General features: G+C 63.1%; 43 protein-coding genes, 1 tRNA gene and 1 pseudogene. 13 read left to right on the top strand and 32 right to left on the bottom strand.

The annotated features are described in order from the left end of the window. Positions 1-456: non-homologous end joining protein Ku (gene ku / locus AKL29_RS45205; RefSeq protein WP_347336988.1), on the bottom strand; the 456-nt coding region annotated here is incomplete at its 3' end. A 145-nt stretch (positions 457-601) separates the two neighbouring features. Between ku and AKL29_RS21235 the strand changes: the two genes are divergently transcribed. Genes AKL29_RS21235 through AKL29_RS21225 form a run of 3 tightly spaced genes read left to right on the top strand, consistent with a single transcriptional unit; the run spans position 602 to position 2,221 of the window. Further along, entirely contained in the window at positions 602-997 is a 396-nt protein-coding gene (locus AKL29_RS21235) for a hypothetical protein (protein ID WP_193395238.1), read from the top strand. 45 nt (positions 998-1,042) lie between these two features. Then, on the top strand, positions 1,043-1,492 hold the full coding sequence (locus AKL29_RS21230; protein ID WP_050385479.1) for a hypothetical protein: 450 nt from the start codon (positions 1,043-1,045) through the stop codon (positions 1,490-1,492). 3 nt (positions 1,493-1,495) lie between these two features. Next, positions 1,496-2,221, top strand: a complete 726-nt coding sequence (locus AKL29_RS21225) for an SOS response-associated peptidase (protein WP_050385478.1) — start codon at positions 1,496-1,498, stop codon at positions 2,219-2,221. Positions 2,222-2,402: 181 nt separating this feature from the next. On the opposite strand, the gene AKL29_RS21220 is transcribed toward AKL29_RS21225, so the two are convergent. The 3 genes from AKL29_RS21220 to AKL29_RS21210 form a co-directional block, all read right to left on the bottom strand. After that, entirely contained in the window at positions 2,403-3,473 is a 1,071-nt protein-coding gene (locus AKL29_RS21220) for a helix-turn-helix domain-containing protein (RefSeq protein WP_050385477.1), read from the bottom strand. A 10-nt stretch (positions 3,474-3,483) separates the two neighbouring features. Then, positions 3,484-4,098, bottom strand: a complete 615-nt coding sequence (locus AKL29_RS21215; RefSeq protein ID WP_050385476.1) for a hypothetical protein — start codon at positions 4,096-4,098, stop codon at positions 3,484-3,486. 68 nt (positions 4,099-4,166) lie between these two features. Continuing rightward, positions 4,167-4,358 carry an RNA-binding protein gene (locus AKL29_RS21210; RefSeq protein WP_244482237.1) on the bottom strand — a complete coding sequence of 64 codons (192 nt, stop codon included), beginning with the start codon at positions 4,356-4,358 and terminating at the stop codon, positions 4,167-4,169. A gap of 1,395 nt (positions 4,359-5,753) precedes the next feature. Here AKL29_RS21210 and AKL29_RS21200 point away from each other — a divergent pair. Further along, positions 5,754-7,280: a site-specific integrase gene (locus AKL29_RS21200; protein WP_152977695.1), complete on the top strand. Its 1,527-nt coding sequence runs from the start codon at positions 5,754-5,756 to the stop codon at positions 7,278-7,280. Positions 7,281-7,455: 175 nt separating this feature from the next. Here AKL29_RS21200 and AKL29_RS21195 read toward each other — a convergent pair. The 6 genes and pseudogenes from AKL29_RS21195 to AKL29_RS21170 form a co-directional block, all read right to left on the bottom strand. After that, positions 7,456-7,531: transfer RNA gene (locus AKL29_RS21195), tRNA-Lys, on the bottom strand. Positions 7,532-7,695: 164 nt separating this feature from the next. Then, a complete protein-coding gene (locus AKL29_RS21190) occupies positions 7,696-8,286 on the bottom strand; it encodes a Spy/CpxP family protein refolding chaperone (protein ID WP_028332421.1) in 591 nt (196 codons plus the stop codon). A gap of 161 nt (positions 8,287-8,447) precedes the next feature. Then, positions 8,448-9,773, bottom strand: coding sequence for a TRAP transporter large permease (locus tag AKL29_RS21185; protein ID WP_028332422.1), 1,326 nt, complete (start codon positions 9,771-9,773; stop codon positions 8,448-8,450). After that, positions 9,770-10,345 (bottom strand): TRAP transporter small permease, encoded by a 576-nt coding sequence (locus tag AKL29_RS21180; RefSeq protein WP_050385472.1) that lies wholly within the window; start codon positions 10,343-10,345, stop codon positions 9,770-9,772. The genes AKL29_RS21185 and AKL29_RS21180 overlap by 4 nt, the downstream gene beginning before the upstream one ends. A gap of 100 nt (positions 10,346-10,445) precedes the next feature. Next, a complete protein-coding gene (locus AKL29_RS21175; protein WP_050385506.1) occupies positions 10,446-11,450 on the bottom strand; it encodes a TRAP transporter substrate-binding protein in 1,005 nt (334 codons plus the stop codon). Positions 11,451-12,761: 1,311 nt separating this feature from the next. Further along, positions 12,762-13,114, bottom strand: a pseudogene (locus tag AKL29_RS21170) (DUF2200 domain-containing protein). Between the two features lie 313 nt (positions 13,115-13,427). On the opposite strand from AKL29_RS21170, the gene AKL29_RS21165 reads away from it, so the two are divergent. Then, a complete protein-coding gene (locus AKL29_RS21165; RefSeq protein ID WP_028332426.1) occupies positions 13,428-14,381 on the top strand; it encodes an MBL fold metallo-hydrolase in 954 nt (317 codons plus the stop codon). 757 nt (positions 14,382-15,138) lie between these two features. On the opposite strand, the gene dapD is transcribed toward AKL29_RS21165, so the two are convergent. The 4 genes from dapD to AKL29_RS21145 form a co-directional block, all read right to left on the bottom strand. Then, on the bottom strand, positions 15,139-16,110 hold the full coding sequence (gene dapD, locus AKL29_RS21160) for a 2,3,4,5-tetrahydropyridine-2,6-dicarboxylate N-succinyltransferase (protein WP_050385471.1): 972 nt from the start codon (positions 16,108-16,110) through the stop codon (positions 15,139-15,141). Positions 16,111-16,345: 235 nt separating this feature from the next. Then, a complete protein-coding gene (fdhF, locus tag AKL29_RS21155) occupies positions 16,346-19,132 on the bottom strand; it encodes a formate dehydrogenase subunit alpha (protein ID WP_430648885.1) in 2,787 nt (928 codons plus the stop codon). A 36-nt stretch (positions 19,133-19,168) separates the two neighbouring features. Then, on the bottom strand, positions 19,169-20,881 hold the full coding sequence (locus AKL29_RS21150; RefSeq protein WP_050385470.1) for an NAD(P)H-dependent oxidoreductase subunit E: 1,713 nt from the start codon (positions 20,879-20,881) through the stop codon (positions 19,169-19,171). Between the two features lie 207 nt (positions 20,882-21,088). Then, a complete protein-coding gene (locus AKL29_RS21145) occupies positions 21,089-22,342 on the bottom strand; it encodes a molybdopterin molybdotransferase MoeA (protein WP_050385469.1) in 1,254 nt (417 codons plus the stop codon). Positions 22,343-22,527: 185 nt separating this feature from the next. Here AKL29_RS21145 and AKL29_RS21140 point away from each other — a divergent pair, with 185 nt between their 5' ends. Continuing rightward, positions 22,528-23,412, top strand: coding sequence for a formate dehydrogenase accessory sulfurtransferase FdhD (locus tag AKL29_RS21140; RefSeq protein WP_050385468.1), 885 nt, complete (start codon positions 22,528-22,530; stop codon positions 23,410-23,412). Next, the gene (mobA, locus tag AKL29_RS21135; protein WP_050385467.1) at positions 23,405-24,037 is read left to right on the top strand and encodes a molybdenum cofactor guanylyltransferase MobA; all 633 of its coding nucleotides are present in this window, start codon (positions 23,405-23,407) and stop codon (positions 24,035-24,037) included. The genes AKL29_RS21140 and mobA overlap by 8 nt, the downstream gene beginning before the upstream one ends. 15 nt (positions 24,038-24,052) lie before the next feature. Here the strand turns inward: mobA and AKL29_RS21130 are convergent, their stop codons facing one another. The 5 genes from AKL29_RS21130 to AKL29_RS21110 all read right to left on the bottom strand — a co-directional run bounded on the left by AKL29_RS21130 (position 24,053) and on the right by AKL29_RS21110 (position 30,624). After that, entirely contained in the window at positions 24,053-24,691 is a 639-nt protein-coding gene (locus AKL29_RS21130) for an HD domain-containing protein (protein ID WP_050385504.1), read from the bottom strand. Between the two features lie 279 nt (positions 24,692-24,970). Then, complete coding sequence (locus AKL29_RS21125; protein WP_050385466.1) at positions 24,971-26,584, bottom strand: hypothetical protein; 1,614 nt, start codon at positions 26,582-26,584, stop codon at positions 24,971-24,973. Positions 26,585-26,792: 208 nt separating this feature from the next. Continuing rightward, positions 26,793-27,782, bottom strand: coding sequence for a LysR family transcriptional regulator (locus tag AKL29_RS21120; RefSeq protein ID WP_050385465.1), 990 nt, complete (start codon positions 27,780-27,782; stop codon positions 26,793-26,795). Positions 27,783-28,071: 289 nt separating this feature from the next. Further along, positions 28,072-29,631, bottom strand: coding sequence for a 2-isopropylmalate synthase (locus AKL29_RS21115; RefSeq protein WP_050385464.1), 1,560 nt, complete (start codon positions 29,629-29,631; stop codon positions 28,072-28,074). Between the two features lie 423 nt (positions 29,632-30,054). Continuing rightward, complete coding sequence (locus tag AKL29_RS21110) at positions 30,055-30,624, bottom strand: bifunctional transcriptional activator/DNA repair enzyme AdaA (RefSeq protein WP_050385463.1); 570 nt, start codon at positions 30,622-30,624, stop codon at positions 30,055-30,057. Between the two features lie 124 nt (positions 30,625-30,748). Between AKL29_RS21110 and AKL29_RS21105 the strand changes: the two genes are divergently transcribed. Continuing rightward, positions 30,749-31,186 carry a nuclear transport factor 2 family protein gene (locus AKL29_RS21105; protein ID WP_028332437.1) on the top strand — a complete coding sequence of 146 codons (438 nt, stop codon included), beginning with the start codon at positions 30,749-30,751 and terminating at the stop codon, positions 31,184-31,186. 344 nt (positions 31,187-31,530) lie between these two features. On the opposite strand, the gene AKL29_RS21095 is transcribed toward AKL29_RS21105, so the two are convergent. The 9 genes from AKL29_RS21095 to AKL29_RS21050 form a co-directional block, all read right to left on the bottom strand. After that, the gene (locus tag AKL29_RS21095) at positions 31,531-32,475 is read right to left on the bottom strand and encodes a polyphosphate kinase 2 family protein (RefSeq protein ID WP_050385461.1); all 945 of its coding nucleotides are present in this window, start codon (positions 32,473-32,475) and stop codon (positions 31,531-31,533) included. Further along, complete coding sequence (locus tag AKL29_RS21090; RefSeq protein ID WP_050385460.1) at positions 32,441-33,451, bottom strand: branched-chain amino acid ABC transporter permease; 1,011 nt, start codon at positions 33,449-33,451, stop codon at positions 32,441-32,443. The genes AKL29_RS21095 and AKL29_RS21090 overlap by 35 nt, the downstream gene beginning before the upstream one ends. After that, a complete protein-coding gene (locus AKL29_RS21085; protein ID WP_018272975.1) occupies positions 33,448-34,329 on the bottom strand; it encodes a branched-chain amino acid ABC transporter permease in 882 nt (293 codons plus the stop codon). Before AKL29_RS21085 ends, AKL29_RS21090 begins: the two co-directional genes overlap by 4 nt. Before the next feature lie 220 nt (positions 34,330-34,549). Continuing rightward, on the bottom strand, positions 34,550-35,254 hold the full coding sequence (locus AKL29_RS21075; protein WP_050385503.1) for an ABC transporter ATP-binding protein: 705 nt from the start codon (positions 35,252-35,254) through the stop codon (positions 34,550-34,552). 4 nt (positions 35,255-35,258) lie between these two features. After that, the gene (locus tag AKL29_RS21070; RefSeq protein ID WP_050385458.1) at positions 35,259-36,032 is read right to left on the bottom strand and encodes an ABC transporter ATP-binding protein; all 774 of its coding nucleotides are present in this window, start codon (positions 36,030-36,032) and stop codon (positions 35,259-35,261) included. A 22-nt stretch (positions 36,033-36,054) separates the two neighbouring features. Continuing rightward, the gene (locus tag AKL29_RS21065) at positions 36,055-37,365 is read right to left on the bottom strand and encodes an ABC transporter substrate-binding protein (RefSeq protein ID WP_028332442.1); all 1,311 of its coding nucleotides are present in this window, start codon (positions 37,363-37,365) and stop codon (positions 36,055-36,057) included. Between the two features lie 176 nt (positions 37,366-37,541). Further along, positions 37,542-38,276 (bottom strand): substrate-binding domain-containing protein, encoded by a 735-nt coding sequence (locus AKL29_RS21060; protein ID WP_244482236.1) that lies wholly within the window; start codon positions 38,274-38,276, stop codon positions 37,542-37,544. A 44-nt stretch (positions 38,277-38,320) separates the two neighbouring features. Continuing rightward, on the bottom strand, positions 38,321-39,022 hold the full coding sequence (locus tag AKL29_RS21055; RefSeq protein ID WP_050385457.1) for a hypothetical protein: 702 nt from the start codon (positions 39,020-39,022) through the stop codon (positions 38,321-38,323). 12 nt (positions 39,023-39,034) lie between these two features. After that, complete coding sequence (locus AKL29_RS21050; protein WP_028332445.1) at positions 39,035-40,060, bottom strand: ABC transporter substrate-binding protein; 1,026 nt, start codon at positions 40,058-40,060, stop codon at positions 39,035-39,037. A 183-nt stretch (positions 40,061-40,243) separates the two neighbouring features. On the opposite strand from AKL29_RS21050, the gene AKL29_RS21045 reads away from it, so the two are divergent. Together AKL29_RS21045 and AKL29_RS21040 are read left to right on the top strand one after the other, a co-directional pair. Continuing rightward, complete coding sequence (locus AKL29_RS21045; protein ID WP_028332446.1) at positions 40,244-40,693, top strand: cupin domain-containing protein; 450 nt, start codon at positions 40,244-40,246, stop codon at positions 40,691-40,693. 217 nt (positions 40,694-40,910) lie between these two features. After that, complete coding sequence (locus AKL29_RS21040; protein ID WP_050385456.1) at positions 40,911-42,236, top strand: 4Fe-4S binding protein; 1,326 nt, start codon at positions 40,911-40,913, stop codon at positions 42,234-42,236. 70 nt (positions 42,237-42,306) lie between these two features. On the opposite strand, the gene AKL29_RS21035 is transcribed toward AKL29_RS21040, so the two are convergent. Further along, a complete protein-coding gene (locus AKL29_RS21035) occupies positions 42,307-43,191 on the bottom strand; it encodes an SDR family oxidoreductase (RefSeq protein WP_050385455.1) in 885 nt (294 codons plus the stop codon). Between the two features lie 92 nt (positions 43,192-43,283). On the opposite strand from AKL29_RS21035, the gene AKL29_RS21030 reads away from it, so the two are divergent. Further along, positions 43,284-44,126 carry a helix-turn-helix transcriptional regulator gene (locus AKL29_RS21030; protein WP_050385454.1) on the top strand — a complete coding sequence of 281 codons (843 nt, stop codon included), beginning with the start codon at positions 43,284-43,286 and terminating at the stop codon, positions 44,124-44,126. Here AKL29_RS21030 and AKL29_RS21025 read toward each other — a convergent pair. Both AKL29_RS21025 and AKL29_RS21020 read right to left on the bottom strand, forming a co-directional pair. After that, entirely contained in the window at positions 44,123-44,908 is a 786-nt protein-coding gene (locus tag AKL29_RS21025) for an ABC transporter permease (RefSeq protein WP_050385453.1), read from the bottom strand. The genes AKL29_RS21030 and AKL29_RS21025 overlap by 4 nt on opposite strands. Further along, on the bottom strand, positions 44,908-45,723 hold the full coding sequence (locus AKL29_RS21020; RefSeq protein WP_050385452.1) for an ABC transporter ATP-binding protein: 816 nt from the start codon (positions 45,721-45,723) through the stop codon (positions 44,908-44,910). The genes AKL29_RS21025 and AKL29_RS21020 overlap by 1 nt, the downstream gene beginning before the upstream one ends. 198 nt (positions 45,724-45,921) lie before the next feature. On the opposite strand from AKL29_RS21020, the gene AKL29_RS21015 reads away from it, so the two are divergent. Further along, positions 45,922-46,845, top strand: a complete 924-nt coding sequence (locus tag AKL29_RS21015) for a ketopantoate reductase family protein (protein WP_050385502.1) — start codon at positions 45,922-45,924, stop codon at positions 46,843-46,845. Here the strand turns inward: AKL29_RS21015 and AKL29_RS21010 are convergent. Then, positions 46,821-47,618, bottom strand: coding sequence for an IclR family transcriptional regulator (locus AKL29_RS21010; RefSeq protein WP_050385451.1), 798 nt, complete (start codon positions 47,616-47,618; stop codon positions 46,821-46,823). The two genes, AKL29_RS21015 and AKL29_RS21010, sit on opposite strands and share 25 nt — an antisense overlap. Positions 47,619-47,754: 136 nt before the next feature. On the opposite strand from AKL29_RS21010, the gene AKL29_RS45200 reads away from it, so the two are divergent. Further along, positions 47,755-48,189, top strand: a 435-nt coding sequence (locus tag AKL29_RS45200; protein WP_244482235.1) for an ABC transporter substrate-binding protein, incomplete at its 3' end; no start/stop codon positions are given.

The following is a 48,189-nucleotide window of genomic DNA, read 5'->3' as shown; positions in this document are numbered from 1 at the left end:
GATGTGCTCGCGATTGGTCAGCACCACGCGACCGATCGCGACCTTGTTCATCTCACGGATCGTTTCGCGGATAACGGCGAAGGCGTCGTGCCCGACTTTGCCATCTGGAGTCAGATAGTAAGGGCGGATTAGATAGCGGGGATCGATCTCGCTGCGGTCAACGAACTCGTCGATCTCGATCGTTCGCGTCGATTCCAGCGCGACGCTCTCGAGCTCCTCCTTCGTCACCTCGATGAAGGTGTCGGTGTCGACCTTGTAGCCCTTGACGATGTCCTCGTTGTCGACCTCCTCGCCGGTATCCGCGTCCACCTTGGCGTACTTGATGCGGTGGCCGGTCCTTCGGTTGAGCTGGTTGAACGAGACCTTTTCGGATTCCGACGTGGCCGGATAGAGCGCTACCGGACATGTGACGAGAGAAAGACGCAGGAAGCCTTTCCAGTTAGCGCGGGGGGCCATCGCGGGGGAACTCCATTACTGACGCCGGATTCAAGACGAACGGCCCGGCTTGGTTCCGACACCGCGCCCCCTCCAACGGGATGATTTTTTCAGATTGTGGGTCCGAGTGGACTCGACATTTGTTCTTGTTATGTTCTAGTTCGGAATGACCGATCGACCCGCGAGCTGGCGCATGCCGACCCCGAAGCAGATGGAAAAACTGGCCGCTGAAGCTGCCCGTAGACCGCATCCCTCCACGACGGCCCCGGATGCGCCACTCCCGGCGGAATATTGGGAATCGGTCCTGAAAGACCCTCGCGCCGACGAGACCGGAGCCCAGAAGCGGCAGCGGCGTCTTTCCGAGATTAAACGCCATGTCCTGCGCATCTCATGCCGCCGCTGCGAGCGGACCGTGGAAATCCAGACCGCTGATGCAGTCCGATTGTATGGCGGCAACGCGGTCTGGAAGGATGTGGCGCAGCGGTTGCTCGACAACACCTGCCAGCAGCGCACCGGCAGGCATGAAGAAGACGGGTGCTGGCCGGCGTTCGAGACGTCCTAGCCCGTTCCGGAACGCGATCCGATCTCGTGCGCCTGGATAGTCCGGATGGCCCCGAAGTATCACCCTACGCCCTTGTCAGGCGGTGATCGCAAGGCTCTGGCAAAGGAGCTCGGCAAGGCGCGCGCGATGGCTAACATGCTTGCTGCCCAATCGGCCGAGATGCGGGCCAAGGGCGAGGCCATGATCCAGCAAGCTGACAGGCTGCTTTGCGAAAGCTGGAACGAGCGCATGTGGAGCGACGGCGAACCTATCGATCCGTCGCCCACCATCGACCAGGCCGTGAATGGAGGCTTTGCCTGGCTTGAGATCAGGTGCGCTCGCTGCAAGACGCCGAGCGACGTCGACCTTGCGGCGATGAAGCACCCACCAACCACCTTCGTGCATGATCTCGCAAGCCGGCTGCGCTGCCGCAAGTGCGCCAAGGCGGGCCGGCGGCCGTCTGCGACTCTGCTACAATTGGCTTGGCAGCCTCGCCACCCCAAAACCGAAGCCTAACCGATGTGCAATCTCTATTCGATCACGACAAACCAGGCCGCAATCAGCGCGCTGTTTCGTGTCGTGAACCGATACGTTGGCAATCTGGCGCCGATGTCCGGCGTGTTTCCGGACTACACCGCACCGATCGTGCGCAACGGAGCAGAGGGCCGCGAGCTCGCGACCGCGCGGTGGGGAATGCCATCGTCATCGAAGGCATTGATGGACGCCACCAAGAAACGAGCCGAAAAGCTGCAGGCCAAAGGCAAGCCGGTGGATTTCAAGGAATTGCTCAGAATGGAGCCGGACGGCGGCACGACCAACATCCGCAACGTGAAGAGCAAACATTGGTCCCGATGGCTCGGCGTCGAGAACCGTTGCGTTGTGCCGTTCAACTCCTTCAGCGAGTTCAACAAGGCCGAAGGCGGCGACATTTGGTTTGCCCTCAACGAGTCCCGTCCGCTCGCCTGCTTCGCAGGCATCTGGACTAGCTGGACGTCAGTCCGAAAGGTCAGGGAAGGCGAGACCAAGAACGACCTCTACGCGTTCCTCACGACGGAGCCGAACGCAGAGGTCGGCGCCATCCACCCGAAGGCGATGCCTGTGATCCTGACGACGCCGGAGGAAGTCGAGACCTGGATGACCGCTGCTCCAGACGAGGCCCTGAAGCTGCAGCGGCCCCTGCCGGATGGATCGCTCAGGATCGTCGCCCGCGGCGTCAAGGAAGACCCGGCCGGGCCGCCAGCGTGACGGACGAAGACCATGATAGGGGATTGGAGGCGCCCCGGCAGCGCAAGATCATCTAGTGCCACGGCTCGTAAAAGTTCGGCTTTTCGTAGTCTGGAGAGCAATACATTGCGCGGATGACTGCCGATCTGCGCCAGCGGAATGATCCTCTGGCCAACTCGGCGATGAATGAGCTCATCTCGTACTATACGGCACGAATTACCGCTGCTCCCGGAGCACTTTGCACACCCGCTAGGTTCCAGATGAGCCCTTCCAATTCATCGAGGGGCAAATGAAGGTCGGCAGCAATATCATTTTTTGTGGTTTTCTCCGACCAAAGCTGGGTCAAGACCTTTCGCCAGATAACAGAGGTTTCCCGTTCGATCCCGCCCGGCTCCCCAGAGCGATAGCCCCTCTTTGCCAATTCGATGCAAACGGACTTGTACTGCCAGTCGGAAAGCAGCTTCAGCGAACTGAGGCGATGGGCCATCGCCATGGCGGACACGCGCCATCGTTTCTTCACTTCTAAAACGGTATCGATAGTGATCCGCCTTGGAACAGTGGCCCGAACATCCTTGGCCGGCATGAGAAACGTGGACGCAAATCTGTTCGCTTCGCGCTCTGCAGAGCGCGTCTCCTTCGGATCGCCATGCTTATGCATAACGAGGTGGCCGAGTTCGTGAGCCGCATCAAAAATGCTGCTTTCAGCCGTCTTGAAGTTGTTCAAAAAGATAAATGGCTTCTCGTCTCTCCAAAACGAAAACGCATTCACCGTTGCTGTGTTTTCCGAAAGCGAAAATATCCGCAATCCTTTAGTCTCAAGCAGCCCCATCAGATTCCCGACGGGGCGCTCGCCGATACTCCAAGCCTGCCGGATCGAATGAGCGGCCATTTCCGGGTCTGTTTCGTAGCTGAGATCAAGGAGTTTCGGCTGCGGTAATGCAAAACGCTCCTCGACCCACGCGCTTAACTGCAAGCCAAGAGAACCTGCAGAAATTGCGGCATCACGCTCCTTGGCGCTCATCTTTGAAAAGCTACGAAAGCTGACGGCGCCCGTATCGATTTCCTGCGGGTCGTGATCGAAAAAAAACGACCTCGGAAAATTCAACACAAGAAGCAATTTATCGATTGTTGCGTCATCCGGCTCATTGCTTCCGTTCTCCAGACGCGAGATCGTATCAACCGCGAGGCCTGCTTGCTCAGCAAGACTTTTGGCCGTGAGTCGTCGGCGCTTTCGCGCAAGGGTGAGCCTGCGCGGGTTAAATTCTTCACCCATGAGAACTGCGCTACTTGCGAACCACCTGAGGGTCGAAATTGTCGACCGGTCCGTTATCATCCGCGCCGACCACGCTAGGATCTTCATCCATGCCGCGCGAAAGATAGATTCGTTCAACGGCAGACGTGAAAGTTCCGCCGCTGACAACCGGCCGGGTCAATTCGGCAGCCCCATCTTGATCAACCATCAAATAGTATAGGCGTGAGGTTTCAGCCTGCCGAGGCGCGAACTGCGGAAGCTTGCCAAACAACGGCGTGCCGCTGGCACGTTCGGCTCCAGCTCCCTTTTCCGACCGAGGTTTTGGAACATGTTCGTCATTGCAGGCCAAATCGACATTACAGAAAGCAATTTTGATTTTCAGCTCTTCATTCCAGATTGCTTCGATACCGTCGCTCCTATCGACATCCCAATGATCGCCAACAAACCGATCACGAAGCGCCCAAGTGCCATGGTGGTATCCAAAGGTGCCGGGAGAATTGGTGGGATGGAAGTTTGTAGCGTTCGACCGCTCCTGCATGGCAACGTCGCGCACCTCCAGCAAACCTTGGCGCGTCACCTGGAGTTGGTTCAAACGCTGATCGCTTTCCCAAGATTCGCGGAAATACTTCGTCTCGGCGAATTCCATATTCGGACACCCCGTGTCGATTTTCTATACCTACTTGTAGGTAAGAAAAATCGACACGTCAAGCCGAGTTAACGCTTCCAGCGGCTCTTGGCTGCCTTTTTTGCAATTTCCGATCGTTTTTGGGGGGATAGCCCTTCAGCGCGCTTCTTGCCACCCAAGCGGCCCAGCGCCACCGCAGCGGCGTTCTTGCCGTCCTCCGTGGTGACGTCCTCGATCTCACAGGTGGCTATCTTGCCGATCATGACGGCGGCGCCGATCACGTCACCGGGGCGCCTTTCGCCTTTTGGACCTCTTGGCATCCGCGTTACAACCTCTAGATTGCTTGGCGGTAAGCATACCATATCGGGTGCTGAAAAGCGAAACCCCGCGAGGGCCTTTTGAGGGGCTGTCGCGGGGCTCTATCTGGTCCGGTTCCGCTTGGGCGGGCACCGGCGCGCAATTGGGACATTACTTTCGAATGCCAATCCGTCAAGAGCGTAATATAGGGCCGATTACACCCGAATTAACGATTGCCTTCGGCAGAACGCTTTCGACGCCCCGGTGGCAAACGTATTTGGAGGCGGCTGGGTTCCGAGAGAACATCGCCAATGCGCTTTATTTGTGGAACGCAGCCATCGGTCAGAGCCTGCACTACCCGCTACAAGCCCTTGAAATATCGCTCAGAAATGTGATCCATGCATCTCTATCTGCCCAGCTAGGACAGAGATGGTGGTCTGATCTAGCAGCGCGGCGGGTGCTTGGAACTGATCGGTGCTTGGATATCGACAAGGTCGCGCAGCGCCTACGCCGAAAGTATGGTGGCGAGCCTCATATGGACCAAATCGTCGCGTCCCTGATGCTCGGATTTTGGGCTGCAATGCTGTAGCGAGAATACAACGAGCCGATTTGGGATCACGAAGTGGGGAATGCTTTCCCGCATTTGGAAGGTTCGATTCGCGATGTCAGCGCCGCCGTCAATGCAGTTCAAGATTTGAGGAATCGAATTTTCCACCACGAACCATTGATAGGGCGATCTCTGTCAGAAGATTACGGACGCATCACCAAAGTTATTGGATGGATTTGTCCGGAAACCCGAAAGTGGGTTCGTCATCATTCGTCGTTTCCGACAGTGCTTCGTCAACGCCCTCGCTAAATTTCAAACTGAGACACCACCCAGGCGGGGCATCCGGTTCGTACTCTAAAGAGGCCGAATTCCCTACGCTCGGCGCGGAATGCTTTTCGCATTGAGCCTTATCTGCTCATTTGCTTCGCCAGCACTACGCTGAGAACCAAAAGTGGCAAGGCACTATGCGTTTGCGTCCCCAAGGCCTACAGCCACCCTACTCTTCGACGGAGGTCGCCACCGCAATAGGGGTCTCTCTGGACACATTTTATCGCACGCGTCACCTCAGGCACGAACGCGACGGCTTGCCTTCGCCGATCAGCGATCGAGGTCCGCTCAAGTGGGAACGCACCGGCTTCGATGCCTGGCTTACCCGACATCATCCTTTGCGCCCTAAGACGATTGCGGGTGACTCGTTCGCGCCGCCACCGTCAGCTAGCGACGAAGAGCACCGCGAGCGGCTACGGAGAGCCTACGGTCAGCACAACCCTTGACAGACCGGATCGCGCTAGATTCCAATGCGGGCCCTCCCTTAGTGGCGCCGAGGCTCTTTATGGCCGATCCAAAGTTTCCCCATGTGAGGTGGCGTGATGGTCGCCCGCGCTCGTCGCACGGTGCTTATGCTAGAGCACTAGGCTTTGTCGATGCCGACTTGCGCCATCCGCCGCACGATGAAAAAGGTCGTCCAGTCGGGGCGTGGTTCAATCTCCAGGAAGCTTCGGACTTTTCAGACAAACGAAAGTCAGAGATCGAGGCAGCGCGCCGCGCGGGCAAGCTGCCGAAGAAAGCTACCATCCGCAAGCGTTCGACGATCGAAGATCTTCTGGACGATTGGAGCAAGTCGGTTGAGTTCAAGGCGTTATCGTCAGCCTCGCAGTCTTCCTATCGCAAATGTATCTCCGCGGTCTTGTACCGACCGCAATCACGCGAATCCGCGGCGAAAATGCGTGCCGAAATACGCGCAGCCAAGCTGCTCGGCGTTGCTGAGCCTGTCCGAGAACTCGAGGCGATAGCGACTGCCACTCCGACATCAATCGGCAAACCGGAGTTCCGCGCCTTCTACAATTACGCCAAATTAGCTCGCGGCCATCATATGGCGCTCTCGATGATAGCCACGCTCTCGGCGGCATTCACTTGGGGGCAGGAAAGCGTCTTGTGGCGACTAGGGCCTAATCCGCGCGAAGGCATGGAGTTCGATCATCCGGACGGACGCATCGTACAGGTTGCAATGCCCGAATTCTCCGCGTGGGTCGCCGCGGCCGATGCAATCGAACGGCCTTCTGTCGGAGACAGCTTTCATCTGGCGTTGTTCACCGGACAGCGCCAGACTGACCGTCTCGTTATGCGCAATGAGAGCGAAGTCGAAGGCCGGCACGCGTTTCGCCAGAGCAAGACTGGCGAGCTTGTCGACATCAAAGAGGCGCCACAACTTAGCGCACGGCTAAATGCCTCGCGCGCACGAACAAAGGAGCTCAAGCTTCGGCTTCAACTGGACAAAGTGCCACCTGAGCTCGTGGTCAACGAGGACAATGGTGAGCCTTACGATGAAAGTACCTATCGCCACTGGGTAGCGACTGCCCGCGCCGTGGCTATCTTCGGCTTTCTTGCACGTGACAACGCGCGCCAGGCGATTATTCGTGCGGAGCGACTGAACGCCGAACTAATTAGAAGTGTCGACAGGCTGTTCGCCCCTTTTCCTCTCGATGAGGAGAATAAAGCGCAGCGCGCTCGAGCGGTCGACCAACGCAAGCGCGCATTGGCTGAATGGCTGGATGCGCAGACCGCGCGCGACAGTGATGGCGATGAGACAGCATGGCGTCTGGAGCCTTGCCCTGCCCTAACGTTCGTTAATGGCGCCGGCGAACTCGACCAAAAGCACGATCAGGACCTACGCGACACATGTGTCATGCTTCTCGATCGGGCTGGCTGCGACTTGCTGACGATCTGCGACATCACGGGGCATTCATACCGAAGCGCCCAGACAATCGTGAAGCACTACCGCGCCCGCAATGCGGCTCGCGCCGATTCCGGCATCGACAGGCTCGAGCTGCAGGTGCGCAAGGAAGGCATGAAGGGCTGAACGACGACCGCTCGACGCGCGGAACATCGACGATCGGCCGCGCCAATGAACAACGCTCCAGATTATCCCACTCGTCGCACGATGTGCGACGTACGACCACCGAAAGCGTCGCATGAAGCCCGGTTTGTTCTCTCGGGCAATATAAAAAAGCCCTTTCGGGCCAATCTCTTAAGGGTGGTGGGCGCACCAGGGCTCGAACCTGGGACCCGCTGATTAAGAGTCAGCTGCTCTACCAACTGAGCTATGCGCCCGGAACTTGTCCGGAAATGACCCTCGCAAGAGAGCGGTCGTTTAGCAAAGCGATTCCCCGATGTCCAGCAAGCTCAAGCAAGTTTTCCCGACTTTCTGACAACCGAAAGGCCGCCGGAATCCGGCGGCCTTTCATAGGCTTGGCGAAGGTGCCGGCGGACGGCGCTCAGAGCCGGCCGGAGCGCTCCTGATCAGGGCCGTCGTCGCGGTCGAAACGGTCGTGATCGAAGCCGCGGCCGCCGCGCTCCCAGCGATCCATGCCGCGCTCGAGGCGGTGGCGGCGCCAGCCTTCGGCGCCGAAGCCGCGCCCTTCCATATGGGTCAGCATGCTCAGCCGCCGCTTCTGGTTGTCGTCGAGCGTCTTGTAGAGCGGGTCGGCGGCATCGGCGATCTTCGTCAGCGACGTCGCGGTCGCCGCCATGTTGCCGGCCCGCTCGCGCAGGCGGGCGACCGGATCATCCGGCTTCTGCGACTTGTCCGCATCGGTCTTCTCGGCGGCCATCCGCGCATTGGCGCGATCGAGCCGCATCTTGGCGAAGTCGCGCACCGCCGCCTCGACCGGCGGCCACAGCTTCTCCTGATCGGCGTTGAGCTTCAGCCCGGCGTGGACGGCGGCGATCCGCGCGTCGAGGAAGGCGGCCCGATCCTCGGGGCTCATCCGCATATGGCCGTGGAACCAGGGACGATGCTGGGCATAGACCGCGGTCGAACCGGCAATCGTGAGCGCCGCGATGCCGGCGAGCAGAACTTTCTTCATACGAACCTCCTTTGAAGGTTGCTCGAAGATGATGCCGCCCGCCCGCGCCTTCAACTTACGGATTGGACAGAGAGAGCTCTGTTACCAAGATGTAATCCGCTTTCATTGCACCGCAGAAACATCCAAGCGCGAGGTCGCGCCTTGGATGCCTGTTGTTTGCGCTAGATCATTCCGAGCAAGCGCGGCAGCCACAGCGAGATCTCCGGCACGTAGGTGACGACGCCGAGGAAGATCAGCATCGTCAGCAGCCACGGCCACACTGCGATTGTCAGTTCGGTGATCCCCATCTTGGCAATGCCGGATGCGACGTAGAGATTGAGGCCGACCGGCGGATGGCACATGCCGACCTCCATGTTGACCACCATCAGAATGCCGAGATGCACCGGATGGATACCGAGTTTGACCGCCACCGGGAACAGGATCGGCGCCATGATCAGCACGATCGAGGACGCCTCCATCACATTGCCGGCGATCAAGAGCAGCACGTTGACGATCAGCAGGAAGACGATCCAGTCGACACCGACCGAGGTGATCCAGGTCGCGATCTGCTGCGGGATATTCTCGTTCGCCATCAGGAACGAGAACAGCACTGCATTGGTGATGATGTAGAGGATCATCGCACTCATGTTGGCCGAGCCGAGCAGCACCTTCGGCACGTCCTTCAGCGACATGTCGCGGTAGACGAACACGGCAATGACGAACGCATAGACTGCGCTGACCGCAGCCGCCTCGGTCGGCGTGAACATGCCGGTATAGATGCCGCCGAGCACGATCAGGATCAGCAGCAATCCCCACATGCATTTGCGGAAAGCAGTGACCCGCTCCGCCCAGCTCGCCTTCGGCAGCCGCGGATAGTCGTTGCGCCAGGCGCGGTAGAACGTGGTGAACCCGAGCAGCGTCGCCAGCATCAGGCCGGGTATCACGCCGGCGATGAACATCTGTCCAACCGACGCCGACGACACCCGATGGCCGGCGGGATCGAGCGCGATACTGCCGCCGGTGGCGACGCAATAGATCACCATCACGATCGACGGTGGAATCAAGATGCCGAGCGCGCCCGACGTGGTAATCACGCCGGCGCCGAAGCGCTTGGGAAATCCCTGCTTCACCATCGCCGGCATCATGATCGAGCCGATCGCGATGACGGTCGCGGGCGAGGATCCCGACACCGCGGCAAACAGCGCGCAGGCCATTACGCCGGCAAGTCCCAGCCCGCCATACCAGTGTCCGACCATGGAGGTGGCGAAATTGATCATTCGCCGCGCCACCCCGCCATGGGTCAGGAAATTGCCCGCGAGGATGAAGAACGGGATCGCCATGATCTCGAAATTGTCGATCCCGGTGAACAGCTTCAGTGCCACCGACTCGGTCGGTACATTGGTCATCGTGTAGATGAAGGTGAGCACGGTGAGGCCGAGCGCGATCGAGATCGGCATGCCGGTCAGCATCAGCGCGATCAGGAGACCGAAGATGATGAGGCTGGTCATCGCGTCACCTCCGCGACGCCAGCACCTGGCGCATCGACCTCAACGCCCTCGACATGGGCATGGTCGTGATGCGGCAGCTCGCCGGTGCGGAAATAGGCGTACGCGACTTGCAGAAAGCGGAAGCACATCAAATAGGAGCCGAGCGGAATGCAGAGATAGACGATCCAGCTCGGGATCTCGAGATCGGGCGAAACCTGGTCGGTGTGCATCAGCCCCCACACGAACTTGGCGCCCATGGTGCCGATCACCGCCGTGAAGAACGCGCCGCAGAACAGACCGAACAGGACGACTGCGTTCTTCCACGGCGATCTAAGCTGGTTGACCACGACGTCGACGCCGACATGGATGCCGGTTCGCACGCCGTAGGCTGCGCCGAACTTGGCGACCCACACGAACATGTAGATGCAAAGCTCCTGCGCCCAGGACAGGTTGATCGGGAACAGGATCGGATAAAGGAACGGGATGCCGATCAGGTAGCGATGCATGACGGCGATGAAGATCAGCAAGGTCGCCGCCGCCATCAATGTCGCGATCAATATCTCTTCGAGCCGGTCAAGTATACGCAGCAGCATCAATCTCCCCTCACGGCCGGGCGGATGCGCCGCGCCGTGCCCCCTTCCAGCGGCCGCTCCGGCCGCCGGCTCCATCTCATTTGCGGTTTCTGACCGCCGCTCAGTTCATCGGGCCGCGGCCTGTTTCTTTGAGAAACTCGTCGATCAGAGGCTGACCGACGCGTGGGGCCACGTCCTTGTAGACCGGCAGCATCGCCTTGCGCATCGCCTCGTCCTGTTCCGGCGTCAGCTTGACGATCTCGCTCTTGCCGCTCTTCTTGATCTCGGCCAGCGCGTCCTCGTTCTCCTTGGCCGACTGACTGTTGCCGTAAGCGGTGGCTTCCTTCATCGCCTTGTCGAGCTGCTCGCGAATATCAGCCGGCAGCCCATCCCAGAATTTCTTGTTCACGACCACGACGTAGCCGATATAGCCGTGGTTGGTCTCGGTGATGTACTTCTGCACCTCATGCATTTTCTGGGTGTAGATGTTCGACCAGGTGTTCTCCTGGCCGTCGACCACGCCGGTCTGCAGCGCCTGATAGACTTCCGAGAACGCCATGACCTGCGGAATCGCGCCGAGTGAGCGGAACTGGGCTTCCAGCACCTTGGACGACTGGATGCGGAACTTAAGACCCTTGTAGTCAGAGGGCGCGACCAGCTTCTTGTTCGCGCTCATCTGCTTGAAGCCGTTGTCCCAATAGGCGAGACCGGTCATGCCCTTGGAATCCAGCTTCTTGAGCAGCTGGGCGCCAAGCGGCCCGTCAGTGACCTTCCGCAGCGTCTTCAGGTCGGGCAGGATGTAGGGCAGATCGAAGACCTCGAATTCCTTCACGCCGATCGGGCCGAACTTCGAGTTCGACGGCGCCAGCATCTGCACCGCGCCGAGCTGCAGCGCCTCGAGCTCTTCCTTGTCCTTGTAGAGCTGCGAGTTCGGATAGACCTCGACCTTCACCTTGCCGCCGGTGTACTTTTCGGCAAGTTCCTTGAACTTCTCGGCCGCCTGCCCCTTCGGCGTGTTGGTGGCCACTACGTGGCTGAACTTGAGAACGATCGGTGACTGCGCCGACGCCGGCCCGACAAAGGTCAAGGCTGCGATCGAAGCCGCAGCCAAAATGAGTTTACGCATGTTTCCTCCCGCGTAATTGCGGAGCACGAACACCGGCCCCGAGAGATCTGTGCGCACCATTACAGACAAGCAACGAGCATTGCCATTGCCCCTTTAGCAGGGGCTAATTGCGCTATTGCTGCACTGCAAAATCCGATGCGGCGGTATTCCCTTCGGCTCTTGCGACCGTTCAATGACACCGCCCGCACGCTGTGCCCGGCCACGGTAATGAGGTCAATGCGAGGTTTGGCAATGGCGGGTTCGCCGCGCGCGAATGCTGCGCGTTTCTTGCCAGCTGTCGTCGCTGCGAAAACAGGAACCGTATGGCGCGGCGGATCTTTCGGGCGGGACTCATCGTCGTCCTGGCGACGGCCAGGACCCATAACCACCGCATGTGATTGTAAGAGGGATTGGGGCCCCAGCGTCGCGCAATGATTGAGATTTGGGGTAATGGGTCCTGGCCTTCGCCAGGACGACGGTGGGGATGGTTCTCGATTCAAGCTGTCAAACAGCGCGGTGTCATCACCCGCGCATGCGCATGCGGGTGATCCGGTTTTCCAGAGACGCCCGTGCTTGTGCCGAGGGGGGTGCGTCCTCCGCTGTCGTCCCGGCGAAGGCCGGGACCCATACTCCGCAGCGGGTGTTGTGAATGGGACTCGTGGTTCCGACGTCGCGCAAGACAATTCCCATTTGTGGTTATGGGTCCCGGCCTTCGCCGGGACGACACTGAGTGTGTTGCGCTGTCAGTGCTCATAGCTTCGCATTCTCGCGACATGAATCGTCCGAGCTTTGCTCTTCGTCTCGCCCTCTTGCTTGCAGAGGGCGCAGGGAAAGCCGGGTGCCGATCGCACCCATGGGCCCCGAGCAATGGGTAGAAAGCTCTGGGGTAGGACCACAGGTGTAACCGGAAACAACCCGGCTTTCCCTGCGCGATGGGTTACGGCTTACTTCGTGCTCTCCCCGGCGAGACTGGGCTTGTTTGTCACCGCCTTCGCAAAGCGCATTCGCATTTTGCGACGAGACACCTGCCGCTAGGGCGTCAGGACCACACGACTTCACCGTCCGCTTCATGCGCACTCGTCAGTTGCGCAATCGGCGTCCACCGCATCTCGACCCACGTTCGTGACGACCGCGAAGCGCCCCTCTATCGGGTGAGACGGACAAACCATACACCGAGCCGCGCTTCTGATAAAGCGAAATATTTTGCTGCGGAGGCTTGCGCCGTCGGGCAACTCAGTGGTAGCGGCCCTCACCGGTCCTTTCGTCATTGCGGGCGACGCATCAGAGTCCAGTGTCGTCTCGCCGCGCGGACAGGATCCGGTCGATCAGGCGTCATTCCTTCCGCAGGATTTTATCCATGGCCTTTCCACGCGCCAGCTCATCGATCAGTTTATCCAGGTAGCGAATTTCCCGCATGGTCGGCTCTTTGATTTCCTCAACCCCTGACACCGCACACCACGCCCTTGATCAAGGCCCGCGAAGGATTCATTTCAGGCGCCTTTGCGAAGAACGTTTCGAAGTCGGTTTGTTTTTCCAACTGAGCTTCCAGCTCCTTCGGACCGTAGCCGGTCAACCAGGAGATCACCTGATCAACCTCCGCTTTGGTGCGTCCCTTCTTCCGCTTTCGCGACATAGAGCGGGTAGACGCTTGCGAAGCTCGTTGCATAGATCCGATGCTTGGCCATGAATTGCTCCGAACGTTCGTATTCCGGGGTCTCGACGAGGAAATATTAGTCCTGGGTTGAACCGGCTTCGCCAATCCGAAGTGTCGCATGTGGCTAGGGGCATGGCGATGGCCTGCTGCCTCCCGTTTCGTCCCCGGCGCTCGCGTGCGGCGGCGCGCATGCGTTGGCAGCAATCGCTCTACAGCGACGGCAACCGCTCTGGGGCAGCGCCACACCTGATCCGCTAGATCATCACCATGTCCAATCCACGGGCGGAAACAAGGTGCGGCCCGCCGGGATCGAACATCAGGATCGAACGCAGGAGTTTTCAACGATGAACCAGATGATCCGCAATACTCAGGAGACAAGCATGAACCGCGACAACGCATCGCACGCCGGTCAGCCCGGGCCCAACGAACTGGTGCCGTCGCGCTACGCGCTGAAGATCGGCGAGATCGATGTGCTGGTGGTCAGCGACGGGGTGCTGCCGCTACCAACCAAGATGCTGGCCCACAATGCCGAGCCGGCCGTCCGCGCGGCCTGGCTGGACGACATGTTCCTGCCGCCGGACGCGTTCGACTGGGCGCTGAACGTGGTCGTGGTGCGAAGCGGCGGGAAAACCATCCTCGTCGACGCCGGGCTGGGGTCGGACCCGGACCTGCACCTGCCGAAGGCCGGGCAGACGGTCAAGCGACTGGAGGCGGCCGGCATCGATCTTGGGTCCGTGACCGACGTGGTGCTGACCCACATGCACATGGACCACGTTGGCGGGCTGCTCGTCGAGGGCGTGAAGGAGCGGCTGCGTCCGGACCTTCGGATCCATGTGGCGGCTGCCGAGGTCAAGTTCTGGGAGGCGCCCGATTTCTCCCGCGTCTCGATGCCGCCGGGATTCCCGGACGCGCTTCGTGCGACCGCCAAGCGGTTCAGGAAAGAGTACCAGAGCCAGCTGCGGCTGTTCGACGAGGAGCACGAGGTGGCGCCCGGAGTGGTCGTCCGTCGCAGCGGTGGCCATACCCCCGGCCACAGCGTGGTTCGTCTGGCGTCCGGCGGCGACCGGCTGACATTCGCCGGTGACCTCGTGTTCGCGGTCGGGTTCGAGCATCCCGAGTGGCACAACGGCTTCGAGCACGACCCCGAGGAGGCAGCCCGCGCCCGGATCAGCCTGTTGCGGGAGCTGGCGGCGAACCGCGAGTTGCTGGTTGCCACGCATATGCCGTTCCCGTCCGTCGGACATGTCGCGGTCGAGGGTGACGCCTTCCGTTGGGTGCCGGTGTTCTGGGACTACTGAGACCCTGTCGAGTTAGAGCCGAACCGGGGCGCGTACTCCTATCGATCATGGGTGCGCGCCCCGGCTTCCGCGAGATGAATCGCGATCCGAGCATATCCCGGTCACGGGCCGATCGTTCGGATGGGTTGCCGCGGGTGCAGCAAGGCAGCGGCCGAGCCGCGGTGGCCGCTTGGACGGCTTCGTTCCCGAAAGCGGGCATTGCAGCCTTCTGAGCAAAGGTCAGCTACGGGCCATAAGCGGTCATTCAAGCCAGCCGAGAGCGAATTAGCTTGCCTTGCCTTGAGTCCTTTTGCACTCTCAGGCAAGGAGGCCGATGCATGAAGATAATGACCGTCGCGTGCGCTCTCGGAGCGGCCCTCGTGCTGTGCAACCTCGGGACGTCCGGTGCTGAAGCCCGGGCGCGGAAGGCACAAGTCGTTCATGAACCAAGGAGGGTTATTATCCCGACGCCCGTAATAAGGCCAACTCCGTGGGATTATTATATTGTTCCACGATATCGTTATCGCCCTGAAGACGACCGGGTCGATCCATACGGCCCACCCGTGGTGTCGTTGTGGCGCCTCTATGAGGGGTGGCGGTGGCCATACTGGTGGTGAACAGCGATCACGCCAAACAGATCGCATTCCGAGTGGCGATCGTCCCCTGACGGACGGGGACTAGAGCGCGATGAGATTAGGTTGAATCGTCATCGCGCTTTGGCCTTTTGTTTGAGCATGATCTTTTCGGAAAACCGCTTCGCACTTTTCCGGATCATGCTTTAGCCGTGAAGTTGCGCGTTGAGGCCGTCCCAATTTGGCGTGCGTCTGGTTGCCTCAAGAGCACCGCTCTGGGAATTCCGACGAAAAAGAAGGCCCTTCTGGCCCGAGAGTTCTTTGGCTTTCAGCACTCGGCCATCTTCCAAAAGGATGCGCGCGCCTGCCGTGACATAACAGCCCGCTTCGACGATACAATCGTCACCCAATGAAATGCCGATACCGGCATTGGCTCCGATCAGGCAGCGCTCGCCAACTGTAATCCTCTCTTTCCCTCCTCCGGACAGAGTACCCATGATCGAGGCTCCGCCGCCAACGTCGCTGCCGCTTCCCACGACGACGCCGGCGCTGATCCGGCCTTCGACCATGCAGGGACCGAGCGTGCCTGCGTTAAAATTGCAAAAGCCTTCATGCATGACGGTCGTGCCCGGAGCCAAATGGGCTCCGAGCCTTACGCGATCCGCATCTGCAATTCTCACGTCTGCAGGCGTCACATAATCAGTCATGCGCGGAAACTTATCCACGCCTGTCACCTCGAACGCGAGGCCATGCTTTCGTGCTTCCATTCGCGCGTCCGGTACACGAGAGCACTCACAGGGACCGAGGGTCGTCCAGGCAACGTTAGGTAAAAGACCGAAAACTCCCTCGAGGTTCAGGCAATTCGGCTGGACGAGCCGGTGGCTCAGCAGATGGAGTCGAAGATACGCGTCGTGCACGTCAGTCGGCGCAGATGCAAGGGAGCCAATTTCTGTACGGATTGGAACGATGTCGACACTGCGAATGTCGTCGTGTCGTGCATATCCGTCCGCCGACTCTCCCAACGATCTGATGATCTCGTCGCTTGCCAGCCGCACCGTTGCCGTCTTGTCGGCCTCCGCGACCAGGTGTAGCCGAAGAAACCAGGAATCCAGCACGCGACCATCAGCGGCAATTGTCGCAAATCCCTCGCCTCTCGCGCCCCTCAGCTCCATCGTCATTTGAATTTCTCACACTGCGATCCTGCATGTCATGCATACGCGAGTTCTCGTAGAATTGGCAACTTCCGGACTCTCAAACCCGTCCGCTTTGGGGCAAAGGGCAACATGGGCCCACCGCAGCGACACCCGCTCTTATGCTCTGAGCGGACGTCGATCGACGGTGCTTGCGGTGCCGTGTCGGGCGAGCGAGTAGCCGGCGCGGCCGGCTCGTCCTCAACGCTTCGTCCCAGGACCGCTACTCCGCAGCGGTCCGGATATCGATCTTCTCGGCGCGGACCGCGCAGAACTTGAACTCCGGAATCTTGCCGAACGGATCGAGTGCCGGGTTGGTCAACAGGTTGGCCGCCGCCTCCGCGTAGCAGAACGGCATGAAGACCATGTTCTCGGGCACGTCGCGGTCGGCGCGCACCTTGACCTCGACCGCGCCGCGGCGCGTCTCGAGACGGATGAAGTCGCCGGGCGCGAGCCCCTTCTTGCGCATGTCCTTCGGGGTCATGAACGCGACCGCTTCGGGTTCGATCTGGTCGAGCACCTGGGCACGGCGCGTCATCGAGCCGGTGTGCCAATGTTCGAGCACGCGGCCGGTCGACAGCACCATCGGGTACTCGTCGTCGGGCAGTTCATCCGGCGGGATCACCTTGGCCGGCACGATCTTGCCGCGGCCGCTTTCGGTCGGGAAGCCGGTGGTGAAGATGATCTCGTTGCCGGGCTTGTCGGGATCGTCGACCGGATAGGTCACCGCGCCCTCGCGCACCAGGCGCTCCCAGCTGATGTTCTTCAGCGACGGCATCAATTCGGCCATCTCGGTGAAGACCTCACCCGGCCCCGCATAATTCCAGGGCAGTCCCATCCGCTTGCCGATCTCCTGGATGATCCAGAGATCCTGCCTTGCATCGCCCGGCGGCTTGATCACCTCGCGCGCCAGCTGCACGCGGCGGTCGGTGTTGGTGAACGAGCCGGACTTTTCGGCGAACGCCGAAGCCGGCAGGATGACGTCGGCGTGGAACGCGGTCTCGGTGACGAACAGGTCCTGCACGACGAGATGATCGAGCTTGGCCAGCGCCTCGCGCGCGTGCTGCAGGTCCGGATCGGACATCGCGGGATTCTCGCCCTCGACATACATGCCGCGGATTTCGCCGGCGTGGATCGCGTTCATGATCTCGACCACGGTCAGCCCGCGCACCGGATCGAGCTCCTGCCCCCACAGCTTTTCGAAGGCGCCGCGCATGTCGTCGCGGCCGACCGGTTGGTAGTCCGGCAGGAACATCGGGATCAGGCCGGCGTCGGAGGCGCCCTGCACATTGTTCTGCCCGCGCAGCGGATGCAGCCCGGTGCCGGGGCGGCCGACCTGGCCGGTGATCAGGGCCAGCGCGATCAGGCAGCGCGCATTGTCGGTGCCGTGGACGTGCTGGCTGATGCCCATGCCCCAGAAGATGATCGACGATTTGGCGCGGGCATAGGCGCGCGCGACCTCGCGCAGCGTCTCCGCGGGAATGCCGCAGATCTGGGACATGCGCTCCGGCGTGAACTCCTGGATCTTCGCCTTCAGCTCGTCATAGCCCTCGGTATAGCCGGCGATGTACTGCTCGTCGGTCAGGCCTTCGGTGATGATCGTGTGGATCATCGCGTTCAGCATCGCGACGTCGCTGCCCGGCTTGAATTGCAGGTGCTTGGTGGCGTGGCGCGACAGCGTCTGCCGGCGCGGGTCCATCACATAGAGCTTGGCGCCGCGCTTGGCGGCGTTCTTGATGTAGGTGGCGGCGACCGGATGGTTGACGGTCGGATTGGCGCCGATCACCCAGATCACTTCGGCGTCGGCCGCGGCCGCGAACGGCGCCGACACCGCGCCGGAGCTCAATCCCTCGAACAGCGCCGCCACCGACGAGGCGTGACACAGCCGCGTGCAGTGATCGACATTGTTGGAGCCGAAGCCGGTGCGCACCAGCTTCTGGAACAGATAGGCTTCCTCGTTCGAGCCCTTGGCCGAGCCGAAGCCGGCCAGCGCCTTGGCGCCCTTCTCGTCGCGGATCTTGCGCAAGCCCGCAGCAGCAAGGTCGAGCGCCTCCTCCCATGTCGCCTCGCGGAAATGGGTGTAGGGATTGGCCGGATCGACCTGGTCGTTGGCATCCTTCTTGACGCCGGGCAGCCGCACCAGCGGCTTGGTCAGGCGATTGGGGTGATGGATGTAGTCGAAGCCGAAGCGGCCCTTGACGCAGAGCCGGTTGTGATTGGCGGGACCATCACGGCCTTCCGCGTAGATCACCTTCTCGTCCTTGACCTGATAGGTGACCTGGCAGCCGACGCCGCAATACGGGCACAGCGAATCCACTTTCTTGTCCGGATAGGTGACGCGGGTCTGCTTGTCGTCGAGCATGACAGCCGGCATCAGCGCGCCGGTCGGACAGGCCTGCACGCACTCGCCGCAGGCGACGCAGGTCGATTCGCCCATCGGATCGTCGAAGTCGAACACGATTTTCGAGTCGTGATTGCGATAAGCCATGCCGATGACGTCGTTGACCTGCACCTCGCGGCACGCCCGCACGCAGAGGCCGCACTGGATGCAGGCGTCGAGATTGACGCGCATCGCCGGATGGCTGGTGTCGGCGTGCCAGCGCTCGGTCGCGGGAAAGCGGCTTTCGGTCACGCCGGTCTTCTCGGCCCAGTGCCAGAATTTCGAGTCCGGATCATGCGAGGTCTCGCGCGCCGGCTGGTCCGCCACCAGCAGCTCCATCACCATCTTCTGCGCCGCGACGGCGCGCTGGCTGGCCGACTTCACCTTCATGCCGACCGTCGGCGTCCGCTTGCAGGACGCCGCCAGCACGCGCTCGCCTTCGATTTCGACCATGCAGGCACGGCAATTGCCGTCCGGCCTGTAGTCCGGCGCGGGCGAATAGCACAGATGCGGAATCTCGGTGCCCTGGCGCTTGGCGACCTGCCAGATCGTCTCGCCGGCCCGCGCCTCGACCTGCTGGCCGTCGAGCTCGAACTGAATCGTCAGGCCTGAGTTCTGATTGTTGCTCATTCAAATCCTCGTCGAAATTCGTCTGCTCGGCCTCGCCTACTCGGCGGCTTGCTGCGGACGAAAGCCGTCCGGAAAATATTTGATCACGGAGGTCAGCGGATTGGAGGCCGCCTGACCGAGGCCACAGATCGACGCATCGCGCATCGCCTGACTCAATTGGTCGAGCAGTTCCTTGTTCCAGACCGGCTGCTGCATCAACAGCGCCGCCTTCTCGGTTCCGGCGCGGCACGGCGTGCATTGCCCGCAGCTCTCGTCCTCGAAGAACTTCATCAGGTTTAGCGCGGCGTCCCTGACGTCATCGACCTGCGAGAGCACGACCACGGCGGCGGAGCCGATGAAGCAGCCATATTTCTCCAGCGTGCCGAAATCGAGCGGGATGTCGTCCATCGACGCTGGCAGGATGCCGCCGGATGCACCGCCCGGCAGATAGGCCTGCAAGGTATGGCCATCGGCCATGCCGCCGCAGAACTCGTCGATCAACTCGCGGAGCGTGATGCCGGCGGGAGCGAGCTTGACGCCGGGATCCTTGACGCGTCCCGACACCGAGAAGCTGCGCAGGCCGTGGCGCTCGTTGCGGCCGTGGCTCTTCCACCAGTCGGCGCCCTTCTCGACGATGTCGCGCACCCACCACAACGTCTCGATGTTGTTGATCAGCGTCGGCAGGCCGAACAGCCCGACCTGGAACGGATATGGCGGCTTGTGCCGCGGCAGGCCGCGCTTGCCCTCGATCGATTCCAGCAGCGAGGATTCCTCGCCGCAGATATAGGCGCCGGCGCCGCGCCGCAGATGGAGCGTCGGACCACCCGGTGGGAGCTTCGCGATCTCGCGCGCGAGGATCTCGCGGCAGGCCGGATACTCGTCGCGGATATAGATGTAGACTTCGGCCGCCTCGACCACGTGGGCGCCGATCAGCATGCCCTCGAGGAAGCGATGCGGATCGGTCTCGAGATAATAGCGGTCCTTGAACGTACCGGGCTCGCCTTCGTCGCCGTTCACCGCCATCAAGCGCGGACCGGGCTCGCCGAGCACCGCGCGCCACTTGCGGCCGGTCGGAAATCCGGCGCCGCCGAGGCCGCGCAGCGACGCATCATCCAGCGCCTTCAGCAGATCTTCGCGCGGCAGTTCGCCCGAGCGCAGGCGCGCCAGCAGCCGGTATCCGCCGCCCGCCACATAGGCGTCGTAGTCGACATATGGCGGAAGGTGCACATGGGTGTCGCCGTTCTTCGCCGCCGCCAGCACATTGGTGACGGTCGCATGATCGACGAAGTTGTGGCCGACCTCGGCGGCGGGGGCGGTGTCGCAGCGGCCGACGCACGGTGCGCGCACCACGCGGATGCCGGGGCCGGCGCGGTTCTGCAGATCCTTCAACAGCTGTTCACCGCCGAGCATTGCGCAGGTCAGCGAATCGCAGACACGGACGGTGAGCGGCGCGATATCAGGCTCGCCTTCCTTCACGATGTCGAAATGCGCGTAGAAGGTGGCGGTCTCGAACACTTCGGCGAATGACAGCTTCATCTCGTCGGCGAGCGCGGCAAGATGCGCCGCCGAGATCTGATGGTATTTGTCCTGGATCAGATGCAGATACTCGATCAGAAGGTCGCGCTGCCGCGGACGATCGGCGAGCAGCGTCTCGATCTCATGGGCGGCCACTGGGTCGACCTGGCGTCCCTTGGGCGTGGCCTTCGCTCGCTTCCTGCCCTGTCCGGGATGCTCGAATGCACGAACCTTGTGAACGTCGTCTCCACTCATAAAGCCTCGCCTTGGGAACCACGCTTTGCGCGAATTGCGCTGCTTCGACGAACTCTATTCTCTGGTATGCCAGAGGCAAGCAATTTTAGAACGCCTCTAGCAGCGTCGGGTTGCCGCGTAGGCCATTGTTAATGTTTGCCTATCGGGCGATCTGATTTTGCTATCACGCGCTCGTCGCGCTGCACGGTCTCGACCGCGTTTCAGCTCTCAAAGCAGGTCGGCGTAGCCGAGAAAGCCGACGACATCGCCCGGTTCAACCCGCACCACCGACTCGCCGAGTTCGACCAATCCATCGGTCTCGATCAGCGACGACAGCAGGCCAGCTCCTTCGCGAGGAAACTTGTTCGCTTCCAGCGTACCGTCCGCCGCCCGTCGCAGCGAGACCCGGACATATTCGCGCCGCCCACTCTTCTTCTTGTAGCTGAAGGCGGCCCGCACCGGCATCGGCAGCAAGGGGGACGGCGCAGCGCCCGACAGCGCCAGCACGGTCGGCCGCACGACATGGACGAAGGTGACGAAGCTCGCCACCGGATTGCCGGGCAAGCCGATCAGCGGGGTGCCGTCGATGATTCCCATCGCCACCGGGCGGCCGGGCTTGATTGCCATCCGCCACAGCACCAGCGAGCCCGCCTGTTCGATGCCGGCCCTGACGTGGTCCTCTTCGCCGGTAGAGACCCCGCCGGTGGTCAGGATCAGGTCGTAGCGCCGCGCGGCCTGCTTGAGCGCCGCGGCGAGCTCGGCCCGCTCGTCGCGCAGGATGCCGAGATCGCCGACCTCGCAACCGAGCCGCCGCAACATCGCCATCAGCATGAAGCGGTTGGAATCGAACAGTTGCGCTTCGGTGCGCGCGCTGCCGGGCGCGGCCAGTTCGTCGCCGGTCGAGAACACCCCGACGCGAAGCCGACGCACCACATCGAGCGTAATGAGCCCGAAGGCGGCGGCGACCGCGATATCCTGCGGGCGCAGCCGCCGTCCCGATGCCAGCGCGACGTGGCCGCGCGGAATGTCCTCGCCGCTCGGGCGCACATTGGCGCCGGCCTTCAGGCCGGACGGCAGGATCACGTTTCCCGCATCGTCGATCCGCACGTCTTCCTGCATGAACACGGTGTCGGTGCCATCGGGCATCGGCGCGCCGGTGAAGATCCGCACCGCCTGTCCGGGCTGCGCCGGCTGCGCCGACGCGCCCGCCTGCACCCGTCCGGCAACGGGGAACGCGCGCTCGCCGCTCGCCGGCAGCTCCGCGCCGGATACCGCGTAGCCGTCGACGGCGGAATTCTTGAACGGCGGCAGCGCAAGCGGCGCGACAATGTCGCCGGCCAGGATGCGTCCATCCGCATCCACCAGGGCAACGGTTTCGGTCTCGCCGACAGGCTTGACCCGCGCGGCGATGATCGCGACGGCTTCGTCGACCGACATCATCGGTCCGCCGAATGCAAAGCAGTCGTCCGAAAGCTGCGCCATGATCTCCCTCGGTCCTCGGCCATCGACAAGATTTGTTCGACCCGGATCGCGAACTGCGGCGTTATCCTCAAAGCCGGACCGATCGATGGCAGTTCCCGCGACGCGGCGGAGAGTCGCCAGTCAGTCTCCGAACGTGCTTATATCCCTAGCTGCGTTGCCATGTGAACCCATCTGGACGTCAAGTAGTGCCCGAGAAAACCACAGCTCCCGTCATTGTTCCTGATCCGGACGATCCGCGCCTGACGGAGCGCGTGGTCGGCGTCGATCAGACCGGCGTGCGGACCGAGATCAAGGTGCCGGTCGAGCGGCCGCTGACGCTGTACCTCAACGCGCAGGAGATCGTCACGATGATGACGATCAACGACTATCCCGAATACCTCGCGCTCGGCTACCTGTTGAACCAGAACATGCTCAAATACGACGACGTCGTCACCGAGGTCGAATATGACGACGATCTCGAGGTCGTCGTGGTGCGCACCGCGCACCACACCAATTTCGAGGCCAAGCTGAAGAAGCGCACGCAGACCTCGGGCTGCGCCCAGGGCACGGCGTTCGGCGACCTGCTCGAAGCCGTCGAGAAGGCGGCGCTGCCGAAAGCCGAACTGCGGACCTCCTGGCTCTACCGGATGACGCACGCCATCAACACGATGCCCTCGCTCTATCTGGAAGCCGGCGCGATTCACGGCTGCGTGCTGTGCAAGGAGGCGACGCCGGTGTGCTACACCGAGGACGTCGGCCGGCATAATGCCGTCGACAAGATCGCGGGCTGGATCTATCGCCACAACGTCGATCCGGCCGACAAGATTCTCTACACCACAGGACGGCTGACCTCGGAGATGGTGATCAAGACGGTGCGGATGGGGATCCCGATCCTGGTCTCGCGCTCCGGATTCACGGCGTGGGGCGTCGATCTGGCGCGGCAGGTCGGCCTGACGCTGGTCGGGCGCGCCCGCGGCAAGCGCTTCATCGCGCTGTCGGGCGAGGAGCGGATCGTCTACGACCAGAACCTCGACTATGTCGAAGAGGAATCGATGCGTCACAAGCGCAAGGGCGAGACCGACCATGACTGACATTCCGGGGACTAACATCCCGGGCGTGCTGCTCGCCGGCGGCCTCGCGCGCCGGATGGGCGGCGGCGACAAGCCGATGCGCAAGATCGCGGGCCGCACCATTCTGCAGCGGGTGATCGACCGTCTCGCTCCGCAATGCAGCGGGCTGATCATCAACGCCAATGGCGACCCGGCGCGCTTCGCCGCGTTCGGCCTTCCGGTCGTCGCCGACGATGTCGCCGACTATCCCGGCCCCCTCGCCGGCATCCTGGCCGCGCTCGACTGGGTTGCGGCCCATCGGCCGGATGCGAAATGGGTGCTGAGCGCCGCGGGCGACTGTCCGTTTCTGCCGCGCGACCTCGTCACGCGCCTCGAAGAAGCGCGTCGAGCGCAGAATGCCGAGTTCGCGGTCGCTTCATCCGGCGGGCAGACGCATCCGGTGATCGGCCTCTGGAGCGTGCGCCTGCGGAACGAATTGCGCCAAGCGCTGGTCGTCGAGGACGTGCGCAAGATCGACCGCTGGACCGCACGCTATCCACTCGCAACGGTCGAGTGGCCGACCGAGCCGCTCGATCCGTTCTTCAATGCCAACACCGTCGAGGACATCGCGGAAGCCGACCGCCTCGCCGCGCTCGACGGCGGCTGATGTCCGCCGTCCGGCTCAACTCGGCCACGGCGTATTGCGGATCCGGGTGCAGGCATTCGGCCTGTGAAATGTGGGATCGCGCTCCGCGACGAAGTCAAAATTGACCGTACCGAACGTGGTCTGCGGCTTCTTCAGGGCCGAGCAAGTCTGAACCTCGATGAACTCGTTCTTGAAATCGCCGCGGGGCAACGCTGCAAGGACGCCGTCGCGCTGCTCAGCCGTGTAGTCATCGTATCCGACGCCGACGGCATCGACCAATACGCCCGCATTGGTGAGCGCGATTTCCGGCCGCATGTATTGCGGAATGCCGGGCGTGGTGTGCAAGGCGATCGCCTCCCACACCAGGTCCGCTTTGGGCTCGGCGACGCCGCGGCTCCTGAGAAACTTGCGCGCCGCATCGGCGCCGTCGACCTCAAACCGTTTGGTCTCGGTATGAAAATGATCGACGAGGCCGAGATCATGAAACAGCGCGGCAACATAAAGCAATTCAGCGTCGAACTTCAGATTTTGCCTGGCACCCTTGAGCGCGCCGAACACAAACACGCGGACCGAGTGATTGAACAACATCTCGGTCTCATATTGCCGCACCAACTCGGCGGCCTCCCGCGCGATCTTGCTGTCCGGGATTCGAATGCCGGAAATCGTGTCCGCCATCATCGCACTCCTGCCCTGTGTAGCGTCCCGGATGCATGCACTGGACGGCCAATGGCGTCACGATCATGCGCGCCGGCACTCCGCTGCAGTGAATCGCACCCCACTACCTAACCCGCGAAGCGGCAACCGGAAGGCCCCTGCTGCATGAAGATTCTGCAGTGAGATCGTGAGGCTGGTGCAATACGGAAGGCGCGATCGGGTTCAGCCGATCGTGCCTCGCCTGATCCAGCCGAAGCCTGACCGGAAGTAGCCGGCACAGGCTCCGCCGGGTCGCGGCGATCAGTGCCCCGCAGCAATCCGGGTCGGGCCGCAGACGTCGTCCTGCGCATTGTTGCCGTCGTCGTGGCCGCGGCCGTTGTCCTTCATCCGGCCGTGATCGCCATCGCAATTGACGGGAGCGAACGACACGCCGCGATAGACCATGCCGAACGCCGGCGGCACAACGACGTCAAAGGCTTCGTTCGCCGGAAGCGTCGTCGCCGCGACCCTGTCCGTGATGGTGACGACTTGATTCGGATCGGCGCCGGGCTCGACCGAGTTGCCCACGGTCGACGTCACCGCGAAAAGCGTCGCGGTGCCGTCGCGGTTGATGCGGCCGGTGATGTTGCGCAGGCCGCCGGTTGCCGGATCAGTCGGATAGCCGTTGACATGATAGAGCGTGCCGAGGTTCAGGCCCTGTTGCAGCGTGTAGGCAAGGCTCCAGCTGCCGTTGGCATAGATCCATTTCTGAAGGCCTGCGGTCGGCGACGTGGCCGCGTCGGCGAGATTGCCATCACCTTCCTGGGCGACATAAAGCGTCGTCGCATTGGCGAACCAGATGCCGAAGGGATAGAAGCCCCTCGCGCCGGAGTTCGCCGAGGGATTGTTCGGGAAACCCGGAAGAATGCTGAACGTCGTCGACGCGGCCGTACCCCTCGTCGGCAACACGCCCGGCTGGCCGACCTGATAGACGGTGTTGATGCCGTTGCTGCCGCTGCCCTTGGTGACGTAAAGCGTGTTGCCGGAGATCGCGAGGCCGCGGAAATTATCGTCCTTGCCGGACTTGTCGGCAGCAAAGCCGAGCTGGGCAACCGAGAAGCCGAACTGGAAGCCATTCTTGCTGCCGGGCGTGCCCTGCTGCACGCCAACCACGGCGTCGGAACCATCGACACCGGGCGTCGCAAGTTGAACGCCGGTGTCATTGACGACAAGCGCGGGCTGGGTGCCGCTGCCGTTGCCGGCATTGCCGACCGTGAAATACTGGTCGGTCTGGGTGCCATTGACCTTGTTTGCGCGGATCGCGCCACGACCATTGTCGCCGCTGTAGACGTTGACCTTGGTCCGATGCAGCGAGCCGTCGAAATCCAACTCCGCGACCACGCGCGCATGCACGCCGGTGTCCGGATTAGTGGGGTCGACGTGGTTCGGCGAATTGGAGTTGGAAACATCCAGCTGGTTCACCGCCGCGTCGTAGCCCATGAACGTCACGGCCTTGCCGTCGGGCGACAAATGCAGCGACAGTTCAGACTTGGAGCTGAAGCTCGTCACCGCCACGTCCGCCGGGACGATCAGCGCGCCGAATTCGCGCAGCCGGCGGCCTTCCAGATGAAATTTCTTGATCACCACCGGCGCGGTCACGCCGAAATTCGAATCCACGGCCACGTTGTTGAAGACCCCCGGATAGCTGCCGTCCGCCACAGCCGTCGCGCCGGTCGGCAGCGTCTGGCCTACGGTGACGGTCGATGCGTTGCCGGCGTAGACCGCGGTGCCGACCAGCAATTCGTGCGGATTGCCCGCGGTCTGGGACAACGCCGGATGGACCGCAAAAAGCACCGGTGAGAGCGCCGTGCCCGCGATCAGGCGCCGGACAATGACGCGGCGAGATGTTTGCGGAGTTGTTTGCGATTTGAACATGCGAAGGCCCCCCATTTTTTGAAAATTGGAATGGGTTCCTCATACGGGGCCGATCGCAACATCCGTGTGACAGATTGCCGCAGCTCGTGTTCACGTTCCGGAAATCTCACCGCTCGCATGCAAGGGCGATGAGATTGGGTCGGATCGTCATCGCGCCTTGGCTCAAGGTTCGAGCATGATCGCCGCGCAAACGCTTCGCGTTGATCGCTTAGCTGGCCCGTCCGCCAACCCGGCCGACCCGATCCGTTTCGATCGCCCGCAGATAGTCCAGCATCAGACGGCTGGTTGCCGACAGATGCGCGGTGTCGCGGACCACGATCTTCAGCTCGCGCCGTCCCCAATCGTCGCGCAGCGGGATCGCACGAAGGCCCATGCCGGCGCCGACCACCTCGAAGGCGCGGTCGGGGATCAGCCCGAGCCCCATATTGGCCTGCACCATGCGGCAGACCGCATCGAAGCCGGGCACATTGATGCGCAGCCGCATCGCCTTGCCGGCTTGCGTCGCCGCATATTGCGAGCGCAGATAGATCGAACTCGCGGTGTGCAAGCCGATATGGTCGAAATCGAGCGTCTCGGTGAACAGCAATGTCTCGCGGCCGGCCAGCCGATGGTCGGCGCGCATCACCACCACCAGATTGTCGTAGCGATAATGGAAGGCCTCGAGCGCGCGGCTGTCGGCCTCGGCCGAGCAGATGCCGATCTCGGCCGCGCCCTCCTCGATGCCGCGCACCACCTGCCCGCTCGGCCGCTCCTGCAGATCGACGCGGAGCAATTCATGTGCCGCGAAGAAGGCGGAGAGATCCTCGGGCAGGTATTGCACGATCGCCGAGAGGTTGGCGAGCATGCGGACATGGCCACGCACGCCTTGCGAATATTCCGACAGCTCGACCGCGATCTTCTCGACATTGAGCAGCGTCACCCGGGCGTGGTGCAGCAGCGCCTCGCCGGCCGGCGTCAGCGCCATGCCCTTGGCGAGCCGCTTGAACAGCGTGACGCCGAACGCCAGCTCGAAATCGTTCATCCGCTTCGACACCGCCGACGCCGCGATCCCCTCGCGCTGCGCGGCGCGGGTGAGGTTCTGCTCGTCGCAGACCGCGACGAACAGGCGAAGCGTTGTCAGGTCGACCCGGCGCGTCAGCGCGGTCTCCGCCGGCGTGGCGGCGCGCGGAAGGTCTGTCACGATGGAGGAGATCGGCATGGACGGCGTTCCCCGGGAAAGAACGCAGCGTAGCGCTGGAGATGGCGCGGAAGATTCCAAAGCAGTGCGGGATGGAGCGGAATATTGGTAAATGATTCCAAGAATGACTGAATTGGACGGTTTTCATCCCAAACAGGTCACCCGTAGCTGTTGTTACGAGCGCAGTTCGTCACCGTCATCCCAGCGACAACGGCGAAGCCTTTGCGCGGGGATGACGGGGTTGGATGGGCCCTGACAAAAACGCGGCGCCGAGGCGCCGCGTTTCAACTTTGTCGGTCGATCTCGCTGGTCAGCCCGCAGCCTTGGCCGGGACATCGCGCTGGCGCTTCATCACGATCTTGTTCAACGCGCCGAGATAGGCCTTTGCGGAGGCGACCAGCGTGTCCGGATCGGCGGCGCGGGCGGTCATCGAGCGACCTTCATGGGCCAGACGCACCGAGACTTCGGCCTGCGCGTCGGTGCCTTCGGTCACCGCGTGCACCTGATAGAGCTCCAGCTTGGCCTCGTGCGGCACCAGACGCTTGATGCAGTTGAAGACAGCGTCGACCGGGCCGTTGCCCTCGGCCTCCTCGATCTTGATCTGGCCGTCGACGTCGAGCTTCATGGTCGCGCGCTGCGGGCCATGGGTGCCGGCGATCACGGTCAACGAGGTCAGCTTGATGCGGTCGTGGGCGGCCGCCATCTCCTGGTCGACCAGCGCCTCGATGTCCTCGTCGTAGATGTCCTTCTTGCGGTCGGCCAGCGCCTTCATCCGCGTAAAGGCATCCTCCAGCTGGTTGGCACCGAGCTTGTAGCCCATCTCCTCCAGCTTGTGGATGAAGGCGTGGCGGCCGGAATGCTTGCCGAGCACCAGCGAGGACTGCTTCAGGCCGACCATCTCGGGCCGCATGATCTCGTAGGTCGAGGCGTCCTTCAGCACGCCGTCCTGATGGATGCCGCTCTCATGCGCGAAGGCGTTACGGCCGACGATTGCCTTGTTGTACTGCACCGGGAACGAGGTGGCCGCGGACACCACCTTCGAGGCGCGGGTGAGCTGCGTGGTGTCGATCTTGTTCCAGTACGGAAACTTGTCGTTCCGCACATTGATCGCCATCACGATCTCTTCCAGCGCGGCATTGCCGGCGCGCTCGCCGATGCCGTTGACGGTGCACTCGACCTGCCGCGCGCCGCCGACGACGCCGGCCAGCGAGTTCGCGACCGCCATGCCGAGGTCGTTGTGGCAGTGCACCGAGAAGATCGCCTTGTCGGAGTTCGGCACGCGCTCGATCAGCGTGCGCATGAAGTTGGTGTATTCCTCCGGCACCGTGTAGCCGACGGTGTCGGGGATGTTCACCGTGGTGGCGCCGGCCTTGATCACCGCTTCGACAATCCGGCACAGATAGTCCATTTCGCTGCGGGTACCGTCCTCGGCCGACCATTCGACGTCGTCGATCTGGTTGCGGGCGCGGGCGACCATCGCGACCGAGGTCTCGATGACCTCCTCGGGGGTCTTGTTCAACTTCACCCGCATATGCAGCGGCGAGGTCGCGATCACGGTGTGGACGCGGCCGCGGCGGGCGAACTTCACGGCTTCGGCGCAGCGGTCGATGTCGGCCGGATGGGCGCGCGACAGGCCCGCGATGACCGCGTTCTTGGAGCGGCGGGCGATCTCGCTGACCGCCTGAAAATCGCCTTCCGAGGTGATCGGGAAGCCGGCCTCGATGACGTCGACGCCCATGTCGTCCAGGAGTTCGGCAACCTCGAGCTTCTCCTCGAAGGTCATGGTGGCGCCGGGGCACTGCTCGCCGTCGCGCAAGGTGGTGTCGAAAATGATGACGCGGTCCTTCTCGGACTTGTTCGCGGTGGCCATGTCAGAAATTCCTTTAAGCTTTGCGCCCGTCATGTTGCTCCTTGAGCAATTACTTGGGCGATATCAGGGTTCGGTGATCTCGTACAAACCCCTGAGTGCCCAGGCGCAAACGCCCAGCCGGCCCTCAGGGGCAGGTAAGAAGAAGGCCGCCAATAAGCAGGGTGGGCGCTGCGGCAGGGATCGTGGCGGTAGCCTCGGCCACCTCCCCTGAAATCCCATCAATTTGGCCGCGAATCAGCATTGCCAGACCCTGTTGAGCGCCAAAATCCTCGGACAAAGCCATTGACGGTTGGTTGCCGGGACGCGCTGTGCGCCGTCGTTCTAGACGATTATGGCAAGCTGCCGCAATGGGTAAAGATGGTCAGGTGGGTTGACCTAATCGTTGCCGCATGGCTAGGCGCGATCCACCCCTTTCTCGTCCCCTCACCTCCGCCCGCGCGAAGACGCGCGCAGGCTCGACGGCGAGCGGCCGTAGAGGTCAGCGAAGGCGGCGTTGAAACGGCGGACGCTGCCGAAGCCGGCGCGGAAGGCGATCTCGGTCATAGCGTCGTCGGTGGTGTCGATCAGGCGCTTGGCGCGCTGCACGCGACGCGTGGTCGCGACCTGTTGCGGGCTGGCGCCGACATGGCGCTCGAACAGTCGGGCGAGGTGGCGCGCGGTGATGCCGAGCCGGTCGGCCAGTGCAGCGACCGAACCGCGCTCCAGCGCGCCGCCGTCGATCAGCTTCAGCGCGCGCGCAACCGTGGAGCGCGTGCCGTTCCAGGCCGGACAGAACGGCGCGGTTTCGGGACGGCAGCGCAGGCACGGCCGATAGCCCGCCGCCTCGGCTGCGGCGGCGGTCGGGTAATAGGTGACGTTGCGCGGCAGCGGATGCTTCACCGGGCAGACCGGGCGGGAATAGATCCGCGTGGTCCTCACCGCCGTGAAGAAGCGGCCGTCATAGCGCGCGTCGCGCCGCAGCCGCGCAGCGTTGCAGACATCGAAGCTGAGCATGGGCGGAGACTAGCGCGTCGCGCGATCAAGGAAAGCGGTCCAAGATGATGAGGTCCGATTCCGGCCAGCGCGACCCGCAGCGCTGACCTAGATCGATCCGATCGATCAACCCGGAGACATCGCCATGACCAACCCGGCAGCCAGGGAAGCCAGCAAGCAAATTGTCCTGAACGCCTGGCAAACGTTCAGGACCCGCGACGCCAAGCTGATTGCCGCGCTGTTCGCGCCGGATGCCGAATGGATCGCGCCCGCCGGCAACGCCACCGCGGTCGCGCTCGATCACGCCGACCACATGATCGGCGCTGACGCGATCGCCCGCTTCATCTCGACCGAGATGCACCGCCTGTTCTCCGAGATCGACATCGCGTTCCGCGCCGTTCATGCCGACGGCGACAGCGTGATCGTCGAGGAGCGCATGCGCGCGACGGTGCCGGGCGGCCGACGCTATGAGAATGACTACTGCTTCGTGTTCGTGGTCGAGGCGGGCCGCATCAAGCAGGTGCGGGAATACATGGATACCCGCAAGGGCTGGCAGATGGTGTTCGGAGAAACTTCTCATTGACACTCACGCCCGGGCCACTCTTCTCCCCACCCTCCCCCGCAAGGGCAGGGCAATCGCATTTGGAATGAACCGATTCTTCCGCGCCGTCATGGCCGGGCTTGTCCCGGCCATCTACGTCTTTTCTTTGCGTGGAAACGAAGACGTGGATGCCCGGTCTTTGCGTGGAAACGAAGACATGGATGCCCGGGACAAGCCCGGGCATGACGAGTTTGTGGGAACTCCGATTGCCTCAAACGGCCATATGCGATTGCCCTACCCGCAAGGGAGGAGGGAGCCTGACGAGTGCGCTTCCCTGACGTAATCAAGCGTGCGCGAGAGAAAACGCGGCCCCAGTCCTTCGCATTCTACTTGTTCTTCGCCACGGCCTTCTCGCCTGCGCCGCCCTTGCCTTCCGCCTCCAGCGCCCCACGGACGCGCTTGAATTCGCTCAAGTCGGCCTTGTCGACTTCGGGGAATTTCAAGTCGAGCCCGTCGAGCGCATTGACGATGGTCGAGCCGATCACGACGCGGGCGAACCATTTGTGGTCGGCGGGCACGATGTGCCAGGGCGCCTCTTTGGTTGCGGTGTGGTGGATCATGTCCTGATAGGCGGCCTGATATTTGGCCCACAGCTTGCGCTCGGCGACGTCGGCCATCGAGAACTTCCAGTTCTTGGCCGGCTCCTCGAGCCGGTCGAGGAAGCGCTGGCGCTGCTCCTCCTTGGAGACGTTGAGGAAAAATTTCAGGATCACGGTGCCGTTGCGCGCCAGATAGCGTTCGATTGCGGAAATGTCCTCGAAGCGCTCGCGCCAGATATTCTTGGTGACGAGGCGCTTCGGGATCTTCTGCTTGCCGAGCACCTCGGGATGCACCCGCACCACCAGGCACTCCTCGTAATAGGAGCGGTTGAAGATGCCGATGCGGCCGCGTTCCGGCAGCGCGATCATCGCGCGCCACATGAAGTCGTGGTCGAGTTCCCGGGTCGACGGCTGCTTGAAGGAAGAGACCTCGCAACCCTGCGGATTGACGCCCTCGAACACGCTCTTGATCGCGGAATCCTTGCCGGCGGCATCCATGCCCTGGAAGATCAGCAGCAGCGACCAGCGGTCCTGGGCGTAGAGTTTCTCCTGGAAATCGTTAAGCCGCTTGCGGTTGGCCTCGATGATCTTGCCGCCGGCGTCCTTGTCGATGCCGCCCTTCTCGGCGGTCGGATAGGATTTGAGGTGAAATTCGCCCGACCCGTCGAAGCGGAACGGCGCGACGAAAGGCTTCAGTTCATCGGTGAGCGATGGGGACGGTTTGTTGCTCATGGCTTCTCGACGGCTTGCGTGGCGATTTGATCCGGTCGATCACGCTACCAAGAATGCCCTTGGGCAGGAAGATGATGAACAGTACCAGCAGCACGCCATAGACCAGATTGTCCCAGCCGACCGCCTTGGTGCCGAAAGAGATGCGCAGCACCTCGGCCAGCACGATGGTGATGACGGCGCCGACGGTCGGTCCGAGCGCGACATAGACGCCGCCGACGATCGCCGCGAACACCATCTGCAAGGAGACGGCGATGCCGCTCACCGTGTCGGGCGAGATGAACATCTGGTACTGGCAGTAGAGCGCGCCCGACAGCGCGGTCATCAGCGCGCTGATCAGGGTGATCTTGAGCTTCTCGGCGGTGACGTTGACGCCGGCCGCCGCGGCGGCATCCTCGTCTTCCGAGATCGCCTCCATGGCGTGGCGGATCATGCTGCGATCGATCGCGCGCCAGATCACGAGGCCCGCGATCCAGACCGCGAGCGCGATCAGATACCAGGTGGTCTTGTCGTCGAATTGCAGCGCGAGCAGCCCCTTGCCGCTGGGGGCGCGCTGCGGGGTGTAGCCGAGCGAGCCGCCGGTATAGTCGCGGGTCGCGGTGATGACCTGCAGCACGATGCCCGACAGCGCCAGCGTCACCAGCACGAAATAATGCCCGGTGATGCGGAAGCGGAAGCAGGGATAGGCGACGACGAGGGCGAGCACTCCCGCGGTCACCATGCTGACGGGAATGCCGATCCAGGGCGACACGCCGAGATGATTCCACAGCAGCGCGGTGACATAGGCGCCGATGCCCATGAAACCGCCATGGCCGAGCGAGACCAGGCCGAAGCGCCCCATGATCGACCATGAGGTGTAGGCGAACGACCAGATCAGGATCAGCACCAGCACGTGCAGATGATAGGGATCGCGATGCACGAAGGGCACCGCGACGAGCGCGATCAGCGCGATGATCCAGCCGGCGGCTTGCCTGTTCACGAGCGCCTCGCCAGCAGGCCCGCGGGCCGGATGAACATCATGACGATGAAGAATGCAAAGGCCAGCACGTAGCCCCATTCGAGATCGGAGAACAGGCCGCCGAGCGAGATGATCTCGGCGAACACGAAGGCGGCGATGAAGCCGCCGATGAAATTGCCGAGCCCGCCGAGCACGCAGATCAGGAAGGTGATCGGCCCGAACGACAGGCCGACGAACGGATGCACGTCATATTGCAGCACCAGGAGGCAGGCGGCGAGGCCGGCGAGCCCGCCGCCGATCGCCGAGGTAACGAGATAGATGCGCTTGGGGTCGACACCCATCAGCGGCATGATCTGGCGGTCCTGCGCGATGGCGCGGATCGCGGTGCCGGTGAAGGTGCGGGTCAGGAACAGATAGACGCCGATCATGCCGAGCAGCGCGGCGGCGAACGACAGCAGCCGTGCGTAGCTGAAATTCATCTCGCCGAGCGCGAGCACCGGCAGGCGGATGCCGAGATTGCGGAAGTCGATGCCGAAGGCGACGGTGGCAAAGCTCTGCAGGATGAACAGCACGCCGCCGGTGGCGAGCAGCTGGTTGATCGGCGGCGCGGTCAGCAGCGGCGCGATCACGAAGAAATGCAGCGCGCCACCGAGCAGCGCGACGAGCAGGATCACGAGCGGCGCAGCGGCCCAGTACGGCAGGCCGTAATACTGCACGAGATAGTACATGCCGTACATGCCGATCATCACGAGCTCGGCGTAGCAGATCCAGGTGACGTCGATGACGCCGAAGATCAGGTTGAGCCCGAGCGCGAGCAGCGCCAGCACGCCGCCGAGCAGGATGCCGTTGATGACGGCCTCCAGCAGGTAGATGTCGAAGATGTCGAGGAAGGATTGCATGGCTGCTGCCTTAGAGCGTGACGTGGTCTAGCTGAACTAGCTCGACCGTCATCCTGAGGTGCGCGCCCTTGCGCGCCTCGAAGGATGCACGGCCCGTCTGTGGCCGATTCATCCTTCGAGGCTCGCTACGCTCGCACGTCCCGAGCGAACGCAAACGCGTTCGTCCGGGGATGACGGGGAAGTGTGTGAGCGCGTCTGCCCGATCTGTTGTCATCATCCCCTACACCCCGAGATACGCCTGCTTGATGGTGTCGCTGGCCGCGAGCTCCGCCGCTGACCCGGCGGCGCGGATGCTGCCGGCTTCCAGCAGATAGGCGCGGTCGACCACGCGCAGCACCTGCTGCACGTTCTGCTCGACGATCAGGACCGTCAGCCCGGAGGCGCGGATGCGCTTGACGAGCTCGAACACCTGCTGCACCACGACCGGCGCGAGCCCGGCCGACGGCTCGTCGAGCAGCAGCAGCTTCGGGTTCGACATTAGCGCGCGGCCGATCGCGCACATCTGCTGCTCGCCGCCCGACATCGTGCCGGCCATCTGCTGCTGGCGTTCCTTCATGCGCGGGAACAGCTCGAACACGAAGTCGAGCCGCTCGGCGTAATGCGCGCGCGCACCGGGCATGTAGGCGCCCATCTTCAGGTTGTCGGCGACGGTGAGCCGCGGAAACAGCCGGCGATTTTCCGGCACATGCGCGATCCCAAGGCTGACGATGCGATGCGGGGGCGTCGCGATGACGTCGGTGCCTTCCATCGCGATCGTGCCCCGGATCGGTCGGATCAACCCGGAGATCACCCGCATCAGGGTGGTCTTGCCGGCGCCGTTCGGGCCGATCACACCGACCGCCTCGCCCGCCTTGACGTCGAGGCTGACGTCGAACAGCGCCTGGAAGCTGCCATAGCCCGCGTCGATCGATTTCAATTCCAGCATGCGCTCACGCCCCGATCCGGCGCCGCGCCTGGGCTGCGGCCGCGGCCGCGAGGCTCGCATCGGCATCGGTGCCGAGATAGACCTCGATCACTCTTGCGTCGCCGGCGACATCGGCCGGCAGGCCCTCGGCGATCTTCTCGCCGTGATCGAGCACCATCACGCGATCGACCACCCGCATCAACACGCCCATGATGTGCTCGACCCAGATGATGGTGATGCCGAGCTCATCGCGGATCCGGCGCAGCATGTCGGCGGCCTGGTCCATCTCGGCCTCGTCGAGGCCGCCAAGGCTCTCATCGGCGAGCAACAGCTTCGGGCCGGTGGCGAGCGCCTTGGCGAGCTCGAGCTTCTTCAACCCGGCGGCGCCCAGGCCCTCGACGCTGGCGTGACGGTCGGTCGGCAGCCCGACCATCGCGAGCGCCCGCTCGGCCGCCTCCTCGGCCTTGCCGCGGCTGTGGCGGCCCTGGCCGTAGAAGCCGGCGAGCACAACGTTTTCGAAGATACTGAGGCGATGGAACGGCCGCGGGATCTGGAAGGTCCGGCCGATGCCACGGTTGATGATCCGGTGCGGGGCGAGCCCCGCGATCTCGTGGCCGTCGAACAGGATCGAGCCGGAGGTCGGTGGCAAGGTGCCCGAGAGCATGTTGAAGATCGTGCTCTTGCCCGAGCCGTTCGGGCCGATCAGGCCGAGGATCTCGCCCTGCTCGACGCGGAACGACACGTTGTTGACGGCACGAAAGCCGCCAAACCGCTTGACCAGGCCTTCGACGGCGAGCACGGCAGTTCCCTTCGCGAGCGAGCTATTTGTAGCTGTAGGTGGTGCCGGCCGGCAGCGGCAGCTCGGTCTCGCGCTGCATCTGGCTCTTCGGCCACACCACATAGGACTTGTCGTCGATATATTGCAGCACCACCGGGAACGAGCGCGCGTTCTGCCCGGCATACTGCTCTCCCTCGCCGTAGAACTTCACGCCATAGCCGAGCATGGTGCCGCCCTCGGGAATGTCGGTGTCGAGCGCAGCCTTGCGCAGCGCATCCGGATCGACGCCGCCATACTTCTTGATCGCGCGCGGCAAGACGTCGTCGAGGAAGACATAGGCGTTGGCCGCGCCAATGCCGACATGGGCGGAACGGATCGGCACGCCGGGCTTCAGCCGGTCAAACTCCTCGCCGACCATCTTGATGACCGGCGGCAGCTTGGGATCCATGTTCTTCTGGTTGGCAAGCCAGATCGAGATCGGGTCGGTGTTGAAGAGATAGTTGGCGTCGGTGCCGAGCCCTTCCTTCAGCTTCTCGTAGACGCCGTAGCCCGCGCCATGGCCGACGATGGCGCCGAACCTCAATCCCTGCTCGCGGGCCTGGCGGAACAGCAGGGTAATGTCCGGATTGTAGCCGGTATGGAAGATCACGTCGGGCTTGGCGCGCTTCAGCTTGGTGACCAGCGCCGACAAATCGGGCGCGGTCGCAGAATAGCCCTCCTTGAGCACGATGTTGAAGCCGGCCTTCTTGGCGCCGGCCTCATTGCCCTTGGAGACGTCGACGCCATAGGCGCCGTCCTCATGGATGATGGCGACGCGGAGGTCTTTCGGCTCCTTGCCGAACTTGGACATCGAGTATTGCGCGATGAAGTCGGTCGTCATCATGCCGTACTGGTTGCCGGCGGCCTGCGGACGGAACACGTATTTGTAGTTCTTGCCGTCGAACACGCCGGAGGAAATGCAGGTCGTGATCCACATGAACTTCTTCATCTGCTCGACCCGCGCCGACACCGGCACGCATTGCGCCGAGGAGAAGAAGCCCATCACCATGTCGACCTTTTCCTGCTCGAGCAGCCGGACGGCCTCGTTGATAGCGATGTCGGGCTTGCTCTGCGCGTCGGCATATACGGCCTCGACCTTGTAACCCTCGACGCCGGTCTTGGCGTAATGGTCGAGCATGATCTTGACGCCGGTGTATTGCAGCTCGGAGCCGCCGCCGGCCAGCGGGCCGGTCAAATCGAAGATTACGCCGATCTTGATCTTCTTATCCTGCGCATGCGCTGCATTGGCCACAGCAAGCGCCGCAAGCGCGACAGATAGACCCGCAAGCCAGCGGGCAGCCCTCCTGACCGGCATGAATCCCTCCCCAGAGATTGTGCACTGCATTTTTTGTTGTCGTGCCGCCCTATCACAGGGGGAGCGGCCGATGATGTCAAGCGCGATGGCTACGTCCGCACCGCGCAGGCTTGCGCAAAGTTTCGGCGGAGCGGTGCCGACGCGCAGCGCTCCGGCGTGCGCTTGGCGGCAGCAATTTATCCGCGGGGCCGTTCCATGCCGGCCCGTTTGATTGCCGTGAGCAAAATATCGCTGTCCGAGACAAGAAAATCGATCAGGCGCTTGGCTGCTTCCGGCGCTTGCGCATCGCTGACGATCGCGGCCGTGAAGGTCTGGACCAGCTGGAGATCCGGCGGCAGCAGACCGACAACTTCGATGCCGCTCTCCTGAACCAGTTCGCTGGTCGGACCGATCGAGAGATTTGCCTTGCCTGCTCTCAGCGCTTCGGCCGCCTCGGTTCCGCGCGCCTCGAGGGTGAGCCTGACCGTGTCCGGCAAGTTCAGCCTGGGGAAAACCTTGTCGCGGACATACTGTCCGCTCGTGCTGCTCGGCGCCACCACCTGGCCGGCCTCGATCAAGGCTTTCCTGAGCGCGGCATCATTGCCGATGTCCGGCTTGCGAGAGCCTGCTCGAATCGCCGCGGCCAACGGAGCTGTCGCCAGTCCGGCCTCCGATCCCGCACGAATCTGGCCGTCTTCGTTGAGCTTGTGAAGTCCCTCACGCGAAAGGATAACCACGTCCGCTTCGGTGCCGTTCGCGAGCTGGTGCCTGATCGTCTTCGGACCGGTGCCCTCCGACGCGCCGGATCCAGTCTCCACCCTGATGCCCGTGCTTCGCTCGAATTCAGGCAGCACTTCTCGGTAGACCGCGGCGAATCCACCCGAAATGATGACCCTGATCGTTTTGGGGCCATCGGCGATTGCCGGTGTCATGCAGCGGCAGCGGTGGCTTGCTCGGTCATTGCGTAGTCCTTTGCCTAGGCCGGCAGCTGCGTCTCGATGAACGCGGTGACGAAGCGCGGCATTGCGGGCGTGAGATCGGCTCGGCTGCGCACCAGATGGATGCCGGCAAGCTCGGGATTTGCCTGCCGCGCGAGATTGGCCTCGATCCGCGCCCGCAGCGCGTCACCAGGCATATCGGCGCGCAGGATCTGCATCATTGCAAGCGCAGGCCCGGTGTAGATGCAGTGCCAGTCGGCGTCGCCGCGGCAATCCGACGGCAACAATCCCGTCTCCTCCTCGAGTTCGCGCATCACGCTGCCGGCGATATCGACCGTGTCGCCCCTGATATCGTCGAGGTCGGGTGTCCCTGACGGGAAATAGATGCGTCCGGCATTCGCGGTCTGCTCGCCCATCACCCCGCACAAGAAGGCGCCGTCGCTGGCGAGCAGCGCCCCCATGCCGAAACCGTTGAACACCTCGTGGTCCGCAAAGCCCCAGTCGCGCCAGGCGAGGAAGCTCGCGAAATCGGTTTCGAAATAGCTCGCGCTGAGCCGCTCGCCGGCGAAGACCGGATCGCGCCCGAGCAGCACGCGGCCATTCCACAGGTTCGGGTTCAGCCGCTGCTGCTCGGCGAAATGCGCGTCGATCTCGGCGCGCCGCTGGTCCGCGAACGGCCAGGGACGCCGCTGCAAGGCAAGGTCGAGCGCGGTGACACGACAAATGAGCGGAGACTGCATATCCGAACGTGTTTACTTCGCGTTTCCGGTCGTCTTCTTGACCTGGTCGACGAACTTGTTGGTGTAGGTCTTGGTGACGTCAATGCCGGCCTTCGCGACATCCGGCGAGCCCTCGCTGAACACCGCGAGCACCGCCTCTGCACCCTTGGGGTCCATCTTGCCGGTCTCGGAATACATCGGGATCGTGTTCTTCAGCGCCGCGAGATACTGCGCCTTGTCCTTACCGACGATCTCGTCGGGCATCTTGGCCATGATATCTTCGGCGCTGTGCGAGTGGATCCAGGCCAGCGTCGCCATGATCGCATTGGTCAGCGCCTGCACCTCCTTCTCGTGGCCGTTGACCCAGGCCGCGGTCGAATACAGGGCGCCGCCGGGATATTCGCCACCGAACACCGCAAGCGTGTCGTGCTGGGTGCGGGTGTCACTGAGAATCTTGAGGTCCTTGTAGCCGCCCTGCAGCACGGTAACGGCGGGATCAAGCATCACGGCAGCGTCGATCTGGCCCTGCTCCATCGCCGCGACCGCCGTCGCGCCGAGACCGACACCGATCACGGCGGTGCCGGCCGGATCGAGGCCGTTCTTCTTGAGCAGATACTTCAAGAAGAAATCGGTCGAGGAGCCCGGCGCGCTGACGCCGACCTTCTTGCCGGCGAGATCCTTGATCGAGTTGATCTCGCCGGTGTGCTTCGGCGACACCACCAACACGAGGCCGGGATAGCGGTCATAGACCACGAAGGCCTGCAGCTCCTGCTTCTTGGCCGCGAGATTGACGCAGTGGTCGAAATAGCCGGAGACGACGTCGGCGCTGCCGCCGAGCACGGCCTTGAGCGCGTCCGAGCCGCCCTTGAGGTCGACCAGTTCGACTGCAAGCCCGGCCTTGTCGTATTCGCCGAGTTGCTTGGCCAGCACGGTGGGCAGATAGCACAGGCAAGCGCCGCCCCCGACCGCGATGGTGATCTTGCTTTGCGCCGCGGCAAGGCCCGTGGACAGGGTCAGCGCCAGCAGCATTCCGGCAAGCTTGCCAAGCAGTTTGTTCATGACGTCCTCCGTTCGATTGGTCGGCAAGATAGAGGAGCTGGAAGGCCTTGAGAAGGCGACTTTCCGACAGCTGGTCAAGCCTGCGGCGGCGGCATAGCATCGCAGCTATTCAGAAAACGCCGAAGAAGCGCAAAAACTGGAAGCACCAAGAATACTTCAAGGGAAACATCAAGGGAGGCCTTCATGAATCGTATTGCAACTGCGCTGTCGATCGCTGCCGCCTTTGCCGCGGGCTGTGGCGTCACCCATTTGCTGCGGCCGGCGCTCGCCGCCGAGAACATCACGGCGCAGGTCATCCATACCGGCGAGATGGAGGGCGACAAGCTCGGCGACGCCAACAAGGTCGGCTTCCGTTCCAAGATGTTCGTCTCCGCCGACGGCGCCACCGTCTCGATCCAGGACGGCAACGTGCCGAAGCACATGCATCCCAACACCAACGAGATGCAGTTCGTCCTCGAAGGCACCGGCACGGTCTGGCTCGGTGACAAGGAAGTGACGGTGAAGCCCGGCGACCTGATCGTGATCCCGAAGGGCACGCCGCATGGCGGCACCAAGCCGAACGGCCGCGCCATCAAGGCGATCGCGATCAAGACGCCCCCGCAGGCGCCGGATGACACCAAGCTGCTGGATTGACGGCTGCCTCTCTCAGCGTCATTGCGAGCGAAGCGAAGCAATCCATCTCTCTGGATGGGCGGACCCATGGATTGCTTCGTCGCTTCGGTCCTCGCAATGACGAAAGTCGCGCGCGCCCGCGCCGGTTCCATGACATGACACTTGACAGATAATTCACTTGCCTCAAGTTTGCTCGCTTCATAATATGACGATCGTCATTTTATAGAGAGCAAGACCCATGAGCCTGGACGATCACCCCACGGTCAGGGCTGTGCGCGCGCGCAGCAGCGAACCGGTCCGCGACGTCCCGGTTTCATCGGAACTGATAAAGGATATCGCGCGCAGATGCGGAGCCGATGATGTCGGCATCATCGAGTTCGAACGGGCCGCCATCGCGCCGCAGCGCGACTTCATTGGCAAGGTCTATGGCCGGACGCGCTCCCTGCTCGCGATCGTCTGCCACATGAACCGTGAGCCGGTGCGCTCGCCCTCGCGCTCGGTTGCCAACGAGGAATTCCACAGCACCTACGATCACGTCAACGAAACCGCGCGCGCCATCGTTCGCGCGCTCGACGAGCACGGCATCCCGGCCTGCAACTCGGTTGCCGCGTTCCCGATGGAGATGGATCTGCCAAGGATCATGATGGTTCAGCACAAGCCGATCGCGGTGGAAGCCGGTCTCGGCCGCATGGGAATCCATCGCAGCATCATCCACCCGAAATTCGGCAGTTTCGTCCTGCTCGGCACCATCCTGCTCGGATGCGAGGTCGACGCCCATGACCATCCGATCGACTACAATCCCTGCCTGGAGTGCAAATTGTGCGTCGCTGCCTGCCCGGTCGGCGCCATCAAGCCGGACGGCGGCTTCGACTTCCTGTCCTGCCACACTCACAACTATCACGACTTTCTCGGCAACTTCTCGCAGTGGGTGGAGAAGGTCGCGGATGCAAAGGACGCCAGGGATTATCGCGCCCGCGTCCCCCGCACCGAGACGCTGAACATCTGGCAATCGCTGTCGTTCAAGCCGGGCTACAAGGCGGCCTATTGCATCTCGGCCTGCCCGGCCGGCGAAGACGTGATTGGCCCCTTCCTGCACGATCGCGACGGGCATTTCGCCGACGTGGTGCAGCCACTGATCGACAAGGACGAGTACGTCTACGTGATCCCGGATACCGACGCCGAGGACACCGTGACGCGGCGCTTTCCGCACAAGAAGGTCCAGCATGTCACCTCGGGCCGCCATATCGGCAGCCTGCAGGCTTATATCTTTTCGCTCTCGCTCGGATTCCAGCGCGGCAGAGCTCGGGGCCTGGATTTCGTGACGCATCTGCGCTTCACCGGGGCGAGCCCGCTGGATATGACCGTTGCGATCAAGGGCAAGGATCTGCAAGTGGTGCCGGGACGGCATGTCGGAGAGGCCGCTCTGACCATCACCGCTGACGCCCAGGCATGGCTGCGCGTGCAGAACCGCGACCTCGAACTTGCCGACGCGATTGACGCAAAGCTGGTGAGCCATAACGATGAAGCATTGTTCGCCGCCTACATGCGGTGCTTCCCGCTCTGAGCCGCAGCGTAGTTGCGTAGGGTGGGTTACGCCTTCGGCTTACCACCTCCGCGTCCTACTGCGCTGCTTCTTACTGGGCGGAATGGACCAGCTGTTCGAGATCGGCAATCAACCCCGGCCCGGTCGGCTGCCATCCAAGCTTCCTGCGCGTCTGCTCGCTGGAGGCCGCCATGTCGTATGCCGCGAACGTGCCGAGCCAGCCAAAGAAGGCCTGCGCCTCTTGCGGGGCGATGGATTTGACCGGCAGCTTCAGCCGCCGGCCGATCGTTTCGGCAATATCGCGCATCGAGACCCCCTCTTCCGCGACGGCGTGATACCTTGCGTTCGGCTCAGCCTTTTCGATGGCCAGCCGGTAGAGACGCGCGACGTCGAGAACATGCGCCGCCGGCCAGCGATTTTGCCCGTCGCCGAGATAGGCGCACGCGCCCTTTTCGCGGTACACTGCGATCAAGGGGGTGATGAGACCCTGCCTGACAGAATCGTGAACCTGCGGAAGACGCATGGCCGACGCGCGGACGCCGTTCAGCGACAGGGCCGTCTGTTCCGACACGCGAGGGAATGGGAAATCCGGCGATATCGTTTGGTCCTCAGTCGCGATCTGGCCGGGCGCGGCCAATCCCGCCAAGCCCCCGGTCACGATCAGCGGCCTGTCCGATCCAGACAGAACAGAACCCAGCGCTTCGATGGCGCAGCGGTCGATCTCGCAACTCTTCGCGAAGTTGGACCAGTCGTGAACGAAGCCCAGGTGAATGACAGCATCCGAAGCGCTTGCCCCCTTGCGCAAGCTATCAAGGTCCTCGAGCGAGCCGCGAAGAGCCTCCGCACCAACGGCAGAGATCGCGTTCGCCCCCTCGTCCGAACGGGCCATGCCAAGAACCTGATGTCCGGCGGCGATCAGGTCCTTGACGACGGGAGTGCCGATGAATCCGGTGGCACCAGTGACGAACACGCGCATGAGGAAGTCTCCAGGTTTCGTTGGAGACAAATCTGGCCCTGCGCGCTATCCTGTTAAAGTAGTGACCTTATCATGGTATAGCAGCTAACAGGATGAGCGAACCGCTCGCGCAAGAGAACCTGCTCGGCGCCTACCTGAAGGACCGCCGCAGCAAGCTCGATCCGGCCGTGTTCGGCTTTCCGCCGGAGCGGCGGCGCACGCCGGGCCTGCGCCGCGAAGAGGTGGCGCAGCGCGCCAACATCAGCGCGACCTGGTACACCTGGCTCGAACAGGGCCGCGGCGGCGCGCCCTCGGCCGATGTGCTCGACCGCATCGCGCGTGCGCTGATGCTGACCGATGTCGAGCGCGAGCATCTGTTCCTGCTCGGCCTCGGCCGCACGCCCGAGGTGCGTTACCAACGAAGCGAAGGCGTCACCCCCCGGCTGCAGCGCGTGCTCGACGCGCTGGAGCCGCGCCCCGCCGTGATACGCACCGCCACCTGGGATATCGTCGCCTGGAACCGGGCCGCGACCGTGATGCTGACGGACTACGGATCGCTGCCGCCGCGCGAGCGCAACGTGCTCCGCTTCATGTTCCTCGATCCGCGCGTCCGCGCGGCACAACATGACTGGGCCAGCGTGGCGCGCTTCGTGGTCGGCGCCTTCAGGGTGGACGCCGCGCGCGCCGGTGCCGCAGCCGAGGTGCAACCCTTTGTCGACGAGCTCTGCCGGCTCAGCCCGGAATTCGCGGCGCTGTGGCGCGACAACGACGTGCGAACGCACGGCGAAGGCGTCAAGCAGCTCCGGCATCCGATCCTGGGCCCGGTCAAGTTCGAATATTCGGCGTTCGCGGTCGACGGACGGCCCGACCTCAGCATGATCGTCTACAATCCGATCGACCCGGAGGTGACGAACAATATCCGCGGGTTGATCGAGGCCGCGCCGGCAGTGCCCTAATCCCGCGTCACCGGCGTCGGCCGCCACACCAGCAGCCGATTCTCGACCATCGTCACGCCCATGTCGATCAGGATGACGAAGGCCGACAGCACGAACATGCCCGCGAACACGCCGGCGACGTCGAAGACGCCCTCGGCCTGCTGGATCAGGTAGCCGAGGCCGGCGGCGGAGCCGAGATATTCGCCGACCACCGCGCCGACCACGGCAAAGCCGACCGAGGTGTGCAGCGAGGAGAACATCCAGGACAACGCCGACGGCCAGTAGACGTGGCGCATCAGCTGCCGCTCGTTCATGCCGAGCATGCGGCCATTGTCGAGCACCGTGGTCGGTACTTCCTTGACGCCCTGGTAGACGTTGAAGAACACGATGAAGAACACCAGGGTCACACCGAGCGCGACCTTGGACCAGACGCCGAGCCCGAACCACAGCGCGAAGATCGGCGCCAGCACCACGCGCGGCAGCGCGTTGACCATCTTCACATAGGGATCGAACACCGCGGCGACGCGCGGCTGGCGCGCGAACCAGAAGCCGACCAGAATGCCGCCGGCCGAGCCGATCACGAAAGCGAGGATGGATTCCCACAGCGTGATCGCGAGATGCTTCCAGATCACCCCGGTCGAGAACCATTTGACGATCTGGCTGAAGACGTCGATCGGATTGGAGAAGAAGAACGGCGGCAGCAGCACCTTGCCGAACACCGGCACGGTGGAGAAGAGCTGCCAGAGCGCGAGCGTGACGACGGCGACCAGAACCTGCAAGGACAACAGCGTGACGCGCGACATCAGGCAGCTCCGGCCTGCGTCGACTGGACATAGCCCTTCATCACCTCGTCCTTCAGCACGCCCCAGATCTCGCGGTGCAGGGCATGGAAATCCTTCTCCATCCGGACCTCGGCGATGTCGCGCGGCCGCGGCAGCGTGATGCGCCAGTCGCCGATGATGCGCGCGGAAGGACCGGCCGACATGATCACGACGCGATCGGCCAGCGCGATCGCCTCCTCGAGATCGTGGGTGACGAACAGCACCGCCTTGCGGTCGGCGCTCCACAATTCCAACAGCAGATTGCCCATGATCTGCCGCGTCTGGGCGTCCAGCGGACCGAACGGCTCGTCCATCAGGAGGATCTTCGGATCGCGGATCAGGACCTGCGCCAGCGCAACACGCTTGCGCTGGCCGCCCGACAGCATGTGCGGATAGCGATTGGCGAAGGCGCCGAGCCCGACCGAGGTCAGCCATTTCTGCGCGCGCGCGAGCGCCTCGGCGCGCGGCGTGCCGGTGATTTCGAGCCCGATCGCGACATTGTCGATCGCGGTCTTCCAGGGGAACAGCGCATCGGCCTGGAACAGGTAGCCGGCGTCGCGGTTGAGGCCGCTCAGCGGCTTGTCGAAGATCCTTGCCGTTCCGGCCGCGGGCTTGAGCAGCCCGGCCGTGACGTTCAGCAGCGTCGACTTCCCGCATCCGGTCGGGCCGACAATGGCGACGAACTCGCCATGATCAACCGAAAGATTGGCCTGTTCGACCGCGGTATAGACGCGTCCATCCGCCAACCGAAACGCCACCGTCGCACTGTCAAGCGCGACCGCCGTCGGCTCCGTCATCGCCACGCATCCCTCCCGAACTTTCCGAGATGGCTTAGCGGTTCGGGCGGGCAAGTCAACGCAGGAAGATGGCGTAGCAAACAAGGCTGTGGTCACGCGATTTTCAGACAGGCCGGGTTGCGCAATCGCGCAACCGGGTTGCGCATTGCGCCGACATCGTCGAGGCTGCGACCCAAAGCGACGGACAAGGAGACAATCATGCGGATCGCAGTGGTGGGCGCCGGAGGTGTCGGTGGCGGCTTTGGTGCGGCGCTCGCGCATGCCGGCGCCGACGTCACCTTTATCGCGCGCGGCGCTCATTTGGCCGCCATGCGCAGCGAGGGGCTGAAGGTTAAGGGCGGCCGCGGCGAAACCCATCTGGTGCCGACCCAGGCGACCGACGATCCGGCAAGCGTCGGCCCGGTCGATATCGTGCTGTTCTGCGTCAAGCTGTGGGACGTCGAGAGCGCCGGCCAATACATCAGGCCGATGGTCGGCCCCGACACCGCGGTGATCCCGCTGCAGAACGGCATCGACGCGCCTGACAGGCTGGTCCCGATTCTGGGACGCAACGCCGTGATGGGCGGCGTGGCGCAGATCTCGGCCTCGATCATCAAGCCTGGCGTCATCAACCAGGTCGGCACCTTCATGCGCATGATCTTCGGTGAGCTCGACGGCCGCATCACGCCGCGCGGCAAGGCGCTGCTCGATCTCTGCCTGAAGGCCGGCTTCGACGCGACCTTGAGCGAGCAGATCAACACCGAGCTCTGGATGAAGTTCGTCGGCCTCGCCACCAATGCCGGCTTGACCGCGGTCACCAGGCTGCCGATCGGCAAGCTGCGCGACGATCCCGATTTGCGCCCGCTCTTCGTATCGGCCTGCGAGGAGATCATCGCCATCGCGCACGCCAACGGCATCAAGCTGCCGCCGGATGCGCTGACGAAAGTGCTCGACTTCATCGGACACGCGCCACCTGCGATGAAGGCCTCGATGGCGCTCGATCTCGAGCGTGGCAACCGGCTCGAACTGCCGTGGCTGAACGGCAAGGTGGTGGAGCTCGGCCGCAAGCTCGGCGTCCCGACGCCGACACACGACATGCTCTATGCGGTGTTGAAGCCCTATGCGATGGGCGCGCCGTCCTGATAGCCCAGCAGGACCGAAATCTGCCGGCCGGCCTGGCGCACCAGCTTTGAATATTCCAATAGCTTCCGCTCGTCGATGCGCGCGCTCGGTCCGTAGAGGCCGACCGAACCGACCACCTCGCCGCGGTGATCGAAACACGGCGCGGAGACGGCGACCGCGCCGGCGAAGATCTCGCCATGGCTGGTCGCATAGCCGTTGCGCCGCGCAAAGGTCAGCGCGTCCTCGAGCCGCGCGCGATCCGCGCTCTTTGCAATGCTGGCAAGAAGCGCGGCCTGCCGCTTCGGGTCCATGAAGGCCAGCATCGCCTTGCCGGTCGATCCCTGGATCAGGCTCAAACTGTGGCCGACTCCGCGGCTGATCGAGAGCACGTGACGGCTCTCGCATTCGAGGATGCAGATGCCGCGATCGTCCTGCTCGCGGAACAACGCTGCGGTCTCGCCGGTCGCCTCGCGCAGGCCTTCGACGACCGGGCGCGCGATCGCGACCACCTCGAGACCCTTCAGCCAGACATGGGCCAGCTTCATCACGCCGTGCGACAGCCTGAAACGCTGCGGGTCGCCTTCGGCCTGGATCAGGTCGCGCTGCGCCAGCGTCTGCAGCAGGCGATAGAGCGTCGGCCGGCTCAGCCCGACCCGCTTCTGGATCTCGATCACGCTCATCGCCGGCTGATCCGGCGTGAAGCTTTCCAGGATCGCGATGGCGCGGTCGACCGCCCGCACGCCTGACGCCCCCTGCTCCGCGTCCTGAACTTCCGCCTTCGGTTTCTTTGCCATCCGTCCACATCCGCAAATTCGGCAGGGCGCGCTGCATCCAGCGCGCTTGACCAATCGGCCCGCGCGAATAGTATCGCAAATTATGAGAATAATGTCCACTAGATGGACATATGAAAAATCGACGGGAGGATTGGAATTGCTGGAGACAAACGCCTCGCGCAGATGGGCCGCTGCCGCGATCGCCACGCTGATGCTCTCAACGCCGCTGGCGTACGCCGCACCCGACGGCTCAGGCATCTCGGACGGCGTGGTGCGGATTGCGCTGCTGGGTGACTACGGCAGCGGCCGCGATCTCGGCGGGCCGGGCTCGGTGACCGCCGCCAAGCTTGCCGCTGAGGATTTTCATAACAAGGTGCTGGGCAAGCCGATCGAGATCATCTCGGCGGATCACCAGAACAAGCCCGACGTGGCGGTCGGGATCGCGCGGCAATGGTTCGACGTCGAGCATGTCGACGCGGTGACCGATCTCGCGGTGAGCTCGGTCGGGCTCGCCGTCGCCGGGCTTGCAACGCAGAGCAACCGCACCGCGCTGGTCTCGGGCGCCGCGACGTCCGATTTGACCGGCGACAAA

It is taken from the genome of Bradyrhizobium pachyrhizi, assembly GCF_001189245.1.
GTDB lineage: Bacteria > Pseudomonadota > Alphaproteobacteria > Rhizobiales > Xanthobacteraceae > Bradyrhizobium > Bradyrhizobium pachyrhizi.
The sequence above is the reverse complement of the archived record's forward strand: the minus strand, read 5'-3'. Positions and strand labels throughout refer to the sequence as shown.

Excerpts from the sequence above, each read along its gene's own strand:
- AKL29_RS21075 (WP_050385503.1), bottom strand. The coding sequence starts at position 35,254 with ATGCTGGAATTGAAATCGATCGACGCGGGCTATGGCAGCTTCCAGGCG.
- AKL29_RS21130 (WP_050385504.1), bottom strand. The coding sequence starts at position 24,691 with ATGGCGGACACGATTTCCGGCATTCGAATCCCGGACAGCAAGATCGCG.
- AKL29_RS21035 (WP_050385455.1), bottom strand. The coding sequence starts at position 43,191 with ATGCGCGTGTTCGTCACTGGTGCCACCGGATTCATCGGCACTCCCGTC.
- AKL29_RS21230 (WP_050385479.1), top strand. The coding sequence starts at position 1,043 with ATGGCCCCGAAGTATCACCCTACGCCCTTGTCAGGCGGTGATCGCAAG.
- AKL29_RS21115 (WP_050385464.1), bottom strand. The coding sequence starts at position 29,631 with ATGGCCACCGCGAACAAGTCCGAGAAGGACCGCGTCATCATTTTCGAC.
- AKL29_RS21055 (WP_050385457.1), bottom strand. The coding sequence starts at position 39,022 with ATGCAGTCTCCGCTCATTTGTCGTGTCACCGCGCTCGACCTTGCCTTG.
- AKL29_RS21010 (WP_050385451.1), bottom strand. The coding sequence starts at position 47,618 with ATGGCAAAGAAACCGAAGGCGGAAGTTCAGGACGCGGAGCAGGGGGCG.
- AKL29_RS21040 (WP_050385456.1), top strand. The coding sequence starts at position 40,911 with ATGAGCCTGGACGATCACCCCACGGTCAGGGCTGTGCGCGCGCGCAGC.
- AKL29_RS21110 (WP_050385463.1), bottom strand. The coding sequence starts at position 30,624 with ATGCTCAGCTTCGATGTCTGCAACGCTGCGCGGCTGCGGCGCGACGCG.
- AKL29_RS21015 (WP_050385502.1), top strand. The coding sequence starts at position 45,922 with ATGCGGATCGCAGTGGTGGGCGCCGGAGGTGTCGGTGGCGGCTTTGGT.
- AKL29_RS21220 (WP_050385477.1), bottom strand. The coding sequence starts at position 3,473 with ATGGGTGAAGAATTTAACCCGCGCAGGCTCACCCTTGCGCGAAAGCGC.
- AKL29_RS21120 (WP_050385465.1), bottom strand. The coding sequence starts at position 27,782 with ATGCCGATCTCCTCCATCGTGACAGACCTTCCGCGCGCCGCCACGCCG.
- AKL29_RS21095 (WP_050385461.1), bottom strand. The coding sequence starts at position 32,475 with ATGAGCAACAAACCGTCCCCATCGCTCACCGATGAACTGAAGCCTTTC.
- AKL29_RS21065 (WP_028332442.1), bottom strand. The coding sequence starts at position 37,365 with ATGCCGGTCAGGAGGGCTGCCCGCTGGCTTGCGGGTCTATCTGTCGCG.
- AKL29_RS21085 (WP_018272975.1), bottom strand. The coding sequence starts at position 34,329 with ATGCAATCCTTCCTCGACATCTTCGACATCTACCTGCTGGAGGCCGTC.
- AKL29_RS21215 (WP_050385476.1), bottom strand. The coding sequence starts at position 4,098 with ATGGAATTCGCCGAGACGAAGTATTTCCGCGAATCTTGGGAAAGCGAT.
- AKL29_RS21200 (WP_152977695.1), top strand. The coding sequence starts at position 5,754 with ATGGCCGATCCAAAGTTTCCCCATGTGAGGTGGCGTGATGGTCGCCCG.
- AKL29_RS21105 (WP_028332437.1), top strand. The coding sequence starts at position 30,749 with ATGACCAACCCGGCAGCCAGGGAAGCCAGCAAGCAAATTGTCCTGAAC.
- dapD (WP_050385471.1), bottom strand. The coding sequence starts at position 16,110 with ATGACGATGGAGCTGAGGGGCGCGAGAGGCGAGGGATTTGCGACAATT.
- AKL29_RS21125 (WP_050385466.1), bottom strand. The coding sequence starts at position 26,584 with ATGTTCAAATCGCAAACAACTCCGCAAACATCTCGCCGCGTCATTGTC.
- AKL29_RS21180 (WP_050385472.1), bottom strand. The coding sequence starts at position 10,345 with ATGCTGCTGCGTATACTTGACCGGCTCGAAGAGATATTGATCGCGACA.
- AKL29_RS21145 (WP_050385469.1), bottom strand. The coding sequence starts at position 22,342 with ATGGCGCAGCTTTCGGACGACTGCTTTGCATTCGGCGGACCGATGATG.
- AKL29_RS21045 (WP_028332446.1), top strand. The coding sequence starts at position 40,244 with ATGAATCGTATTGCAACTGCGCTGTCGATCGCTGCCGCCTTTGCCGCG.
- AKL29_RS21150 (WP_050385470.1), bottom strand. The coding sequence starts at position 20,881 with ATGAGTGGAGACGACGTTCACAAGGTTCGTGCATTCGAGCATCCCGGA.
- AKL29_RS21020 (WP_050385452.1), bottom strand. The coding sequence starts at position 45,723 with ATGACGGAGCCGACGGCGGTCGCGCTTGACAGTGCGACGGTGGCGTTT.
- AKL29_RS21185 (WP_028332422.1), bottom strand. The coding sequence starts at position 9,773 with ATGACCAGCCTCATCATCTTCGGTCTCCTGATCGCGCTGATGCTGACC.
- fdhF (WP_430648885.1), bottom strand. The coding sequence starts at position 19,132 with ATGAGCAACAATCAGAACTCAGGCCTGACGATTCAGTTCGAGCTCGAC.
- mobA (WP_050385467.1), top strand. The coding sequence starts at position 23,405 with ATGACTGACATTCCGGGGACTAACATCCCGGGCGTGCTGCTCGCCGGC.
- AKL29_RS21025 (WP_050385453.1), bottom strand. The coding sequence starts at position 44,908 with ATGTCGCGCGTCACGCTGTTGTCCTTGCAGGTTCTGGTCGCCGTCGTC.
- AKL29_RS21030 (WP_050385454.1), top strand. The coding sequence starts at position 43,284 with ATGAGCGAACCGCTCGCGCAAGAGAACCTGCTCGGCGCCTACCTGAAG.
- AKL29_RS21225 (WP_050385478.1), top strand. The coding sequence starts at position 1,496 with ATGTGCAATCTCTATTCGATCACGACAAACCAGGCCGCAATCAGCGCG.
- AKL29_RS21175 (WP_050385506.1), bottom strand. The coding sequence starts at position 11,450 with ATGCGTAAACTCATTTTGGCTGCGGCTTCGATCGCAGCCTTGACCTTT.
- AKL29_RS21190 (WP_028332421.1), bottom strand. The coding sequence starts at position 8,286 with ATGAAGAAAGTTCTGCTCGCCGGCATCGCGGCGCTCACGATTGCCGGT.
- AKL29_RS21235 (WP_193395238.1), top strand. The coding sequence starts at position 602 with ATGACCGATCGACCCGCGAGCTGGCGCATGCCGACCCCGAAGCAGATG.
- AKL29_RS21050 (WP_028332445.1), bottom strand. The coding sequence starts at position 40,060 with ATGAACAAACTGCTTGGCAAGCTTGCCGGAATGCTGCTGGCGCTGACC.
- AKL29_RS21165 (WP_028332426.1), top strand. The coding sequence starts at position 13,428 with ATGAACCAGATGATCCGCAATACTCAGGAGACAAGCATGAACCGCGAC.
- AKL29_RS21060 (WP_244482236.1), bottom strand. The coding sequence starts at position 38,276 with ATGACACCGGCAATCGCCGATGGCCCCAAAACGATCAGGGTCATCATT.